The organism is Mycoplasmatota bacterium (assembly GCA_018394295.1).
GTDB lineage: Bacteria > Bacillota_I > Bacilli_A > Haloplasmatales > Haloplasmataceae > JAENYC01.
In genome coordinates, this window is the sequence record CP074573.1 from 3056582 (window position 1) to 3114252 (window position 57671).

Annotated in this window: 66 protein-coding genes and 1 other annotated feature (2 of these 67 running past the window's edge); of the genes, 65 read left to right on the plus strand and 1 reads right to left on the minus strand. The window is 32.3% G+C overall.

Going from position 1 to position 57671, the window contains the following annotated elements; genetic code table 11:
- Positions 1–975, minus strand: partial view of an ATP-dependent Clp protease ATP-binding subunit gene (locus KHQ81_14535; protein QVK18022.1) — the start only. 1062 nt of this gene lie to the left of the window's left edge; only the first 975 of its 2037 coding nucleotides appear in the window; it begins with the start codon at positions 973–975; the stop codon falls past the left edge of the window.
- Positions 976–1166: 191 nt separating this feature from the next.
- On the opposite strand from KHQ81_14535, the gene KHQ81_14540 reads away from it, so the two are divergent.
- From KHQ81_14540 to KHQ81_14860, 65 genes are all read left to right on the plus strand, one after another.
- Positions 1167–3722: a vitamin B12-dependent ribonucleotide reductase gene (locus KHQ81_14540; GenBank protein QVK18023.1), complete on the plus strand. Its 2556-nt coding sequence runs from the start codon at positions 1167–1169 to the stop codon at positions 3720–3722.
- Between the two features lie 94 nt (positions 3723–3816).
- Positions 3817–5067, plus strand: a complete 1251-nt coding sequence (gene hflX / locus KHQ81_14545) for a GTPase HflX (protein ID QVK18024.1) — start codon at positions 3817–3819, stop codon at positions 5065–5067.
- Between the two features lie 71 nt (positions 5068–5138).
- Entirely contained in the window at positions 5139–6593 is a 1455-nt protein-coding gene (locus tag KHQ81_14550) for a glutamate--tRNA ligase (protein QVK18025.1), read from the plus strand.
- 123 nt (positions 6594–6716) lie between these two features.
- Positions 6717–8072 carry a cysteine--tRNA ligase gene (cysS, locus tag KHQ81_14555; protein ID QVK18026.1) on the plus strand — a complete coding sequence of 452 codons (1356 nt, stop codon included), beginning with the start codon at positions 6717–6719 and terminating at the stop codon, positions 8070–8072.
- Positions 8073–8075: 3 nt separating this feature from the next.
- Positions 8076–8465, plus strand: a complete 390-nt coding sequence (locus KHQ81_14560) for a ribonuclease III (protein ID QVK18027.1) — start codon at positions 8076–8078, stop codon at positions 8463–8465.
- A 4-nt stretch (positions 8466–8469) separates the two neighbouring features.
- The gene (gene rlmB / locus KHQ81_14565) at positions 8470–9201 is read left to right on the plus strand and encodes a 23S rRNA (guanosine(2251)-2'-O)-methyltransferase RlmB (GenBank protein ID QVK18028.1); all 732 of its coding nucleotides are present in this window, start codon (positions 8470–8472) and stop codon (positions 9199–9201) included.
- Between the two features lie 24 nt (positions 9202–9225).
- The gene (locus KHQ81_14570; protein ID QVK18029.1) at positions 9226–9774 is read left to right on the plus strand and encodes a sigma-70 family RNA polymerase sigma factor; all 549 of its coding nucleotides are present in this window, start codon (positions 9226–9228) and stop codon (positions 9772–9774) included.
- A gap of 71 nt (positions 9775–9845) precedes the next feature.
- Positions 9846–9995 carry a 50S ribosomal protein L33 gene (gene rpmG, locus KHQ81_14575; GenBank protein QVK18030.1) on the plus strand — a complete coding sequence of 50 codons (150 nt, stop codon included), beginning with the start codon at positions 9846–9848 and terminating at the stop codon, positions 9993–9995.
- A 14-nt stretch (positions 9996–10009) separates the two neighbouring features.
- The gene (secE, locus tag KHQ81_14580; GenBank protein ID QVK18031.1) at positions 10010–10669 is read left to right on the plus strand and encodes a preprotein translocase subunit SecE; all 660 of its coding nucleotides are present in this window, start codon (positions 10010–10012) and stop codon (positions 10667–10669) included.
- 42 nt (positions 10670–10711) lie between these two features.
- Positions 10712–11251 carry a transcription termination/antitermination protein NusG gene (gene nusG, locus KHQ81_14585; GenBank protein QVK18032.1) on the plus strand — a complete coding sequence of 180 codons (540 nt, stop codon included), beginning with the start codon at positions 10712–10714 and terminating at the stop codon, positions 11249–11251.
- Positions 11252–11406: 155 nt separating this feature from the next.
- Positions 11407–11832 carry a 50S ribosomal protein L11 gene (rplK, locus tag KHQ81_14590; GenBank protein ID QVK18033.1) on the plus strand — a complete coding sequence of 142 codons (426 nt, stop codon included), beginning with the start codon at positions 11407–11409 and terminating at the stop codon, positions 11830–11832.
- Positions 11833–11906: 74 nt separating this feature from the next.
- A complete protein-coding gene (gene rplA, locus KHQ81_14595) occupies positions 11907–12602 on the plus strand; it encodes a 50S ribosomal protein L1 (protein ID QVK18034.1) in 696 nt (231 codons plus the stop codon).
- 4 nt (positions 12603–12606) lie between these two features.
- Positions 12607–12727 (plus strand) — a sequence feature (ribosomal protein L10 leader region).
- Between the two features lie 28 nt (positions 12728–12755).
- Positions 12756–13265 carry a 50S ribosomal protein L10 gene (rplJ, locus tag KHQ81_14600; GenBank protein QVK18035.1) on the plus strand — a complete coding sequence of 170 codons (510 nt, stop codon included), beginning with the start codon at positions 12756–12758 and terminating at the stop codon, positions 13263–13265.
- A 27-nt stretch (positions 13266–13292) separates the two neighbouring features.
- On the plus strand, positions 13293–13658 hold the full coding sequence (gene rplL, locus KHQ81_14605; protein ID QVK18036.1) for a 50S ribosomal protein L7/L12: 366 nt from the start codon (positions 13293–13295) through the stop codon (positions 13656–13658).
- 101 nt (positions 13659–13759) lie between these two features.
- Entirely contained in the window at positions 13760–14359 is a 600-nt protein-coding gene (locus KHQ81_14610; GenBank protein QVK18037.1) for a class I SAM-dependent methyltransferase, read from the plus strand.
- A 123-nt stretch (positions 14360–14482) separates the two neighbouring features.
- Positions 14483–18109: a DNA-directed RNA polymerase subunit beta gene (gene rpoB, locus KHQ81_14615; GenBank protein QVK18038.1), complete on the plus strand. Its 3627-nt coding sequence runs from the start codon at positions 14483–14485 to the stop codon at positions 18107–18109.
- A 55-nt stretch (positions 18110–18164) separates the two neighbouring features.
- Positions 18165–21812, plus strand: a complete 3648-nt coding sequence (gene rpoC / locus KHQ81_14620) for a DNA-directed RNA polymerase subunit beta' (GenBank protein QVK18039.1) — start codon at positions 18165–18167, stop codon at positions 21810–21812.
- 195 nt (positions 21813–22007) lie between these two features.
- Positions 22008–22421 carry a 30S ribosomal protein S12 gene (rpsL, locus tag KHQ81_14625; protein QVK18040.1) on the plus strand — a complete coding sequence of 138 codons (414 nt, stop codon included), beginning with the start codon at positions 22008–22010 and terminating at the stop codon, positions 22419–22421.
- A 132-nt stretch (positions 22422–22553) separates the two neighbouring features.
- The gene (gene rpsG, locus KHQ81_14630; protein QVK18041.1) at positions 22554–23024 is read left to right on the plus strand and encodes a 30S ribosomal protein S7; all 471 of its coding nucleotides are present in this window, start codon (positions 22554–22556) and stop codon (positions 23022–23024) included.
- A gap of 58 nt (positions 23025–23082) precedes the next feature.
- A complete protein-coding gene (fusA, locus tag KHQ81_14635) occupies positions 23083–25152 on the plus strand; it encodes an elongation factor G (protein ID QVK18042.1) in 2070 nt (689 codons plus the stop codon).
- 88 nt (positions 25153–25240) lie between these two features.
- The gene (tuf, locus tag KHQ81_14640; GenBank protein ID QVK18043.1) at positions 25241–26425 is read left to right on the plus strand and encodes an elongation factor Tu; all 1185 of its coding nucleotides are present in this window, start codon (positions 25241–25243) and stop codon (positions 26423–26425) included.
- Positions 26426–26543: 118 nt separating this feature from the next.
- Positions 26544–27002 (plus strand): Smr/MutS family protein, encoded by a 459-nt coding sequence (locus KHQ81_14645; GenBank protein QVK18044.1) that lies wholly within the window; start codon positions 26544–26546, stop codon positions 27000–27002.
- A gap of 363 nt (positions 27003–27365) precedes the next feature.
- Positions 27366–27674 carry a 30S ribosomal protein S10 gene (rpsJ, locus tag KHQ81_14650; GenBank protein ID QVK18045.1) on the plus strand — a complete coding sequence of 103 codons (309 nt, stop codon included), beginning with the start codon at positions 27366–27368 and terminating at the stop codon, positions 27672–27674.
- Positions 27675–27694: 20 nt separating this feature from the next.
- On the plus strand, positions 27695–28327 hold the full coding sequence (gene rplC, locus KHQ81_14655; protein ID QVK18046.1) for a 50S ribosomal protein L3: 633 nt from the start codon (positions 27695–27697) through the stop codon (positions 28325–28327).
- A gap of 33 nt (positions 28328–28360) precedes the next feature.
- Positions 28361–28984, plus strand: a complete 624-nt coding sequence (rplD, locus tag KHQ81_14660; protein QVK18047.1) for a 50S ribosomal protein L4 — start codon at positions 28361–28363, stop codon at positions 28982–28984.
- Positions 28984–29271 (plus strand): 50S ribosomal protein L23, encoded by a 288-nt coding sequence (rplW, locus tag KHQ81_14665; protein QVK18048.1) that lies wholly within the window; start codon positions 28984–28986, stop codon positions 29269–29271. The genes rplD and rplW overlap by 1 nt, the downstream gene beginning before the upstream one ends.
- A 47-nt stretch (positions 29272–29318) precedes the next feature.
- Positions 29319–30158 carry a 50S ribosomal protein L2 gene (gene rplB, locus KHQ81_14670; protein ID QVK18049.1) on the plus strand — a complete coding sequence of 280 codons (840 nt, stop codon included), beginning with the start codon at positions 29319–29321 and terminating at the stop codon, positions 30156–30158.
- A gap of 31 nt (positions 30159–30189) precedes the next feature.
- Positions 30190–30468, plus strand: coding sequence for a 30S ribosomal protein S19 (gene rpsS, locus KHQ81_14675; protein QVK18050.1), 279 nt, complete (start codon positions 30190–30192; stop codon positions 30466–30468).
- Positions 30469–30487: 19 nt separating this feature from the next.
- Positions 30488–30820, plus strand: coding sequence for a 50S ribosomal protein L22 (rplV, locus tag KHQ81_14680; protein QVK18051.1), 333 nt, complete (start codon positions 30488–30490; stop codon positions 30818–30820).
- A gap of 21 nt (positions 30821–30841) precedes the next feature.
- Complete coding sequence (gene rpsC, locus KHQ81_14685) at positions 30842–31618, plus strand: 30S ribosomal protein S3 (protein QVK18052.1); 777 nt, start codon at positions 30842–30844, stop codon at positions 31616–31618.
- A 3-nt stretch (positions 31619–31621) separates the two neighbouring features.
- Positions 31622–32053, plus strand: a complete 432-nt coding sequence (gene rplP, locus KHQ81_14690) for a 50S ribosomal protein L16 (protein ID QVK18053.1) — start codon at positions 31622–31624, stop codon at positions 32051–32053.
- Positions 32043–32237, plus strand: a complete 195-nt coding sequence (gene rpmC / locus KHQ81_14695) for a 50S ribosomal protein L29 (GenBank protein QVK18054.1) — start codon at positions 32043–32045, stop codon at positions 32235–32237. The genes rplP and rpmC overlap by 11 nt, the downstream gene beginning before the upstream one ends.
- A 20-nt stretch (positions 32238–32257) precedes the next feature.
- Complete coding sequence (gene rpsQ, locus KHQ81_14700; protein QVK18055.1) at positions 32258–32527, plus strand: 30S ribosomal protein S17; 270 nt, start codon at positions 32258–32260, stop codon at positions 32525–32527.
- Positions 32528–32566: 39 nt separating this feature from the next.
- Complete coding sequence (gene rplN, locus KHQ81_14705) at positions 32567–32935, plus strand: 50S ribosomal protein L14 (protein QVK18056.1); 369 nt, start codon at positions 32567–32569, stop codon at positions 32933–32935.
- A 30-nt stretch (positions 32936–32965) separates the two neighbouring features.
- Positions 32966–33343: a 50S ribosomal protein L24 gene (gene rplX / locus KHQ81_14710; GenBank protein QVK18057.1), complete on the plus strand. Its 378-nt coding sequence runs from the start codon at positions 32966–32968 to the stop codon at positions 33341–33343.
- A 30-nt stretch (positions 33344–33373) separates the two neighbouring features.
- Positions 33374–33913 carry a 50S ribosomal protein L5 gene (gene rplE / locus KHQ81_14715; protein ID QVK18058.1) on the plus strand — a complete coding sequence of 180 codons (540 nt, stop codon included), beginning with the start codon at positions 33374–33376 and terminating at the stop codon, positions 33911–33913.
- 17 nt (positions 33914–33930) lie between these two features.
- Positions 33931–34116 (plus strand): type Z 30S ribosomal protein S14, encoded by a 186-nt coding sequence (locus tag KHQ81_14720; GenBank protein QVK18059.1) that lies wholly within the window; start codon positions 33931–33933, stop codon positions 34114–34116.
- Positions 34117–34210: 94 nt separating this feature from the next.
- Positions 34211–34606 (plus strand): 30S ribosomal protein S8, encoded by a 396-nt coding sequence (gene rpsH / locus KHQ81_14725; protein QVK18060.1) that lies wholly within the window; start codon positions 34211–34213, stop codon positions 34604–34606.
- 33 nt (positions 34607–34639) lie between these two features.
- Positions 34640–35179, plus strand: a complete 540-nt coding sequence (rplF, locus tag KHQ81_14730) for a 50S ribosomal protein L6 (GenBank protein QVK18061.1) — start codon at positions 34640–34642, stop codon at positions 35177–35179.
- 22 nt (positions 35180–35201) lie between these two features.
- Positions 35202–35564: a 50S ribosomal protein L18 gene (gene rplR / locus KHQ81_14735; GenBank protein ID QVK18062.1), complete on the plus strand. Its 363-nt coding sequence runs from the start codon at positions 35202–35204 to the stop codon at positions 35562–35564.
- Positions 35565–35582: 18 nt separating this feature from the next.
- Positions 35583–36086 carry a 30S ribosomal protein S5 gene (gene rpsE / locus KHQ81_14740; protein ID QVK18063.1) on the plus strand — a complete coding sequence of 168 codons (504 nt, stop codon included), beginning with the start codon at positions 35583–35585 and terminating at the stop codon, positions 36084–36086.
- 15 nt (positions 36087–36101) lie between these two features.
- Positions 36102–36284 (plus strand): 50S ribosomal protein L30, encoded by a 183-nt coding sequence (rpmD, locus tag KHQ81_14745; GenBank protein QVK18064.1) that lies wholly within the window; start codon positions 36102–36104, stop codon positions 36282–36284.
- Positions 36285–36301: 17 nt separating this feature from the next.
- Positions 36302–36781, plus strand: a complete 480-nt coding sequence (gene rplO / locus KHQ81_14750) for a 50S ribosomal protein L15 (GenBank protein ID QVK18065.1) — start codon at positions 36302–36304, stop codon at positions 36779–36781.
- A gap of 1 nt (position 36782) precedes the next feature.
- A complete protein-coding gene (secY, locus tag KHQ81_14755; GenBank protein ID QVK18066.1) occupies positions 36783–38126 on the plus strand; it encodes a preprotein translocase subunit SecY in 1344 nt (447 codons plus the stop codon).
- 24 nt (positions 38127–38150) lie between these two features.
- The gene (locus KHQ81_14760) at positions 38151–38801 is read left to right on the plus strand and encodes an adenylate kinase (protein QVK18067.1); all 651 of its coding nucleotides are present in this window, start codon (positions 38151–38153) and stop codon (positions 38799–38801) included.
- Positions 38801–39547: a type I methionyl aminopeptidase gene (map, locus tag KHQ81_14765; protein ID QVK18068.1), complete on the plus strand. Its 747-nt coding sequence runs from the start codon at positions 38801–38803 to the stop codon at positions 39545–39547. Before KHQ81_14760 ends, map begins: the two co-directional genes overlap by 1 nt.
- Positions 39548–39569: 22 nt before the next feature.
- Positions 39570–39788 (plus strand): translation initiation factor IF-1, encoded by a 219-nt coding sequence (gene infA / locus KHQ81_14770; GenBank protein ID QVK18069.1) that lies wholly within the window; start codon positions 39570–39572, stop codon positions 39786–39788.
- 36 nt (positions 39789–39824) lie between these two features.
- A complete protein-coding gene (gene rpmJ / locus KHQ81_14775; GenBank protein QVK18070.1) occupies positions 39825–39938 on the plus strand; it encodes a 50S ribosomal protein L36 in 114 nt (37 codons plus the stop codon).
- Between the two features lie 20 nt (positions 39939–39958).
- The gene (rpsM, locus tag KHQ81_14780; protein ID QVK18071.1) at positions 39959–40333 is read left to right on the plus strand and encodes a 30S ribosomal protein S13; all 375 of its coding nucleotides are present in this window, start codon (positions 39959–39961) and stop codon (positions 40331–40333) included.
- Positions 40334–40352: 19 nt separating this feature from the next.
- On the plus strand, positions 40353–40736 hold the full coding sequence (gene rpsK, locus KHQ81_14785) for a 30S ribosomal protein S11 (protein ID QVK18072.1): 384 nt from the start codon (positions 40353–40355) through the stop codon (positions 40734–40736).
- 65 nt (positions 40737–40801) lie between these two features.
- Entirely contained in the window at positions 40802–41752 is a 951-nt protein-coding gene (locus KHQ81_14790) for a DNA-directed RNA polymerase subunit alpha (protein ID QVK18073.1), read from the plus strand.
- A gap of 47 nt (positions 41753–41799) precedes the next feature.
- Entirely contained in the window at positions 41800–42165 is a 366-nt protein-coding gene (gene rplQ / locus KHQ81_14795; protein QVK18074.1) for a 50S ribosomal protein L17, read from the plus strand.
- Between the two features lie 173 nt (positions 42166–42338).
- On the plus strand, positions 42339–42716 hold the full coding sequence (locus KHQ81_14800) for a NusG domain II-containing protein (GenBank protein ID QVK18075.1): 378 nt from the start codon (positions 42339–42341) through the stop codon (positions 42714–42716).
- A gap of 11 nt (positions 42717–42727) precedes the next feature.
- Positions 42728–43561 carry an energy-coupling factor transporter ATPase gene (locus KHQ81_14805; protein QVK18076.1) on the plus strand — a complete coding sequence of 278 codons (834 nt, stop codon included), beginning with the start codon at positions 42728–42730 and terminating at the stop codon, positions 43559–43561.
- Positions 43537–44409, plus strand: a complete 873-nt coding sequence (locus tag KHQ81_14810; protein ID QVK18077.1) for an energy-coupling factor transporter ATPase — start codon at positions 43537–43539, stop codon at positions 44407–44409. The genes KHQ81_14805 and KHQ81_14810 overlap by 25 nt, the downstream gene beginning before the upstream one ends.
- Positions 44410–44626: 217 nt before the next feature.
- Entirely contained in the window at positions 44627–45382 is a 756-nt protein-coding gene (locus KHQ81_14815; protein ID QVK19660.1) for an energy-coupling factor transporter transmembrane protein EcfT, read from the plus strand.
- Between the two features lie 14 nt (positions 45383–45396).
- Positions 45397–46131, plus strand: coding sequence for a tRNA pseudouridine(38-40) synthase TruA (gene truA, locus KHQ81_14820; GenBank protein QVK18078.1), 735 nt, complete (start codon positions 45397–45399; stop codon positions 46129–46131).
- A gap of 293 nt (positions 46132–46424) precedes the next feature.
- Positions 46425–48023: an amidohydrolase gene (locus tag KHQ81_14825; protein QVK18079.1), complete on the plus strand. Its 1599-nt coding sequence runs from the start codon at positions 46425–46427 to the stop codon at positions 48021–48023.
- A 211-nt stretch (positions 48024–48234) separates the two neighbouring features.
- On the plus strand, positions 48235–48735 hold the full coding sequence (locus tag KHQ81_14830) for an NAD(P)H-dependent oxidoreductase subunit E (protein QVK18080.1): 501 nt from the start codon (positions 48235–48237) through the stop codon (positions 48733–48735).
- A gap of 30 nt (positions 48736–48765) precedes the next feature.
- Complete coding sequence (locus KHQ81_14835; protein ID QVK18081.1) at positions 48766–51864, plus strand: FAD-dependent oxidoreductase; 3099 nt, start codon at positions 48766–48768, stop codon at positions 51862–51864.
- A 2-nt stretch (positions 51865–51866) separates the two neighbouring features.
- Complete coding sequence (locus tag KHQ81_14840; protein QVK18082.1) at positions 51867–53657, plus strand: [FeFe] hydrogenase, group A; 1791 nt, start codon at positions 51867–51869, stop codon at positions 53655–53657.
- 218 nt (positions 53658–53875) lie between these two features.
- Positions 53876–55153 carry a type VI secretion protein ImpB gene (locus KHQ81_14845; protein ID QVK18083.1) on the plus strand — a complete coding sequence of 426 codons (1278 nt, stop codon included), beginning with the start codon at positions 53876–53878 and terminating at the stop codon, positions 55151–55153.
- Between the two features lie 4 nt (positions 55154–55157).
- Complete coding sequence (locus tag KHQ81_14850; protein QVK18084.1) at positions 55158–55484, plus strand: YolD-like family protein; 327 nt, start codon at positions 55158–55160, stop codon at positions 55482–55484.
- 72 nt (positions 55485–55556) lie between these two features.
- Positions 55557–56498, plus strand: coding sequence for an L-lactate dehydrogenase (locus tag KHQ81_14855; GenBank protein ID QVK18085.1), 942 nt, complete (start codon positions 55557–55559; stop codon positions 56496–56498).
- A gap of 146 nt (positions 56499–56644) precedes the next feature.
- On the plus strand, positions 56645–57671 hold the beginning of the coding sequence (locus KHQ81_14860) for an HRDC domain-containing protein (GenBank protein ID QVK18086.1). 2690 nt of this gene lie beyond the right edge of the window; only the first 1027 of its 3717 coding nucleotides appear in the window; the start codon lies at positions 56645–56647; its stop codon lies off the right edge, out of view.

The following is a 57671-nucleotide window of genomic DNA, read 5'->3' on the forward strand; positions in this document are numbered from 1 at the left end:
CGGTAAAAATCTTCTTGATAGAGCTGTATCATTAGCGATATGTTTATAATATTCATCAATAGTTGTAGCACCAATACAATTTAATTCACCGCGTGCTAGACTTGGTTTTAATATATTGGCTACATCTAAATTACTATCTCCATTTCCAACATTAATAATATTATGAATTTCATCAATAAAAACAATTACTTCTTCCTTGTTTTTAACAGAATCTAAAAAATCCTTGATTCTTTGTTCAAAGTCACCACGATATTTTGTTCCTGCTAGTAATGATGTAATATTAAGTGAAACAATTAGTTTGTTAGCCTGCTCTTTATAGTATTTTTGAGCAAGACCTTCAACTATCGCACTTTTACCAACCCCAGCATTTCCAATTAATATCACATTCCGTTTATTCCGTTTATTTAGTATATTTGTGATACGGGTTAGAATTTTCTCTCTTCCAATAAGGGGTAGTAATTTATCTTTCTTAACGAGTGAAGTGATATTTTCAACAAAAGAAAAATTATCAAATAATTGTTTTTTATCAAATGAATCTTCCACGTTCCACCCCATTACATCAGTAATTTCTGTAATTAAATTATCTATATCAATCGGTAGATTTTCTAGTACCTTATAAGCAATACAATCAGTTACTTTTAGTAAAGAATAGAATAAATGCTCTTCATAAACAAAATCAGATCCTGTTTTTTTACTTATGTTTGAAGCATAATCTAACACAGAACGAAATTTAGGTGTATAGATAACTAAACCAGGTATGTTTTTTCGAAAGACATTGATTTTTTTAATTTCATCTAAAATATGATTTTCGGTAATTTTTAATTCTTTGAGTAAAATTTGGCAACTACTGTTAGGTTCATTGAACAGAGATAATAATAAATATTCTGTTCCAACGACATATTCATTTTGATTTAAAGCAAATCGATGACTTCTTATAATAATTCCCTTAGCTTGACTAGAAAATTTATCATACATCTTTCTCACCTTTCTTTCTTATTAAAGATATATGATAATGCTCAGTGATTATTGCTTATTCCGATAAAAAATATGTGATTTAATATTTTTTTAATAAAATTTTGAAAGTTAAAATTTCGGTTTGGTGTTGTTTTCAGAGGATATTTAGTTTATAATTCAAGTTAGATTATTTTTAAAGAGGAGGAATATTTATGCAGGCAAAATATGAAAAGCGGTATATACAAAAAATAAATGATGATATTATTACATATTTTCCTCATTTACATACGATTGATGAGACAATGAAAACAACTCACGCAGGTGTTTCAAGACTAGTGATGCTTGACCGTTATGCTCAAAAAGATATTAACCGGATTTCATTAAAAGAAGATGATATCGTTTTAGTAGTGGTAAAAGATGACCCTAAATTTCCAGCACGTGGAATTGGAAAAGTGATAAAAATTGATCGTAAAAATGGGTATGCAGATATTTTAATTGAGGAAGAATTTAGAGGAACATTAAGCGATTCGAAAGAAATAGAAACAGGCATTGTTAAAAGAAAGCTTGATACAATAGATAAACCTTTAGAGATTTTTTATGAACAGATAGCTAAACGAGTAGCGCATGATTTAGCTAAAAATGAGAAGAGTGCTGAAAAAAGTAAAGAATGGGAAGAAAAATTTTTTTATGAATTAAAAAATTTAAACTTTGTACCTGCTGGTCGTGTATTATATGGCGCTGGTAGTGGTACACAAGTTACTTATTTTAATTGTTTTGTAATGCCATTTATTGAAGATTCTCGTGGTGGTATTAGTGACCATCGTAAACAAGTAATGGAGATTATGAGTCGTGGTGGGGGCGTTGGTACGAATGGTTCTACTTTACGACCTAAAAATGCTTTAGCTAAAGGTGTTGGAGGAAAATCAAGTGGTGCTGTTAGTTGGTTAAATGATATCGCCAACTTAACACATCTTGTTGAACAAGGTGGTTCAAGACGTGGTGCGCAAATGATTATGCTTTCTGATTGGCACCCAGATGTACTAGAATTTATTATTTCAAAAATGCAGAATCCTCGTATTCTTCAATATCTGATCGAAAATTTAAAAGATGAAGATATCATTCGTCTAGCAAAAGAAAAATTAAAATTTATTCCTCTTTCTGATGATGAATATAAAATGTATTCAAATATCATTAGCGTATCTGAAGATAATGCTCCATCTCCTTTCTCAGATGATATTGTTTTAAAAGCTAAGAAATTAGTGCGTGATGGTGGAAAATATGAAGTCAACAATCCTGAGTTTTTATCTGGTGCTAATATTTCTGTTACTTTAACAAAAGAATTTATGAAAGCAGTAGAAGAAGATGGTGAGTTTGAACTTCGTTTCCCTGATATCAATCATTATGATGCAGAAACTAAAAAAGCTTATGATGAAAAATGGCATGAAGTTGGAGATGTCCGTGAATGGGAAGCATTGGGTTATAAAATAGCAACTTATAAACGAATAAAAGCACGTGAAATGTGGAATTTAATAAATATTTGTGCTACTTATTCAGCAGAACCAGGTATATTCTTTATTGATAATGCGAATGAGATGACAAATGCACAGGGATATGGTCAGAAGGTTGTAGCAACTAATCCATGTGGAGAACAACCACTAGCACCTTATTCTGTATGTAATTTAGCAGCAATCAATTTAGCCAATATGGTTGATAAAACAAAAGGTAGAGTTGATTGGGAGAAACTACGTAAAACAGTTCAAACTGGTGTACGTATGCAAGATAATGTCATTGATTCCACACCATACTTTTTAGAAGAAAATAAAGAACAAGCATTAGGTGAAAGACGAATTGGTTTAGGAATTATGGGATTACATGACTTATTAATTTGGTGTAATGAGCGTTATGGAAGTCCATCAAGTAATAAATTAGTTGACCAAATATTTCAATATATCGCTACAACTGCATATGAAACCTCAATTGATTTAGCGAAAGAAAAAGGAAGTTTCTCATTCTTAGAAACAAAAGGGTCAAGGGATTTATTTGTGAAATCAGGCTACTTAAAGAAAATGCCAAGATTTATTAGAGACGGAATCTTAACTTATGGAATTAGGAACTCACATTTATTAACGATTGCTCCTACTGGTTCTACAGGAACAATGGTTGGGGTGTCAACAGGTTTAGAACCATACTTTGCATTTACTTATTTTAGAAGTGGTCGTTTAGGAAAATACATTGAAGTGAATGCACAAATTGTTGATGATTATTTAGCGATACACCCTGAATATGCAAAAGATCAATTACCTGATATATTTGTTAATGCGATGCAATTAACACCTGAGGAACATGCGGATATGCAATGTATTATTCAGCGCTGGGTAGATTCTTCTATCTCTAAAACCGTTAATGCACCACGTGGATTTACCGTTAATGATGTGCAAAAAGTGTATGAGCGTTTATATAAAGGTGGCGCTAAAGGCGGAACCGTTTATGTAGATGGTTCTAGAGATTCTCAAGTATTAACATTAAAAGCTGAAGAGAATAAACTTGAACAAATTGATGCGATGCAATTTGGATTAGAAGTAGATGAAGTTGTTGAACCAAAACCTCATAAAGAAGATAATATTAATCCTCCTAGAACAAAGGCAAATAAAAATATTGGTGTAGAAGTAGGGGATATTTGTCCAATTTGTTTAGAAGGAACAGTCGAAGAAATTGGTGGATGTAATACTTGTACAAATTGTAATGCACAATTAAAATGTGGACTGTAATCACATAAGAAAATAAAAAAGATTATCATGATATATTTTGATAATCTTTTTCTTTTCAGTTATAATAATAAATAGTAAATGGAGATGATCTTATTTGAATGTAAATAATGAAAAAAAATATGAAAGAACCTTACTCGTAGGGACTTATACAAATGATGAAGAAGAGTTCATATATTCGATGGAAGAATTAGAAAATTTAGCTATTAGTTGTGAATTAAATGTGATTGGTCAAATAACTCAAAAATTAAGAACAATAACTGCAGCTACTTATTTAGGGTCGGGAAAAGTCGATGAAATAAAGCAATTTGTAGAAGCAAATGATATTGAAATGGTTGCCTTTAATGATGATCTATCGACTTCTCAAACAAGAAATATTCAGGAAATTATTGGATGTCAAATCATTGATAGAACCTTATTGATATTAGACATTTTTGCAAGACGTGCTAAGACGAAAGAAGCAATGCTTCAAGTTGAAATTGCTCAATTAAAATACATATTACCAAGAATTAGTATTATGAGGGGTAATTTTAATGAACGTTTAGGTACAAGAGGTCCTGGTGAAACAAAATATGAATTAGATAGACGTAAAATTGAAAAACAAATTTCATTATTAGAACAGGAATTAAGTACGATGGTTTCAAATCGTCAAGTACAAAGACGAAGACGTAATAAAAATGAAATTCCTATAGTTAGTTTAGTTGGGTATACAAATTCAGGTAAATCTACTTTGATGAATACATTATTAGATTATAGTATTGTTAAAAATGACGATAAAAGGGTTGTTGCGCAAGATTTATTATTTGCGACATTAGAAACCACAACAAGACAAATTGTTTTAGAGTCTAAAAAGAAATTATTATTGACGGATACTGTTGGCTTTGTTAGTCGGTTACCCCATCAATTGGTAAAAGCTTTTCGGTCTACATTAGAAGAAATTACTGAAGCTGATTTAATATTACATGTCATTGATTTATCAAATAAAGATTATGAAAGACAATTAGAAGTGACAGAAAAAGTATTAAAAGAAATCGGTGTCACTGGCATTCCAATCATTCATGTTTATAATAAAATTGATAAGTTTGATAGCTTGAATGTAGGGGATGGAGTCTTTATTTCCGCTAAAAATAAATCTAATATTGATCATTTACTTAATGAAACGAGTAAAATATTATTTAAAAATTATAAAACAGTTAAAATGTTAATTCCATATGCTAGTGGGTATATTTTTAATTACTTAAAAGAAAATGCCAATGTAATTAGAGAAAGTTATATAGATGAAGGAATTGATGTAACTGTTGAACTAAGTGATATATTATTTCAGAAATATAAACATTTAATTCGATAACACTGTTTTTTTGGAAAAATTATGTTAAAATATTGAAGATAATAAAAACGATTGATTAAATAGGAGGAATCATGAAAGTTCGTGTAAGATACGCACCAAGCCCTACAGGCTATTTACATATTGGAAATACTAGAACCGCGTTGTTTAACTTTTTATATGCGAAAAAACACGGGGGGGATTTTATCGTTCGTATTGAAGATACAGATGTAGAACGAAATGTATCTGAAGGTGAACAATCACAATTAAGACATCTAAAATGGTTAGGGATTGATTATGATGAATCTGTGGATAAAGCAAACCCTAAGTATGCCCCATATCGTCAGTTAGAAAGATTAGATATCTATAAAAGGTACGCAATGGAGCTTGTTGAACGCGGATTAGCTTATAAATGTTATTGTACTGAAGAAGAACTCGCAAAAGAACGTGAAGAGTTATCAGAAGATAAGGCATCTCATATGCATTATTCACGTCGTTGTTTAAATGCTTCAAGTGAGGAATTAAAAGAATTAGAAAAACGTGGTGAATATACTATTCGGTTTCAAGTACCAGAAAATGTTACCTATGTTTTCAAGGATATTGTGAAAGGAGAGGTTTCATTTTCATCTGAAGATATTGGTGACTGGGTAATTATGAAACGAAATGGTATCCCTACTTATAATTTTGCGGTAGTGATTGATGATCATTTAATGGATATAACCCATGTATTACGCGGTGAAGAGCATATTACTAATACTCCTAAACAAATGGGGATATATGATGCCTTTGGTTGGGATTATCCTACATTTGGACATATGACATTGATTGTTAAAGAAGATGGGAAAAAGTTATCAAAGAGGGATCCAAATATTATTGCTTTCATTTCTCAGTATGAAAAAATGGGCTATTTACCAGAAGCGTTATTTAACTTTATTTCCTTATTAGGATGGAGTCCTGAAGGAGAAGAGGAAATCTTATCGAAAGCAGAGATAATCGATAAATTTGATGAGAAACGTTTATCTAAATCACCTGCAACGTTTGATAAAAATAAGTTAATGTATATAAATAATCGTTATATTAAAGAATTACTCCTTGAAAATATGGTAACATTGTGTAAACCCCATATTGATTGCCATGAGACATTGAAAGAGAAATCAACAGAATGGATTACAAAGTTAGTTGGTTTATTCCATGATAGAATGTCTTTTGGCGCAGAAATAATCTCATTGTATCATGAATTTTTTGAAAAAGATTTTGTGATTGATGAAGAAGAATTAACATTTATTAAACAAGATGGTGTTAAAACAACATTAGAAGTATTTAAATTGAAATTAGAGGAATTAACTGAATTTAATACTGAGAATATTAAAAAATGTATTAAAATGGCAGGGAAAGAAACAAAGGCAAAAGGGAAACTGTTGTATATGCCTTGTCGAATCGCAACAACATCACAAATGCATGGACCTGATTTACCAAAAGTAATTGAATTATTAGGTAAAGTAGAAGTAATTAATCGACTAGAAAAAACACTAGCATTATTACCTGCTTAGTATGTGGGTATAAAGCCGCATACGTGCGGCTTTTGTATTTGCACAAATGAAAAGTCTTGCAATTTGTCATAAAATAGCACAAAATTAAATTAGCATGCAAATTATATATAAAGAGGTGATATTATGTATATCTATAATTCGTTAACGAATCAGAAAGAAGTATTCAAAACAATTATACCTAATAAGGTGAATATGTATGTATGTGGGCCAACTGTTTATAATTACATTCATATAGGAAATGCTAGACCTGTTATTTTTTTCGATGTGGTCAAAAGATATTTAGAACATCGTGGTTATGATGTAACTTATGTATCAAACATTACAAATGTCGATGATAAAATTATTAATGCAGCTAAAGAAAATCAGGTTAGTGAAGAGGTTATTGCTAACCGATATAAAGAAGCTTTTTTAGAAAATGTTAAGCAATTAAATTGTGTTGAATTTGATATAAACCCTAGTGTAACTGATTATATGTCAAATATTATAAATTATATAAAAGAACTTGAAAATTTAGGTTATGCCTATGAAGTAGAGGGTGATGTTTATTTTTCAGTCAATAAGATAAGTTCCTATGGCCAATTATCAAATCAAGAAACAGAAAGTCTTGAAATTGGTGCAAGAATTACAGAACATAGTAAAAAACAAAATCCTTTAGACTTTACATTATGGAAGAAGACAGATGATGGAATCAAGTGGGATTCTCCTTGGGGAAAGGGTAGACCTGGATGGCACACAGAATGTGTTGCGATGATAAATGATACTTTAGGTTCATTAATTGATATTCATGGTGGAGGTTCAGATTTAAAGTTTCCACATCATGAAAATGAAATTGCCCAATCGATGGCGATGAATAAAACAATATTAGCTAATTATTGGATGCACAATGGTCGATTAATGATTGATAATGAAAAAATGAGTAAATCGTTAGGAAACTATATATTAATTAATGATTTTTTATCTCATTATGATTTTCGTGTATTACGTTTATTTATGCTTTCTACACATTATCGTCAACCACTTAATTATACATTTGAAAATATAGAGAATATTAAAAATGAGGTAACTAAGATTGAAACTTCTTATAAACAACTTCAAATGAAGTTAGATTTAAATCATTATTTAGATGAAGTGGTATCAATTAATGATTTTTCACAGACTATAATCAATCAATTTAATCAAGCAATGGATGATGATTTTAATTCAGCGAATGCGATTACTGCTTTAATGAATTTAATAAAAGAAGTTAATAAGGTTATTCGTAAGCAAATATTCACTATAGATGAATTAAAGTATATGTTAAGTTTACATCATACCTTTAAACAGATTTTAATGATTTTTGGAATTAGTTATGAGATTCCACGATTAGATAATGAAATTAGAGATTTAATTAAAATAAGAGAAGAAGCTAGAAAAAATAAAGATTTTGAAAAAGCTGATAAAATTCGAGCGATATTAAATGAAAAAGGAATAAATATATAAAATATGGTAAATTATAAATTATTAAATGGTGTTAGCTTGGCTTATATTGGAGATGCATATTACGATTTATGGATTAGACAATATTTGATTAATAAAGGATATACTAAAGTCAATGATTTACATAAATTGGCAACGAAATATGTTTCTGCAACAGCTCAAGCAAAAATCATTAATCACTTAATGAAAAATAAAGATTTATTAGAAGAAGAAATCGAAATTGTTAAAAGAGGTAGAAATGCGAAAATCAATCATAAAAAACATAATGTTGATATTTTAACCTATAAACATAGTACTTCTTTTGAATCATTGATTGGATATTTATATTTAATGGAAAAAAAAGAAAGATTAAATAAAATAATTCTATTCGCTATTGAATTAGTTGAAAGTTGGTGATGATATGGCAGAATATATTTATGGAAAAAATACAGTTATCGAAATGATTAAATCTGGACATAAAATCGAGGAAGTTTTGGTGACGGAGTTAGTTATTAATAAAGAACCTATGATTCATTCTTTAATTAAGAAAGCCAATATTACCTACCAAATCGTAGGGCGTAAACAATTAGATCGATTAGTAAAAGGAAATCATCAAGGAATTATCTGTAAAATTGCCCCCTTTCCATATTATGAAATAACGGATATGTTAAATGTAGCAAAACAAAAAAATGAAAATCCATTTATTGTCATTTTAGATGGACTTGAGGACCCTCATAATTTAGGTGCTATATTAAGGACTGCTGATTGTAGTGGGGTTCATGGAATCATTATTCCTAAAAATCGGTCTGTCAGTTTAAATGCAACGGTTGCTAAGTTATCAACAGGTGCTATTAAGTATGTTAAAGTAGCTAAAGTAACTAATTTAACAAATACGATTAAACAATTAAAAAAAATGGGTTTATGGATTATTGGATGTGATATGGATACAAAATTGGATTACCGCCAAATGGATGCTAAAGCCCCTATCGCTCTTGTTATTGGTAGTGAAGGAAAAGGAATTAGTCGCCTGGTAAAAGAAAATTGTGATATGGTAGTTAAGTTACCAATGAAAGGTCATATCACTTCATTAAATGCATCTGTTGCAACTTCTATTATTCTATATGAAGTGTTAAATCAACGTTGTCCCCTCTAAATTAATTTAAGGAGGACAGACGCAATGCGTCAAAATGATGAAAAATCAATAAATAAAGCACTTATTGAATATGAATATATTATTAAGATTATACTATCTAAATATAAGATTATACCAAAAGATTATGATGATGCTCTTCAAGAAGGAAGATTGGGGTTATTAAAAGCCATACGTGCTTTTAAAGATAATAAAGGCGCTAATTTTACTTCATTTGCATCACTCTGTATTGATCGGCAAATTTTATCTTTTCTGAGAAATCAAGGTAGAAAGAAGAATAAGATTCATCAATACAGTTATTCCCTTGATTCTTATTATACTGAAGTAGAAATTAGTAAATTAAGTCATATGAAGAATAATATTGAAGATTATATCTTTGCTAAAATGCATTATGAAAATGTTTATCACAAAGCGCTCGTGCAAATGAGTTATCTTGAAAAGAACATTTATCGATATTATATTACAGGATATACGATTCAAGAATTAAGTAAGGAATATCAAATACCCAAAAAACAAGTTTATGTAATTATAGCTAAAGCAAAAAAGAAGATTGAACAAAAATTGAATCAATACTAAGTATTGACATTTATCTTTTTATTTGTTAAAGTATTATAAGTTAGATTGTGTATAATAGGTGAAAAATTTTTATGAGAACAAAAATTATTTTAGTATGTACTGAATGTCTCTCGCGAAATTATACCGCTGATAAGAATAAATTAATTTCAACAGAACGTTTAGAAATTAAAAAGTTTTGTAGGCATTGTAATAAACATACCTTACATAAAGAAACTAAGTAGGAGGAACAATTAAAATGAATACTCGTAAAGAAACAATATATGGTATTGTAAAATATGTTTCGGGTCTATTAGGATTTATAGGAATCATTTTAGCAATCTTTACCGTAACAGGTGCTATTGAATGGTTTTTAATTGAGATAGATTATAGAGGAGCATTTACAAATGAAACGAAGTTAATCTTATCTTTAACATCATCAATTTTAGGTATTTTCTTTTTGTTCATTGCATTTTCTAAGCAAATTGATAAATTCTTCAGTTACTTAGAAACTCATTCAGTTAATCAAACGGAAGAGAAAAAAGGAATTACTATTGAATCAATTTTCTTTATAACAATCGCTGTTATTTTAATTGTATTAGCTTTGTTATTAGCAATAGGAACATTAGCATTAAAAACAAATTTACCATTATTGGGTAACGCAACAAAAACTTTCTTAATTGGTGCTTTAGTTGTGTTAGCGATATTAGCTATTTTAACTGGATTTAACGAAACAATTGCTCAATCAATTAAGGAAATGAAGAAAGTTCATTGGCCAACTGGTAAAGAAATGGTTGATTATAGTAAAAAAGTATTTACATTTATAATATTTTTCAGTGTATTTTTCTTAATTTTAGACTTATTCTTAACCAACGCCCCAATTTGGTTGGAAAATATTTTTGGAATTGACATAAAATAAACTTATATTATCTTTTCTTCTAGCTACTAGGAGGTTTACATAATGGAAGAGAAAAATTGGTTTGTTGTACAAACTTATTCAGGACTTGAGAACACTGTAAAAAATAATTTAGAACGTCGTATTGAATCTATGGGGATGGAAAATCAAATATTTCGTGTAATTATCCCTGAAGAAACAGAAGTTGAAATTAAAAAAGGTGTTAAAAAAGAAAAGGTTAGAAAAATCTTTCCTGGATATGTATTTATAGAAATGGTTGTTACAGATGAATCTTGGTATGTTGTTAGAAATACACCTAACGTAACTGGATTTATTGGTTCAAGTGGGAAAGGTGCAAAACCTGTTCCTTTACGTCCTGGAGAAATTGATCCTATTTTGAAAAAATTAGGTTTACATCGTGCAGAATATGACTTAAAAGTCAAAGTTGGCGAGAGTGTAAGAATTAAATCTGGACCTTTTACTGGTCAAAATGGTATTGTTGATGAGATTGATTATGATAAAATGGTTTTAAAAGTTTTAGTTGATTTCTTTGGTAGACAGACAAAATTTGAACTTGAATTTACACAAGTTGAAAAAATTGATTAAAAAGTCTTGATTTTATTTAAAATTAATGGTATCATAGCATAGCTAGCGTCCTTTTTAGCTATGCTTTTTTATTGCGCTTTATGCTCAATTTGCGTGGGAGGATAAATTTCAATCATCCATTTAACCACATCACGGACTAGAGGAGGTGTTGTCTCGTGGCTAAACAAGTAACCAAAGTTATTAAATTACAATTGAACGCTGGAAAAGCAACTCAAGCTCCACCAGTAGGACCAGCTTTAGGTCAAGCAGGTGTAAACAGTGCTCAGTTTTGTTCAGAATTCAATGAACGTACACGTGATATGATGGGTAACATAGTTCCTGTTGTAATTTCTGTTTATGATGATCGTTCATTTACATTTATTACCAAAACGCCACCAGCTTCTGATTTATTGAAGAAAGCTGCAGGAATTAGTAGTGGTTCATCAAATGCAAAAACAACTAAAGTAGCTACTATTAAACGCGATAAAGTTCGCGAAATAGCCGAAATGAAAATGCCCGATTTAAACGCAAGTGACATTGAAGCTGCTACTAGAATTATTGAAGGAACAGCTAGAAACATGGGAATCGTTGTTGAAGACTAAACTACTTTTAGGTTGTATTGCAACCTAGATTGTGGGAGGAGATTCCGTTTAACCACATTTTAGGAGGTGCCAAGATGGCTAGTATAGGAAAAAAACATGCTGAAGTTTTAAAACTAGTTGATAGCAACCAGCTTTATTCAATTGAAGAAGCTGTAGAATTAGTTAAAAAAACGAGCTATGTCAAATTTGACGCTACAGTAGAAATTGCTTTCCGTATGGGATTAGATCCGCGTAAGGCTGAACAAAATTTACGTGGAGCAGTTGTATTACCTCACGGAACAGGGAAAACACGTACTGTATTAGTAATTGCTCAAGGCGATAAAGCGAAAGAAGCTACTGAAGCTGGAGCTGATTTTGTTGGTGATGCTGATTATATTAATAAAATTCAACAAGGTTGGTTTGGATTTGATGTAATCGTAGCTACTCCAGACATGATGCCTCAATTAGGAAGATTAGGACGTATTTTAGGTCCTAAAGGATTAATGCCAAATCCTAAAACAGGTACAGTCACTATGGATGTTGCGAAAGCTGTTAATGAAATTAAAGCAGGTAAAGTAGAATATCGTGTTGACAAAGTAGGGAATATTCATGTTCCTGTTGGAAAAGTATCATTTGATAATGAAAAGTTAACAGAAAATGTTAAAACTATTTATGAGAGAATGATGCGTATTAAACCAGCAACTGTTAAAGGTGTTTATATGAAAAACATATCTTTAACTTCTACTATGGGTCCTGGAATCAAAGTAGATTCTAGTTCAATCATTAAATAATAATTAAATAAGAAAACGAATACCGTAGACAGTAGGGGCTAGAAAGCTTAATTATCCTACCGAGGTTATTATAATATAATAATTATGATATCCTCTTGGTATAAAGAGGATATTTTTTTTCCTACGGTATAATTAAACTCAGGAGGTGTAATGATGAATTCAGCTATTTTAGAGGCTAAAAAACAACAAGTAAATGAACTTGCAGAAAAATTTAAAAACTCAGTATCTTGTGTTGTTGTTGACCCTCGTGGTTTAACAGTTCAACAGTCAACTGAATTAAGAAAGCAACTTCGTAATGAAGGTGTTGAATTAAAAGTGATTAAAAACAATATTTCTGCTCGTGCTGCTAGTGAAGCTGGATATGAAGAAATGAGTAAGTTATTTGTTGGGCCAAGCGCAATCGCTTTTAGTGAAAATGATGCTGTTGCTCCTGCGAAAATAATTTACGAATTTAGTTCTAAAAATGAAAGCCTACAACTTAAAGGTGGTTTCATTGAAAAAAGAAATGTATCTATTGAACAACTAGCTGAAGTTGCAAAATTACCGAACAAAGATGGAATGTTATCTATGCTTTTATCTGTATTACAAGCACCAATGCGCAATTTAGCTTATGCAGTTAAGCAAATTGCTGAAAAAGATAACCAAACTGAGGTAAGTGAATAATTTATAATTTTAAGGAGGAAAATAAAAATGGCAAAATTAACAACTACTGAAATTATTGAGTCATTAAAAGAGATGACAATTTTAGAATTAAATGATTTAGTTAAAGCAATTGAAGAAGAGTTTGGTGTGACTGCTGCTGCGCCTGTGGCTGTTGCTGGTGGAGCACAAGAAGAAGCTGCTCAAACTGAATTTGATGTTGTATTAACAAGTGCAGGAGCATCAAAAATCAAAGTTATCAAAGTTGTACGTGAGTTAACTGGATTAGGATTAAAAGAAGCAAAAGCTTTAGTAGATTCAGCTCCTCAAGCAGTAAAAGAAAAAGTATCTGAAGAAGAAGCTAATACTATCAAAGCACAATTAGAAGAAGTTGGCGCTGTTGTTGAAGTTAAGTAATAGTAAATAGTATGATTAACCTGGGAAGTGAGCCTTCTCAGGTTTTTGTACTTCTTTTTTTTGAAATCTTTTTAGTTAAATTTGTTGTGAGGTGAATACTTTTGACAAATCATTACTATAATAATAATTTAGATACGAAAAGTGAAGAAAGAACACTTGAATTTCAATTATTAACAGAAAGATTGAAGTTTATAACAGATAATGGTGTTTTTTCTAAAAAGACAATTGATTATGGAACCCGAGTATTGGTAAAAGGTTGCACGATGGAGTCGTGGTATAAAAATGTATTAGACATAGGTTGTGGTTATGGTCCTATCGGAATAAGTTTAGCTAAGGAGTTTTCTGATATTCATTTTGATTTAATTGATATTAATTTAAGAGCCATAAACTTAGCGAGAAGAAATGCAAAATTAAATAATTTGAAAAATATTTCCATTTTTGAAAGTAATATTTTTAAAATGATTAATACTAGTTATGATTGTATTCTTACAAATCCTCCTATTAGGGCAGGAAAAAGAGTAGTGCATCAAATTTTAGAAGAGTCGATTGATTACTTGAATAATAAAGGATCAATCTACATCATTATACAAAAAAAGCAAGGCGCTGCCTCAGCTATGGATAAATTAAATCAGATATACGGAAACTGTGAAATCATTTGTCGAGATAAAGGTTATTACCTGCTTAAAAGTGTAAAAAAATAAAAAAAATATATTGACCTAAATTTATCATTATGATATTATTATATAATGCCTATATATTGTTTAAAAAAGGTTAAATATATAAAACTCCTAAAATATCTATCTTATAATTAAGGGGTGGTTCTCTTGAACACACAAAACAAAAATTACAAAGAAATCAGATACGGAAGAAAAAGAATACGTCGAAATTATTCTCGTATTAGTGGAGCTCTTGAATTACCTAATCTAATTGAAATTCAAACGAATTCTTTTGGGAAATTTTTAAACGAAGGTATGACTCGAATGTTTAATGATATTTCACCAATAAAAGATCATAGTGAGAATTTAATATTAGAATTTGTTGGGCACGATATTGGATTACCTAAATATGAGGTTCTGGATGCTAAAGAACGTGATGTTACTTATTCTGCACCATTAAAAGTGAAAATTAGGTTAACCAATTTAGAAAAACAAGAAGCGGTTGAACAAGAAGTATTTATGGGTGATTTACCATTAATGACAGAGACAGGAACTTTTATTATTAATGGAGCTGAGCGGGTAATTGTAACACAATTAGTGCGCTCATCAGGTGTTTATTTCAGTAATAAAGATATTGATAAGAAAAGTGGAAAAGAAAAAATTAGTGGTCAAATTATACCAACTCGTGGTGCTTGGTTAGAATTTGAAGAAGATGCTAAGCAAATTGCCTATGTTCGTGTTGACCGAACACGTAAATTACCAGTAACGGTATTGTTAAAGGCATTAGGGCTTATATCAAGAGAAGAAATTCTTGATATATTTGGTGAAAATCTTTTATTATTAAATGCTTTTGACAAAGATAGCACTGAAAATTGCCAAGAAGCATTGCTTGAAATTTATGAAAAATTACGCCCGGGAGAACCGCCAACCATAGAAGGAGCTAGAAGCTTATTTTTTGCTCGCTTTTTTGACGATAAGCGTTATGATTTAGCAGCGGTTGGTCGTTATAAATTTAATAAAAAGTTAAACTTTTTCAATCGATTAGTTGATAATGAACTTGCTGAACCTTTGATTGATAGCGAAACTGGTGAAGTTTTATTTGAGGCTGGTCATGTCTTTAAACAAGAAGATTATGATAATATGATTGAAAATAATGTTGATATATCCGCTATTAACAGAAAAAGAATATCTTTATTTGAACCTTTAGAGGATTTTGACTGTTATGTTCAAAGTGCTACGGTGAAAGTGTTAAATGAAGACGGAGAGCCAATAGATTTAGTGGTTGTTGGTAATAACCAAAGGGAAGAAAAATTAGTAGTTACAACAAGTGATATTATTGCCGCAGTTAGTTATTATTTTAATTTAAATTATGGTGTTGGAAATTTTGATGATATTGACCATTTAGGTAATAGAAGATTAAGACTTGTTGGAGAATTACTTCAAAACCAATTTAGAATTGGTTTAACGAGAATGGAAAGAGTCGTTCGTGAAAGAATGTCAACACAAGAAGCTGAACATTTAACACCACAGAATCTAATTAATATTAGACCGGTAACAGCGGCTATTAAAGAGTTTTTTGGAAGTTCTCAATTATCACAATTTATGGATAAAGTAAATCCATTAGCAGAGATATCGAATAAACGTCGTTTATCAGCACTTGGACCTGGTGGGTTAACAAGAGAAAGAGCTTCAATGGAAGTTCGAGATGTGCATTATTCACATTATGGACGTATGTGCCCAATTGAAACACCTGAAGGACCAAACATTGGTTTAATTAACCAGTTAGCGACTTATGCAAAAGTAAATGATTATGGATTCATTGAAACAGCATATCGTAAAGTTAGAGTAATTGATGGAAAAGCATATATTACCGATGAAATTGATTATTTCACTGCTGATGAAGAGGATTATTATGTTTTATCTCAAGCTAATCTAAAAATTGATGAAAATAGAATGATTGTTGATGAAAAAGTAATTGCACGTCATCGTGGTGCAACTATTATGGTTAGCCCACTAGATGTTAATTATGTTGATGTTTCACCTAAACAAATTGTTTCAGTAGCGACAGCTTGTATTCCTTTCTTAGAGCATGATGATGCCAATCGTGCGTTAATGGGAGCTAACATGCAGCGTCAAGCAATTCCTCTTTTAGTTCCTGAGGCACCAATTGTTGGAACGGGAATTGAATATAAGGCAGCTAAAGATGCTGGTTCAGCTGTTATTGCGAAAAAATCTGGTGTGGTTGAATATGCGGATGCTAAAGTAATTCGTATACGCAATTTACAAGGTGGATTAGATAAGTATAAGTTAATAAAATTTGTTCGTTCAAATCAAAGTACTTGTGTTAATCAAAAACCAATTGTATCTATTGGTGAAACAGTTGAGGCAGGAGAAGTTATTGCTGATGGATTCTCAATGGATCAAGGTGAATTAGCGCTAGGTAGAAATGTTTTAGTTGCCTTCATGACTTGGAATGGATATAACTATGAAGATGCAATTATAATGAGTGAACGTCTTGTAAAAGATGATGTGTATACATCAATTCATATAGAAGAATATGAAATTGAAGCACGTGATACTAAACTTGGACCTGAGGAAATAACTCGAGATATTCCAGGTGTTAGTGATGATTCGTTAAAAGACTTAGATGAACGCGGAATCATACGTGTTGGAGCAGAAGTTAAAGAAGGTGGCTATTTGGTCGGAAAAGTTACCGCAAAAGGTCAGACTGACTTATCCGCTGAAGAAAGATTGCTACATGCTATCTTTGGAGAAAAAGCTCGTGAAGTACGTGATACCTCCCTACGAGTTCCTCATGGTGGTGAAGGAATTATCCATGATGTTAAGCATTTCACCCGTAAAAACGGGGATGAAATGGCACCGGGTGTAAATGAGGTTATTCGAGTTTACATCGTTCAAAAGCGAAAAATCTCTGAAGGAGATAAAATGGCTGGACGTCATGGAAACAAAGGTGTAATCTCAAAAATACTACCAGAGGAAGATATGCCATTCTTACCAGATGGAACAGTATGTGATATCATGTTAAACCCATTAGGAGTTCCATCACGGATGAATATTGGACAAATATTAGAATTACATCTAGGGATGGCGGCAAGAAAATTAGGCATTCATGTTGCTACACCAGTATTTGATGGTGTGCAAATTGAAGACCTAGATGCTATTATTCGTGAAGCGAATATGGCACAAGATGCGAAAACTAAACTTTATGATGGAAGAACTGGTGAAGAATTCGATAATCGTATTTCTGTAGGCGTTATGTATATGATTAAGTTAGCTCACATGGTTGATGATAAATTACATGCTCGTTCAACAGGACCTTATTCATTAGTTACACAACAACCACTTGGTGGTAAGGCACAATTTGGAGGTCAAAGATTTGGTGAAATGGAAGTTTGGGCCCTTGAAGCTTATGGTGCCGCTTATACACTTCAAGAAATCTTAACTGTAAAATCTGATGATATTGTTGGTCGAGTTAAAGTTTACGAAGCCATTATTAAAGGCGAACCTATTCCAGACCCAGGAGTGCCTGAATCATTCCGTGTACTGATTAAAGAACTTCAGGCATTAGGAATGGATGTAAAAATTACGAATGCAGAACATACTGAGATTGAATTAAAAGATAGTTTGTTAGAAGAATCTACTGTAAGAGAAATTAGTGGAATTGAAGATGAATATCGTTTAGAATATCGAAATAAATCAAATGATATAGACAATAATGATAATAATGATGAAGTGCTCGTTGATGATGACGATATAGAAGATGATGCTGAATAATTCAAGTCTTGTATCAATATAAAATAAACAATAACCTTACAGGGAGGTAAGAACCTTGGTTGATGTAAATAATTTTAATTTTATGAAAATTGGATTATCTTCGCCAGAAAAAATTCATGAATGGTCTCATGGTGAAGTACTTAAACATGAAACAATCAATTATCGTACGTTAAAACCTGAAAAAGATGGATTGTTTTGTGAAAGAATTTTTGGTCCTACTAAGGATTGGGAATGTAACTGTGGAAAGTACAAAAAAATTCGATATAAAGGGGTTGTCTGTGACAGATGTGGTGTAGAAGTCACACAATCTAAAGTTCGTCGTGAACGAATGGGACATATTGAACTTGCAGCACCAGTTGCACATATATGGTATTTCAAAGGAATTCCTTGTCGCATGGCATTGCTTTTAGATATGTCGCCGAAATCATTAGAAGAAGTAATGTACTTTATTTCATATGTCGTTATAGACCCAGGTACTACACCTTTATTGAAAAAACAAATATTAAGTGAAAAAGAATATGAAAAATATGAACGTGAATATGGTAATAAGTTCAAAGCAGGTATGGGTGCTGAAGCAATAAAGAAATTACTTCAAGAAATCAATCTAGATAAAGAAGCTAAAAATCTACGTGATGATTTAAAAGTAACTCAAGGACAAAAACATGCAAAAGTGATTAAACGTCTTGAAGTTGTTGAAGCATTTAAACATTCTAGTAATCGTCCGGAATGGATGATTTTAGAAGCATTACCTGTAATACCACCAGAAATACGTCCAATGATTCAATTAGATGGAGGACGTTTCGCTACTAGTGATTTAAATGATTTATATAGAAGAGTTATTAATCGTAATAACCGTTTAAAAAAATTAATTGAAATTGGAGCACCAAGTATTATTGTTCGAAATGAAAAACGGATGCTTCAAGAAGCAGTGGATGCTTTGATTGATAATGGACGTCGTGGTAAAGCAATTATGGGTGCTGGTAATAGACCTTTGAAATCTTTATCACATACGTTAAAAGGAAAACAAGGTCGATTCCGTCAAAACTTATTAGGAAAACGTGTTGATTATTCCGGTCGTTCTGTTATTGTTGTTGGACCAAGCTTAAAGATGTATCAATGTGGTTTACCTAAAGAAATGGCTTTGGAATTATTTAAACCTTTTGTGATTAGACAATTAGTTGAAAGATCAATTGCTCAGAATATTAAGGGTGCTAAAAAATTAATAGAGCGTCTTGATGATAGAGTATGGGATATTGTAGAAGATGTTATTAGAGAACATCCTGTCTTATTAAACCGTGCGCCTACACTTCATAGATTGGGAATTCAAGCGTTTGAACCTAAACTTGTTGAAGGGCGTGCTATAAGATTACATCCACTTGTAACGCCAGCATTTAATGCTGACTTTGATGGAGACCAAATGGCAGTCCACGTACCACTTTCTCAAGAAGCACAAGCGGAAGCTAGATTGTTAATGCTTGCATCTAACAACATTCTAAATCCAAAAGATGGAAAACCAGTTGTAACTCCATCTCAAGATATGGTTTTAGGAAATTACTACTTGACGATCGAAAAAGAAAATGAGATAGGTGAAGGTACTGTCTTTAAAAATAAGAATGAAGCAGTGATGGCTTATGAAAATAAATTTATTACCCTTCATTCAAGAATTGCAATTCCAACAAGTGCTTTAGTAAATAAAAAATTTAATGAAAAATATGAAAATCATTATTTAATTACAACATTAGGAAAATTAATCTTTAATGAAATTCTTCCACCTTCATTCCCATATTTAAATGAACCATCAAAAGAAAACTTAGAAGTAGACATTCAAAGTTATCATTTTGTTTCTCAAGGTGAAAACATTAAAGAATTTATCGCTAATAAGAAAACTGTAGAACCGTTTAAAAAGAAATTTTTAGGGTTAATTATTTTAGAAATCTTCCGTCAATTTAAAACGACAGAAACTTCTAGAATGCTTGACAACATGAAAAATTTAGGTTTTAAGTATTCAACATTAGCAGGAATGACTATTTCTTATACAGATGTTGTGATATCAGAAGAAAAATATAAAAAGATTGATGATACGCAAGAAAAGGTTGATAAAATTAATCAAGTATACCAACGTGGTTTATTAACTAATAATGAACGTTATCGTTGTGTTATTAAAGAATGGGAAACAGCAAAAGAAGAAATGAAAGATATTGTCATGAAAGGATTATCGAAAGAAAATCATATATTCATGATGCAAGATTCTGGGGCTCGTGGTAATGCTTCTAACTTCTTACAATTAGCTGGTATGCGTGGATTAATGGCCAACCCGAAAGGTGAAACTATTGAATTACCAATTACTTCATCATTCCGTGAAGGATTAACCGTATCTGAATTCTTTATCTCAACACATGGTGCGCGTAAAGGATTAGCCGATACAGCATTGAAAACAGCTGACTCTGGTTATTTAACACGTCGTTTAGTAGATGTTGCACAAGATGTAATCGTTAGAGAAGAAGATTGTGGAACTGATAAAGGTGTTAGAGTTAGCGAAATTGTAATTGGAAAAGAAAAAATAGAATCTTTAGGAGAACGGATTGCAGGACGCTATTTAGCGAAAGATGTGTATTATCCTGGTTCTAAAGATATAATTGCTCGATGCAATTCATATATTGATGAAGATATGGCTCGTGAAATTGTGGATGCTGGTGTAGAAGAAGTTTATATCCGTAGTTTATTAACCTGTGACGCTAAGCATGGTGTTTGTAAAAAATGTTATGGACGTAATTTAGCAACAGGTGAAATAGTTGAAATTGGTGAAGCAGTTGGTGTTATGGCTGCGCAATCAATTGGAGAACCAGGAACACAATTAACAATGCGTACATTCCATACCGGTGGGGTAGCAGGATCTGATATCACGCAAGGTTTACCTCGTGTACAAGAGTTATTTGAAGCTAGAAATCCGAAAGGTCGAGCTTATATTTCTGAAATAGATGGTGTCATCTTGAAAAAGGAACTTAAAAAAGATGGTAGATATGAAGTTCGTGTTCATAATGAAAATACTGATGATGAAAAATCATATCTGTTACCTTATGGATTAGAACCTATTGTTAATGAAAAACAAGAAATAAAAGCTGGAGACCTAATAACAGAAGGTCCAATTGACCCTAAAGAATTACTTCGTGTAAAAGATGTTGAGAGTGCTCAACAGTATATTTTAAGAGAAGTACAACGTGTTTATAGAGCACAAGGGGTTGAAATTCAAGATAAGCATATCGAAGTTATTATTCGTCAGATGATGCAAAAAGTTAAAATTGCTCAAACAGGTGATACTGAATTATTACCAGGTCAAATGATTTCTAAACATGATTTTGATGAGCATAATTCAAAAATAGATATCTTAGCAGGACAACACCCAGCTATTGGTGTACCTGTGATGTTACGTATTACGAAAGCAGCACTTGAAACTGATTCGTTCTTATCAGCAGCTTCATTCCAAGAAACGACAAGAGTGTTAACTGATGCTGCTATTAAAGGTAAAGTTGATAAATTATTGGGATTAAAAGAAAATGTAATTATTGGTAAATTGATCCCAGCAGGTACTGGTGTTGTTCCTGTGGATAATATTCAAGTAGAAATTAATGAACCTATAATTGATGAAGAACTTGATGATAGTGAATCTTATGATTTTTTTCAACAAAAACCAGCAAATTATTAAATAATAATGCTTATGGAAAATATATTTTATAAGATTAATAAGAAATGTATTGACATCATTCTCGTTAATTGATAAAATATTAAAGGCTTTTGTGAAAAACATGTTTTGCAGGGTTTCTTGCAAAACATAGTTTTTTGACAAATATGAACCACCTGGATATGTGGTACTAGATTCTAAATGAAAGGAGGAAATAATATGCCTACAATTAGTCAATTAGTTCGTAAAGGTCGTTCTACAAAATCGACTAAATCAAAATCACCGCATTTAAATATTGGTTATAATAGCTTAGAGAAAAAATTTACTGACACTAAATCTCCACAAAAACGAGGCGTTTGTACACGTGTTGGAACAATGACACCAAAAAAACCAAACTCTGCGTTACGTAAATTTGCTCGTGTTCGTTTAACAAATGGTTTAGAAGTTACAGCTTATATTCCTGGTATCGGACATAAATTACAAGAGCATAGTGTGGTCTTAATTCGTGGTGGACGTGTAAAAGACTTGCCAGGGGTACGTTATCATATTGTACGTGGTACTCTAGATGCTACTGGTGTTGAAAACAGAAAACAAAGTCGTTCATTATATGGAGCAAAGAGACCTAGAAAATAATCAATTTTATTAATTTATAATAGCAATTAATAGAACAAATAATTAATTTTATTAATTTATAAAAGAAATTAATAGAGCAAATAATTAATTTTATTAATTTATAATGAAAATTAATGAAAGGAGGAGATTTAGATGCCTCGTAAAGGTAGTGTACCTAAAAGAGATGTATTACCAGATCCAATTTATAATTCAAAGTTAGTTACTAGATTAATTAACAACATTATGTTAGATGGTAAAAAAGGTGTTGCTCAAGGGATTTTATATGGTGCTTTTAAAAGAATAGAAGCTAAGACAGATAAAAATCCACTTGAAGTATTTGAAACAGCACTTGAAAACATTATGCCTATTCTTGAAATTAGATCACGTCGTATTGGTGGAGCTAACTATCAAGTACCAATTGAAGTACGTCAAGATCGTCGTGTTACCTTAGGGTTACGTTGGTTAACGCAATATGCGCGTTTACGTAACGAAAAAGTAATGGAAGAAAGATTAGCAAATGAAATTATTGATGCTTCAAACAATATAGGTGCTTCTGTGAAAAAACGTGAAGATACTCATAAGATGGCTGAAGCTAATAAGGCATTTGCACATTATCGTTGGTAATAAAAGCATAAAATTTGTATAAACTATTCGAGATAGACTTACTCACAGGAGGTAAAACATGAGTAGAGCATTCCCGTTAGATAGAACTCGTAATATTGGGATTATGGCTCACATTGATGCAGGTAAAACAACAACGACTGAGCGTATTCTATATTACACTGGAAGAATTCACAAAATTGGTGAAGTTCACGAAGGTGCTGCAACAATGGACTGGATGGAACAAGAACAAGAACGTGGAATTACAATTACCTCAGCTGCTACAACTGCTCAATGGAATGATTTTAGAATCAATATTATTGATACTCCAGGGCACGTAGATTTTACAGTTGAAGTTGAACGTTCATTACGTGTTTTAGACGGTGCTGTTACGGTATTGGATGCACAATCAGGGGTAGAGCCACAAACAGAAACTGTGTGGCGTCAAGCAACAACATATGGGGTGCCTAGAATTGTTTATTGTAATAAAATGGATAAGATAGGAGCAGATTTTAGCTATTCTATCCAAACATTACATAAACGACTAGGAGCTAATGCTCATGCTATTCAAATGCCTATTGGAGCAGAGGATCAATTCCGTGGTATTATAGACCTTATCGAAATGAAAGCTTATTTTTATCATAGCGATGATGGGACAAATATCGAAGTAACTGAAATTCCAGAAGAGTATTTAGAAGAAGCACAAATTAGTAGAGAAGCATTAGTTGAAGCAGTTGCAGAAACTGATGAAGAATTAATGATTAGATATTTAGAAGGAGAAGAAATTTCTGTTTCTGAATTAAAAGAAGCCATCCGTACGGCAACTTGTAAGGTAGAATTTTACCCAGTATTATGTGGTTCATCATTTAAAAATAAAGGTGTACAACTTATGTTAAATGCAGTTGTAGACTATTTACCAGCACCTACTGATGTTCCAGCTATTAAAGGAACAACAAATGATGGTGCAGAAGTTGAACGACATGCAAATGATGAGGAACCATTCTCAGCATTAGCATTTAAAATCATGACTGACCCATTCGTTGGAAGATTAACATTTTTCCGCGTGTATTCGGGTACAATTAATTCAGGTTCATATATATTAAATTCAACAAAAAATCAACGCGAAAGACTTGGTCGTATTCTACAAATGCATGCAAATCATCGTGAAGAGATTAAAAAAGTTTATTCTGGTGATATAGCAGCTGCAGTAGGATTAAAACATACGACTACAGGTGACACATTGTGTGATCAAACAAGTCCTGTTATTCTAGAATCTATGGAGTTTCCAGAACCAGTTATTTCGGTTGCTATTGAACCAAAATCTAAAGCTGACCAAGATAAAATGGGTCTAGCATTACAGAAATTATCTGAAGAAGATCCAACTTTCCGTGCTTCAACAGACAAAGAAACTGGTGAAACAATTATTGAAGGAATGGGTGAATTACATCTTGATATAATTGTTGATCGTATGAAACGTGAGTTTAAAGTTTCAGCAAATGTTGGTGCACCACAAGTTGCTTATCGTGAAACGATTAGAAATAGTGCAGAATGTGAAGGTAAATTCGTACGCCAATCTGGAGGTCGTGGACAATATGGACATGTTTGGATTCGTTTTGAACCAAATGACCGCGGTGAAGGGTATGAATTTAAAGATGAAATAGTAGGGGGAACTGTTCCAAGAGAATATATCCCAGCTGTTCAAAAAGGTCTTAGTGAAGCATTAGAAAATGGTTTACTTGCTGGTTATCCAGTTGTTGACGTTAAAGCTGCTTTATATGATGGATCTTATCATGATGTCGATTCTTCAGAAATGGCATTTAAAATTGCTGCATCTATGGCATTAAAAGAAGCTGCAAAAAAATGTCATGCTGTTATATTAGAACCAATTATGGCTGTAGAAGTAGTTGTTCCTGAGGATTATTTAGGAACTGTAATTGGTGATATTGTAAGCCGTCGTGGACGTCCAGAAGGACAAGAACAAAGAGGAAATGCGCAAGTAATTAAAGCGGGTATTCCTTTAAGTGAAATGTTTGGATATGCAACATCACTTCGTTCAAACACACAAGGGCGCGGAACTTTCGTAATGCAAATTGATCATTATGAAGAAGTTCCAAAATCAATTTCGGAAGAAATTATTAAGAAAAATAGTTAATTAAAAATAGACATCTAATACTTGCATAATTGCAAGTAGTAATGTAAAATAAAATTGTTAAATTGTAAAATTAAGGAGGAAAATACAAATGGCAAAAGCTAAATTCGAACGTACTAAACCACATATTAATATTGGTACAATCGGACACGTAGACCACGGGAAAACGACTTTAACTGCCGCGATTACATCTGTATTAGCACAAAAAGGTGGAGCTGATTTCATGGGTTATGATCAAATCGATGCTGCTCCAGAAGAAAAAGCTCGTGGAATAACCATTAATACTGCTCACGTTGAGTATCAAACTGAAAGTCGTCACTATGCGCATGTTGACTGTCCAGGTCATGCTGACTACGTTAAAAATATGATTACTGGTGCTGCTCAAATGGATGGAGCAATCCTTGTTGTATCTGCTGCAGATGGTCCAATGCCTCAAACTCGTGAACATATTCTTTTATCAGGTCAAGTAGGAGTACCTCGTATGGTTGTATTCTTAAATAAATGTGATATGGTTGATGATGAAGAATTATTAGAACTTGTAGAAATGGAAGTTCGTGATTTATTATCAGAATATGACTTCCCAGGAGATGAAGTACCTGTTGTTATGGGTTCTGCATTAGGTGCATTAAATGGAGATGCAAAATGGGTTGGAAAAATCGAAGAGTTAATGGCTGCTGTTGATGAATATATCCCTACACCAACTCGTGATTCTGACAAACCATTCTTAATGCCAGTAGAAGACGTTTTCACTATTACTGGTCGTGGAACTGTTGCAACCGGACGTGTTGAACGTGGACAAGTAAAAGTTGGAGATACAGTTTCTATCGTTGGATTAAAAGAAACAAAACAAACTGTATGTACAGGTGTTGAAATGTTCCGTAAATTATTAGATTACGCTGAAGCAGGAGACAACATCGGTGCGTTATTACGTGGTGTTTCACGTGATGAAATCGAACGTGGTCAAGTTTTATGTAAACCAGGTTCAGTAACTCCTCATCACAGATTTACAGCACAAGTGTACGTTTTAACTAAAGAAGAGGGTGGACGTCATAAGCCATTCTTCTCAAATTACCAACCACAATTCTTCTTCCGTACAACAGATGTTACAGGTAAAATTTTATTACCTGAAGGTGTAGAAATGGTTATGCCTGGAGATAACATTGAAATGACAGTTGAATTAGGTAAAATCGTTGCGGTTGAAAATGGTACTAAATTCTCAATCCGTGAAGGTGGACGTACAATCGGTGCAGGAAACGTTGTTTCAATAATTGAATAATTTCAAAATAAAAAGTTGCTATATTTAGCAACTTTTTTTTGCCCTATGATATAGAATGTTTAAATTATATATGTTTTATGGTATACTTTTAATATTATATTATAAGTAAGGGATTAAGATGAAAAGCATTTTTAATAATGGAGACACAGTTTTAGTTAAAATATACAATATAACAGGCGTTATCGTTGAAAAAGTGAATGATAGAGAATATCGTGTAGAGCGTAAAAATCAATCATTTATTGTGGATAAAAAACAATTAGAAATTGTTAAAAGAAATACTAAGTATGATCAAATTAAAGTTGAAGAACAATATGACCCATTAGATAATGTTTATGAAATAGACTTGCATGGTTATACAAAGTATGAAGCGTTAAAGGATGTAGCTTATGTGATAGAAAATGTTTCAATGCATCAGTTCCCAATTATTAAAATAACTCATGGTAAAGGTAAAGGAATTTTAAGAATGGCGATTCATGATTTATTGAAGGAATATAAGATTACTGGATTAATTAAAAGTTATGAATATGCTCAAGATTATAAAGGTGGTTATGGTGTTACTATTGTGTATATAATTTAGATGTAAATGGCATCTTTTTTTTATTGAAATTAATAGTAATTAGATTCTTTTTTGTTTCTGTAAAAATTATACATGATATTAATAAAATGAGATATACTTAATAAATGAGTTAGCAATTTTTCTATAATTTGTATTTTTTTTATCTTGAATAAAATTAAGATAAGTAAACGATAATGAATATGAAAATATTTGCGAAAAATTGTTGCATTAACATTCGTGATAGTGTATAATATACAAGTCTATGACTAGCGTAGAAGTGGGAGGTTGCTGATACACCCGGCCGCTTTGCCATGGCGAGGTGCAGTCAGGTTTAATTTCCATGGAGCAGTCTATTGCGAAATAGGCGAAAGGAGGAACAAAGTAATGGCAAATCAAAAAATAAGAATTCGCTTAAAAGCGTATGACCACAGATTAATTGATCAATCAGCGAAAAAAATTGTTGATAGTGCGAAAAGATCAGGTGCTAACGTATCTGGACCAATCCCATTACCAACAGAAAGACAAATCTACACAGTGTTGCGTGCGGTTCACAAGTATAAAGATTCTCGTGAGCAATTTGAAATGCGTACACATAAACGCTTGGTTGACATTGTCGACCCAACACCACAAACGATTGATGCATTAATGCATTTAGAGTTACCATCTGGTGTTGATGTTGAAATCAAATTATAATTTTTTAGGAGGTGTAACTCATGACCAAAGGAATCTTAGGTAGAAAAATTGGTATGACATCAATTTTTGATAGCAATGGATTTTTAATTCCTGTTACTGTAGTACAAGCTGTTCCTAACATTGTATTACAAAAGAAAACCGTAAAGACTGACGGATATGATGCTGTTCAATTAGGTTTAGAAGACTTAAGACCTATATTAGCTAACAAACCAAAAACTGGTCACGCTAATAAAGCTGAAACAGCACCTAAGCGCTTCGTTAAAGAAATTCGTGGTTCTGAAATGATGAGCTATGAAGTTGGTCAAGAGGTAAAAGTAGACATGTTCTCAGAAGGGGAATATGTTGATGTTACTGGTACTTCAAAAGGTAAAGGATTCACTGGCCCAATTAAACGTAATAATCAATCACGTGGACCAATGGCACATGGTTCTGGATATCATCGTGGACCTGGTTCAATGGGAAGTGTTGATGGAGCTCGTGTATTTAAAGGTAAAATCATTGGCGGTCACATGGGAAGTGAAACAGTAACAATCCAAAATTTACAAGTTGCTAAAGTTGACACAGAAAAGAATATTATCTTAATTAGAGGTAATGTTCCAGGTGCTAAAAAATCCTTAGTAATGATTAAAGACGCTGTTAAAAAGAACAGCTAATTATAGTTGGATTAAAGAAAGGAGGACCACACAATGCCAGAAGTTGCATTATTTAATCAAAGTGGTACACAAGTTGGAGAAATTCAATTGGCGGATACAGTTTTCGGAATTGAACCAAACGAGCAAGTACTATTTGAAGCGGTGTTAAAACAAAGAGTAGCCCAACGTCAAGGGACTCATAAAGCAAAGACACGTACTGAAGTACGTGGAGGTGGAAGAAAACCGTATTCTCAAAAAGGTACTGGTCGTGCTAGACAAGGTTCAACTCGTGCCCCTCAATGGCGTGGAGGTGGAGTTGTATTTGGTCCAATCCCAAGAACTTATACTTATAAATTAAACAAAAAAGTACGTAGATTAGCTTTAAAATCAGCTTTATCACAAGTCGTACTTGAAAACAATATGGTTGTGTTAGATTCTTTAAGTTTTGATGCTCCAAAAACAAAAGAAATGATAACTGTTTTAGATAGTTTTAATGCTGATAAAAAAGTTTTAGTTGTTACAGCTGAAGAAAATGTAAATGTTATGTTATCAGGTCGTAATATTCCAGGAGTAATGACGATTACAGCAAACAGTGTTAATGTTTATGATTTATTAAACGCTAATAAAGTATTATTAACACAAGATGCTGTAAGAAAAATTGAGGAGGTGCTTGGGTAATGAGAGATCCTAAAGATATCATTAAGCGCCCAATTATTACTGAAAAAACTTCAGATTTAATGGCGAAAGATAATAAATATACTTTTGCTGTTGATAAAAAAGCGAATAAAACAGAAGTTAAATACGCAATTGAAGAACTTTTCAATGTTAAAGTTGATAAGGTTAATGTTGCAAATGTTAGACCTAAAAGACGTAGAGTTGGAAAATATGAAGGGTTAAAACCTGGATATAAAAAAGCAATTGTTAAATTAGTCGCTGGAAACTCTATAGAATTATTCGAAGTATAATGGATAAAGAAGTATATCTAACCTTATAAGAACAGGAGGAAAGTTAGATGCCAATTAAAGTTTATAAACGTACTACTAATGGACGTCGTAATATGTCTGTTATGGAGTACAAAGATACTATTACGACAGATAAACCTGAAAAATCTTTATTAACAACGTTAAATAAGAATTCAGGACGTAATAATCAAGGTAAAATAACAGTTCGTCATCAAGGCGGCGGGCATAAACGTAAGTATCGTATCATTGACTTTAAACGTAATAAGGATAATATTCCTGGACGTGTTGCTACGATTGAATATGATCCAAACCGTTCAGCTAACATAGCATTAATTAATTATGCTGACGGAGAAAAACGTTATATATTAGCTCCTAAAGGATTAAAAGTTGGTATGGGAATTTTATCAGGTGAAAATGTTGATATTAAAGTTGCAAACACATTACCACTTAAAAATATCCCTGTAGGAACAATCATTCATAATATTGAATTAAAACCAGGAAAAGGTGGACAACTAATTCGTTCTGCTGGAACTTCAGCACAAATTTTAGGACGTGAAGATCGTTATGTATTAGTTCGTTTACCATCTGGTGAAGATAGAAAAATTTTAAATACTTGCCGTGCTACTATCGGTGAAGTTGGAAATGAATTCCACAGTTTAGTGAGAATCGGAAAAGCTGGGCGTACTCGTTGGTTAGGTAAAAGACCTACAGTGCGTGGATCTGTCATGAATCCAAATGACCATCCACACGGTGGTGGAGAAGGAAGACAATCTGTCGGATTACCATCTCCTATGACTCCATGGGGGAAACCTGCTCTTGGATTAAAGACACGTAATCGTAAGAAAGCTTCAAGTAAGTTAATCGTACGACGTAAAAATGATAAAAAATAATTAATTTAAGAGGCGAAAGGAGGAACTTTTAATGGGACGATCTCTTAAAAAAGGACCTTTTTGTGATGATCATTTAATGAAAAAAATTATGAAATTAAACGAATCAGGGCAAAAAAAAGTTATTCAGACTTGGTCTCGACGTTCAACAATTTTCCCACAATTTATTGGGTATACAATCGGTGTTCATGATGGTCGTAAGCATGTACCAGTATATATAACTGAAGACATGGTAGGACATAAACTAGGTGAATTTGCTCCTACACGTACTTATTATGGACATGATAAAGATGATAAAAAAGCTAGAAAATAATTGAGAGGAGGATTAAGAAATGGAAGCTAAAGCCATAGCAAAAACAATTCGTATAGCTCCTCGTAAAGTTCGTTTAGTTATAGATTTGATTCGAGGAAAACAAGTAGGAGATGCTTTTGCGATCTTAAAACATACAGACAAAAGATCTACAATTGTTATTGAAAAAGTATTAAAATCTGCGATTGCTAACGCTGAACATAATTATAATATGGACGTTGATGGTCTATATATAAAAGAAGCTTATGTAAATGCAGGACCTACATTAAAACGTTTCCGTCCTCGCGCAAAAGGACGTGCAGGATTAATCAATAAAAGAACTAGCCACATTACAATAGTAGTGGCAGAAAAATAATCGGAAAAGGAGGGACGAACCGTGGGTCAAAAAGTTAGTCCAGTTGGTTTACGAATAGGTATTAACCGCGATTGGGAATCACGTTGGTATGCTGAAAAAGATTATGCGGACCTATTACATGAAGATATAAAAATTCGTAAATATTTACAAAATTACTATAAAAATGCATCAGTTTCTAGAATCGAAATTGAGCGTTCTAAAAATAGAATCAAAATTACAATTTATACAGCTAAACCTGGTATGGTTATTGGACGTGAAGGTTCAGTAAAAGATGTTGCTGTTAAAGAATTACAAAAAGTAACTGAAAAAACAATTTTCATTAGCATTATTGAGATTAAAAGACCTGAGTTAGATGCTCAACTAGTTGCTCAAAGCATTGCAGATCAATTAGAAAACCGTGCATCTTTCCGTAGAGCTCAAAAAAGTGCGATTTCACGTGTTTTAAGATCGGGTGCTAAAGGATGTAAAACATTAGTTTCAGGTCGCTTAGGTGGCGCTGAGATGGCTCGTTCTGAAGGATATAGTGAAGGTAATGTTCCTTTACATACATTACGTGCTGACATCGATTACGCATGGGCAGAAGCTTCAACTACTTATGGTAAACTAGGTGTTAAAGTTTGGATTTACAAAGGTGAAATCTTACCTGGTAAAACTAGTGATGCTGAAGCAAGAAACCAAGGTAGAAATCCTAAATATAATAAAAGAAATGCAAGAAATAAAGATCAAAGAGATAGAAATGGACGTGGAAATCAACCTCGTTCAAGAAAACCTTATAATAACAGTAAGGAGGGAAAATAGACTATGTTAATGCCTAAACGTACAAAATACCGTCGTCCACATAGAGTGAAATACGAAGGAAAAGCAACTTCAGGTACAACTGTTGCATTTGGTGAGTATGGTATGCAAGCTGTAACTGGTTCTTGGATTAATAGCCGCCAGATTGAATCAGCTCGTATTGCGATGACTCGTTATATGAAACGTGATGGTAAAGTTTGGATTCGAATTTTCCCTCATATGGCAAAAACCAAAAAACCTTTAGAAGTTCGTATGGGTTCTGGTAAAGGTGCTCCTGAAGAGTGGGTAGCTGTTGTTCAAGAAGGTAGAATAATGTTTGAAATTGCAGGCGTAACTGAAGAAATTGCTCGTGAAGCATTTCGTTTAGCTTCTCATAAATTGCCTGTTAAAACAAAATTCGTTATCCGTGAAAGTGGTGGTGATAGTCATGAAAGCTAATGAAATCAGAAATAATTCCACTGCCGATTTACTAACTAAAATTGATGAGTTAAAAAGTGAACTATTTAACTTGAGATTTCAATTAGCAACAGGGCAATTAGAAAATACAGCTCGTATCAAACAAGTAAAAAAAGATATCGCACGAATGAAAACAATCATTCGTGAACGAGAACTTAACAACTAGCTGAGAGGAGGTTCTTATTCGTGGAAAATAAAGACCGTAAAGGACGTAAACAATTAATTGGTAAAGTTGTTTCAGACAAAGGAGATAAAACTATTTCTGTTCTTGTTGAAACATATAAAAAACATCCTCTTTATAATAAACGTGTTAAACATTCAAAGAAATATGCTGCACATGATGAACAAAACATGGCTGAAATGGGTGACAAAGTTAGAATTGAGGAGACTCGCCCATTATCAAGCACTAAACATTTCCGTTTAGTTGAAATTATTGAAAAAGCTATTAAGATTTAATTTGTATAGATTTTGGAAAACTGAAAGGAGGTCCAAATCATGATTCAACAAGAAACACGCTTGGGTGTTGCTGACAACACAGGTGCACGAGAAATATTAGTAATAAGAGTTGTGGGTGGATCAAGACGCAAGTTTGGAAATATCGGTGACGTAGTCATCGCGACTGTTAAAGAAGCTACACCAGGTAGTGTGGTAAAAAAAGGTGAAATTGTTAAAGCAGTCATCGTAAGAACAAAATATGGAGTTAATAGACCAAATGGTACCTTAATTAAATTTGATGATAATGCCGCTGTAATTATACGTGATGATAAATCGCCTAGAGGTACTCGTATTTTTGGACCTGTAGCGAGAGAATTACGTAATCATGATTTCATGCGTATTGTTTCTTTAGCTCCAGAAGTTTTATAAGAATACCTTAAACTAGGAGGTGCAATCAGAATGCATATAAAAAAAGGTGACAAAGTTCAAATTATCGCAGGAAAAGGTAGTTCTGCTTTAGATGTGACAAAAAGACAAGGTACTGTACTACATGTGTTTCCTAAAGAAAACAAAGTCATTGTTGAAGGAAAAAATATCGTAAAGAAACATACAAAACCTAATCAAGCGAACCAACAAGGTGGTATTGTTGAATTTGAAGCGCCAATTCATGCTTCTAATGTGCAAGTTCTTGACCCTGTTACTAAAAAACCAGTTAGAATAGGGCATAAATTTGTTGAAAATAAAGCAGGAAAATTGGTAAAAGTTCGCTATACTGTTGGTAAAAACGCATCAGGTGAAATATTAGATAATCCGAACAAGGATAACTTTAGAAAGTAAAAACAAACTTTGAAGGGAGGTTCAACCTAAATGAATCGTTTGTATGAACAATACAAAAATGAAGTAATACCTGCATTATCAAAAAAGTTTGGTTATACTTCAGTAATGCAAGTACCAAAAATAGATAAAATTGTTGTTAACATGGGTGTTGGTGACGCTATTACTAATTCAAAAGTGTTAGATGATGCTGTCAATGATTTAACAATCATCACAGGTCAAAAACCAATCATAACAAAAGCAAAAAAATCAATTGCTAGTTTTAAATTACGTGAAGGTATGTCTATTGGATGTAAGGTAACTTTACGTGGCGCACGCATGTTTGACTTTTTAGATAAATTAATATCAATTTCATTACCACGTGTTCGTGACTTTAATGGAGTTTCAAAATCTGCTTTTGATGGTCGTGGAAACTACACATTAGGAGTTAAAGAACAACTTATATTCCCTGAAATCGATTACGATAAAGTAAATAAAGTTCGTGGTATGGACATAGTTATTGTAACAACTGCTAACACTGATGAAGAATGCCGCGAATTATTAGGCCAACTCGGTATGCCATTCAAAAAGTAAAAAGGAGGCGTAAGGTAATGGCTAAAAAATCTTTAATCATTAAAGCACATAGAAAACAAAAGTTTGGTGTGCGTGAATACACTCGTTGTGAAAGATGTGGTCGTCCACATTCAGTAATGCGTAAATTTAAGTTATGCAGAATTTGTTTCCGTGATTTAGCTTACAAAGGACAAATTCCAGGTGTTAAAAAATCAAGTTGGTAATCTTTTTATATAAATTATTATTTAACTAAAATTATAAATTATAAATTCTCATTTAATTATAAATTCTCATTTAATGGGAAGGAGGAAATTAAAAATGGTTATGACAGATCCAGTTGCAGATATGTTAACTCGTATCAGAAATGCCAGTCAAATGCGTCATGAGGTTGTTGAAATGCCTGCTTCAAGAATTAAACTTCAAATGTTAGAAGTTTTAAAATTTGAAGGGTATATCAATGATGTTGAGTATATTGAAGATGATAAACAAGGTATTTTACGTGTTTATTTAAAGTATGTTAAAAATGAACGTGTTATTAAAGGCTTAAAGCGAATTTCAAAACCAGGACTACGTGTGTACGCTAAAACAGATGAACTTCCTAAAGTTTTAAATGGTTTAGGTATAGCCGTTATTTCTACTTCGGAAGGTATTATGACAGATAGAGTAGCACGTCAAAAACAAATCGGTGGAGAAGTATTAGCTTACATATGGTAATAAAAAATAATCGGACAGGAGGTGCGCTGTGCAATGTCTCGTATTGGTAAAAAACCTATCGTGGTTCCAAATGAGGTTGAAGTAAATATTGATACTAACAATCTTGTTTCAGTTAAAGGACCAAAAGGACAATTATCGTTTCAGTTTAAAAATATCATTAAAATAGATAGACAAGAAAATGAATTAGTTATTTCTCGTGACTCTGATTCAAGAGAAAAAAGAGCACTTCATGGTACTACTCGAGCAATCATTAATAATATGATTGAAGGGGTAACTAAAGGTTTCACAAAAGAATTAGAAATTAAAGGTGTTGGGTACCGTGCTACTTTAAAGGGGAATATCTTAAATCTTGCTTTAGGTAAATCACATCCAGAAAATGTTGAAATTCCTGAAGGGATTACTGTAGAAGTTCCCAAAAATACTATCATTATTATTAAAGGTTGCGATAAGCAATTAGTTGGTGAATTCGCCGCTAATATTCGTAAGTTACGTGCTCCAGAGCCTTACTTAGGTAAAGGTATTCGTTACAAAGGTGAGCATGTTAGAATTAAAGAAGGTAAAACTGCAAAATAGTAAGAAAGGAGTGGCTTAATTCATGATTAATAAACCATCACGTAACGAAACTCGTAAAAAAAGACATTTACGTATTCGTCAAAAAATCTCAGGAACTCCTAACATGCCTCGTTTGAATGTGTTCCGTTCAGCTAGACACATTGAAGCACAATTAATTGATGATACAAAACAAGTAACATTAGTTAGTGCATCAACAAAAGAAAAAGAATTGAATGTAAAAAATGGTGGAAATATTGAAGCTGCAAAATTAATTGGAAAATTAATTGCAGAAAGAGCGCAAGAAAAAGATGTTAAAAAAATAATTTTTGACCGCGCTGGGTATTTATACCATGGACGTGTTAAAGCTATGGCAGAAGCTGCTCGTGAAGCAGGACTTGAATTTTAATAGAAGGAGGGAAACTCAATGCATCAATTTATAGATCCTAGCAATTTACAACTTGAAGAGCGTGTTGTTTCAATCAACCGTGTAACAAAAGTAGTTAAAGGTGGACGTCGTATGCGTTTTGCTGCTTTAGTAGTTGTTGGGGATAAAAATGGTCATGTTGGATTTGGTACTGGTAAAGCTAATGAAGTTCCTGATGCAATCAAAAAAGCAATTGAAGATGCTAAAAAGAACTTAATTAGTGTACCTATCATAAATACTACAATCCCTCATGCAGTTAATGGAATTTATGGTTCAGGAAACATCTTATTAAAACCTGCTGGAGCCGGTACCGGAGTTATCGCTGGTGGACCAGTTCGTGCTGTACTAGAGTTAGCAGGTGTTAAAGATATATTATCAAAATGTTTAGGTTCACGTTCAGCTATTAATGTGGTTCGTGCAACTATTGAAGGGTTAAAAGAATTACGCACTGCTGAAGATGTAGCTGCGTTAAGAGGAAAATCTGTACAGGAAATTTTAGGATAAGGAGGGAATCTCCAAATGGCTAACAATATTAAAATTACTTTAGTTAAAAGTTTGATTGGAGCAAGACCTGATGTACGTAAAAACGCTGAATCTTTAGGACTTACTAAGGTAAATAGTTCAGTCGTGAAACAAGATACACCTACAATTCGTGGAATGATTAATAAGGTTTCATCTTTAGTTAAAGTAGAAGAAAAATAACAAGGAGGTGTCTCGCCGTGAAATTACATCAATTAGGATATAACGAAAATGGCGAAAAAGTCATTTTCCGTAAATCTAAAAAACGTCTTGGACGTGGTACTGGTTCAGGTTTAGGAAAAACTGCTGGTAAAGGTCACAAAGGTCAAAATGCACGTTCAGGTGGTGGTGTTCGCCCAGGATTTGAAGGTGGACAAACAACATTATTCAGACGTTTACCAAAACGTGGATTTACTAATTTTACTACGAAAAAATTTGTTTTAATAAATTTAGACTTATTAAGTCGTTTTGATGAAGAATCTGTAATTACACCAGAATTCTTAAATCAAAATAAAATAATTACAAATGCAGAATTAACAAAAGTTCAAAAAGGGAAGTTAGGTATTAAAGTATTAGGAAGTGGTGAACTTACTAAGAAACTTACAGTAAAAGCAACAAAATTTACTGCTTCTGCTGAAGAAAAAATAACTGCCATTGGTGGAAAAGTTGAGGTGATCTAATGTGTTTAAAGCATTAGTACAAGCTTTTAAAAATAAAGACCTTAGAAAACGTATCTTCTTCACATTGTTTGCGTTTTTAATCTTTAAATTAATGACGTTTATACCAATTCCATTGTCAGATCCAAGTGTATTAAAAAACTTGGAAGAGACAAGTTTATTAGGATTTGCTAATGCACTTTCAGGAGGAGCATTAAAACGTTTTTCAATCGTTGCTTTAGGGGTTAGCCCATACATTACCGCTTCGATTGTAATTCAGTTACTTCAAATGGATATTGTTCCAGTATTGTCTGAATGGTCTAAAGAGGGAGAAACTGGTAAACATAAAATTAAGTTAGTAACACGCTATTCTGCTTTAGTATTAGCATTTATTCAAGCTTTAGCGATGTCTATTGGATTTGATAAATTATATCATGGAACCCTTTTAGAACCATTTAATGTTACCCCTCTTATGTATACTTATATTGCTTTAGTTATGACAGCAGGTACTGCTGCAGTTTTATGGCTAGCTGACCAAATTACCGCTAAGGGAATTGGTAATGGTACATCTATGATTATTATGGCTGGTATCGTAGCAAGTTTCCCATACATGATTAGTGATTTATTTAAAAAATATATTGTGGGATTTAATGCAACAGCAAATCAATATAATAAAACAATTAAAGAATGGGTAATGGTTACAGATCCAAAACAAGCATTAATATTTTTATTAGTTATTCTTGTAATGATTATAATTGTTATCGCAATCATTTTTATGCAAAATGCTACACGTAAAATACCGATTCAATATGCAAATAGAGCAAATTCTGCAACACTTAAAGGTAAAAAAGATTCACATTTACCAATCAAATTGAATCCATCTGGTGTTATTCCAGTAATTTTTGCCTCATCATTATTAAGTTTACCGTTAACTATAGCATCGTTTACTACGAATATGAATTTAAAAAATACATTACAAAATTTGTTTAACTATAATCAACCGATTGGATTTACATTATATGTATTATTAATTTTCTTATTCTCATTTTTCTATGCTTTCGTACAAGTTAGTCCAGAAAAGGTAGCTGAGAATTTAAGAAAACAAGGTTCTTATATACCTGGGGTTAGACCTGGTAAAGAAACAGAAAACTTTGTTTCTGGAGTTTTATTTAGAACAACCGTAATCGGTTCTACTTATTTGATGATTGTTGCAATCTTACCAATTTTATTCTCAATATTTACAGACCTTCCAGGTTCAGTAAGAATCGGTGGAACAAGTTTACTAATTGTAGTTGGTGTTGCACAAGAATTATTTAAACAAATTGAAACAAAATCAAAAGCCCAAAAATATAGTGGTTTCATTAAATAAAAAAGTCAAGAGGTATGGATTGATATGAAAATGTTAATTATGGGTCCTCCTGGTGCTGGAAAAGGCACTCAGGCGGAAAAAATTATTGCTGAATATCAAATTCCTCATATATCTACAGGAGACATGTTTCGTCAAGCAATTAAAGAGGGAACAGCATTAGGTAAAAAAGCTAAAGATTATCTAGACCAAGGATTATTAGTCCCAGATGATGTAACTAATGGGATTGTTCGTGAGCGTCTTACAAAAGATGATTGTAAATCTGGATTTTTACTTGATGGTTATCCTAGAACAGTTGCACAAGCAGTTAACTTAGATGAAATGTTATTTGATTTAAATATGCGAGTTGATGCTGTGCTGAATATTATTGTCAATCATTCATTGCTTTTAGATAGATTAACCGGTCGAAGAATTTGTAAAGATTGTGGTGCTACTTACCACTTATCTTTTAATTCTCCAAAAGTACCAGATGTTTGTGATAAATGTGGTGGAACGTTATTTCAACGTAAAGATGATAATAAGGAGACAGTAGAAAATCGTTTAGCAGTATACAATAATCAAACGAAACCTTTATTAGATTATTATAGTGCTAAAGGAAATTTATTTAATATTAATGGAGAGCAAGATATCAATGAAGTGTTTAGTGATATTAAAACGACACTTGGAGGATTAAAATAATGATTATATGCAAAACTCAACGCGAAATAGAAATTATGCGACAAGCAGGTCGTATAGTTGCCCTAACCCATGCAGAGTTAAAAAAGCATATAAAACCAGGGATTACTACAAAAGAATTAGACATAATTGCTGAGGAAGTAATCAGATCTAATCATGCTATTCCTAGTTTTAAAGGTTATAATGGTTTTCCTGGAAGTATATGTGCTTCTGTAAATGAGGAGCTTGTTCATGGAATTCCAGGATCAAAAAAATTAAAAGATGGTGACATTATTTCAATTGATATCGGTGCTGAATATAATGGATATCATGGAGACTCTGCTTGGAGTTTTCCTGTTGGTAAAGTATCAGAAAGTGCAAGAAAATTATTGACTGTTACAGAAAATTCGTTATATGAAGGTTTGAAAAAAGCTAAACCGGGTAACAGACTATTTGATATATCTCATGCTATTCAAAAACATGTTGAAAATAATGGATTTTCAATTGTTGAAGAATATGTCGGCCATGGAATAGGACAAGAACTTCATGAAGACCCACCTATTCCTAATTTTGGCCATCCAAATCGTGGACCATTGTTGAAAAAAGGTATGGCATTGGCCATAGAACCTATGGTAAATCAAGGTAAAAGATTCGTCAGAGTCTTACCCGATAATTGGACTGTAGTTACAGCTGATAAAAAACTATGTGCTCATTTTGAGCATACGATAGTTATAACAGATAATGGTTACGAAATTTTAACACAGGTTTAATGTGTTTAAGGAGGAGTTAACTATGGCTAAACAAGATGTTATTGAAGTTGAAGCTGTTGTGGTTGAAACATTACCTAATGCAATGTTCAGAGTTGAATTAGAAAATGGTCACAAGATTTTGGCGCACGTTTCTGGTAAAATCCGCATGAATTACATACGCATTTTACCAGGAGATAAAGTGACAGTAGAATTGTCACCGTATGATTTAACACGTGGCCGTATCACTTATAGACATAAGTAACTATAAGCTCCCAAAAGATAAGGAGGTTTTTAAATAATGAAAGTAAGACCATCTGTAAAACCTATTTGTGATAAATGTAAAGTTATTCGCCGTAAAGGTAAAGTAATGGTTATATGCGAAAACCCAAAACATAAACAAAAACAAGGATAAAAATTTAGGAGGTGCGGTTAATGGCACGTATCGCAGGTATAGATATCCCACGTGAAAAACGAATTGTAATTTCATTGACTTACATATTCGGGATTGGGAGATCAAGAGCTGAACAAATTTTAAAAGAAGCCAATGTATCAGAAGATACACGTGTACGCGATTTAACAGAAGATGAATTAAACCGTATTCGTCGTTCAGTTGAGAATTATAAAGTTGAAGGTGACCTACGACGTGAAGTATCATTAAATATTAAACGTTTAATGGAAATCGGTAGCTACCGTGGATTACGTCATCGTAGATCATTACCAGTACGTGGACAACGCTCTAAAACGAATGCTCGTACTAGAAAAGGTCCATCACGTACTGTTGCTAACAAGAAAAAAGCTACTAAGTAATAGCGAAGGAGGTTAAAAAATGGCTAAACAAGTACGTAAGCGTCGTGTGAAAAAAGATATTCCAGTTGGGGTAGCACATATTCATTCGACTTATAATAATACAATTGTTACTCTTACAGACGAAAGAGGAAATGCTATTGCATGGAGCAGTGCTGGTGCATTAGGATTTAAAGGGTCTCGTAAATCTACTCCGTTCGCTGCTCAAATGACTTCTGAAGCTGCTGCTAAAGCTGCAATGGAGCAAGGTATGCAAAGAGTTGAAGTATCTGTAAAAGGTCCTGGACCAGGGCGTGAAGCAGCTATCAGAGCGTTGCAAACTGCAGGATTAGATATTACATCTATTAAGGACGTTACACCTGTTCCTCATAACGGATGTCGTCCTCCAAAACGTCCTCGTGGATAATCTATATCAGGAACTGTTGATAGAAAATCTAGGGGAAAACATAAATAAGGAGGGCTAATGCTATTATGTTACGATTTGAGAAACCTAATGTTGGAATCGAAGAATATGCTAGAGATAAATATTATGGCAAGTTTGTTATTGAACCATTAGAAAGAGGATATGGAATTACTTTAGGAAATGCATTAAGAAGAATTTTATTATCTTCATTACCAGGTTCTGCTGTAACAACAATTAAAATTGAAGGTGTACAACACGAATTTAGTGCTATCACTGGCGTTGTTGAAGATGCAACAACTATTATTTTAAATTTAAAAAAATTAATTCTACATATCGATTCTGATGACGATTATATTGAGAAAGTTTTAGAAATCCATGCAAATGGTGAAGGTGTTGTAACAGCTGCAGATATTGAACATGATGAACAAGTAACGATTATTAACCCTAAATTACATATTGCTACACTTTCAAAAGGTGGTAAACTAGATATGACCTTGATTGCCCGTCGAGGTAGTGGATATGTAAGTTCAAATGAAAATAAGAAGTTCAATCAAGAAATAGGGCAAATTGCTATTGATTCTATTTATACCCCTATTGAGCGAGTTCAGTATGAGGTTGAGAAAACACGTGTTGGTCAAGATGCTGATTATGATAAATTGATAATCGAAGTTTACACTAATGGTAGCATAGAACCCCAAGAAGCAATCGCCTTATCGTCAAAAATTTTAATTGAACACTTAAATGTGTTTGTTGAATTAAATGATCGTGCAAAAATGGCTGAATTCATGATTGAAAGTGAAGAAGACAGCAAAAATAAAATCTTAGAAATGAGTATTGAAGACTTAGATTTATCAGTTCGTTCATACAATTGTTTAAAACGTGCTGGTATTAACACTGTTCAAGAATTAGCAAATCAAACTGAAGAAGATATGATGAAAGTACGTAATTTAGGTCGTAAATCATTAAAAGAAGTTAAAGATAAATTAAATGAATTAGGACTTTCATTACGTCGCAATTAATCATTTTCCGAATTTCACATAAATTTTGAAAGGAGGACCAGAGTACGATGGCTAGAGGATATCGTAAATTAGGTCGAAGAAGTGATCATCGTAAACATATGTTACGAAATTTAGTGACAGATTTAATCATTAATGAACGTATTACAACCACGGAAACTCGTGCAAAGGAAGTTCGTTCTATTGCTGAGAAAATGATTACTTTAGGTAAACGTGGTGATTTACATGCACGTCGTCAAGTAGCAGCATATGTACGTAGAAAAGAAGCAAACGAGACACAAGATGCAATTCAAAAATTATTCTCTGATATTGCACCACGCTTCAAAGAACGCAATGGTGGATATACAAGAATATTAAAAGTAGGAACACGTCAAGGTGATGCTGCTCCTATGACTATTATTGAATTTGTAGAATAACAAAAAGATGGGGACATGTGATAACTTTTTTATCACTTGTCCTCTATTTTTAAATTATTTGATTAAGTAAGGAAATAAAAAATTATTTTTTTATTTAATGAAACAATTGACAGTGTTATTATAGAGAAAAATTTGATATAATGGATATGCTGTAATGAAAAAGAGGTGATTTAATGAAAAAAGGGGATTTATATATTGGTCTTGTGGCGATTATTATTATGATGATAATCGGTATTGGGTATAAACTATATTTAAGTAATATTGGAAATGAAAGATATGTTAATGTATATATAGATAGAAAACTAGTGCATTCTGTTAAATTAACGAATTCAGTAGATAAAAAAATTACAATAAATAACGATTATGGTTATAATTTAATTTATATACACGATAATGGTGTAGAAGTAATAGATGCTGATTGTCCAAATAAAGATGATGTTAGACAAGGTTTTGTTCGTATGCCTGGAGTTCCTATTATTTGTCTACCACATCATTTAAAAGTAGTTATTGAAGGAGAAAATTCAGTTTCAGATTTTGACGCCATTACTTAGGAGGAAACATTATGAATCATCCAATTATTAAAGTTAATGATCTATACTTTAGTTATGATAATAAAAATTTAGCAATTAATAAATTATCATTGGAAATTTATGAACGTGAGTGGGTTTGTATATTAGGCCATAATGGGTCTGGAAAATCTACGTTATCGAAATTAATTATCGGTTTATTAGTTCCTTTAAAAGGGACAGTTGAAGTAAACGATAAAGTATTAAGTGAAGATACCGTTTATGATATAAGAAGAGATATTGGAATAGTATTCCAAAATCCAGACAATCAATTTGTTGGGTCTACCGTGTTAGACGATATCGCATTTGGGATGGAAAACCAACAAATAAGTCGTAAAGAAATGAAAAATAGAATCGATAAATTTATTAAGAAAGTAAAAATGCAAGATTTTTTATCATCTGAACCTCATATGTTATCTGGAGGACAGAAACAACGTGTGGCAATCGCCGGGGCACTTGCACTAGATTCAAAAGTATTATTTCTTGATGAATCAACTTCAATGTTAGATCCACAAGGTAGAGATGATATTGTTTCACTTATTAAAGAATTGAAAACTGATGGTGAAAAAACCATTGTATCAATAACGCATGACATTAATGAAGCAATGCTTGCCGATCGAATTATTGTTATGAAGAATGGGCAAGTGGTGGCTTCTGGACTACCTGAAGACATTTTACAAGATGAAGCATTGATGAAAGATTGTGGATTAGATATCCCCATGACTGTCAAGCTTTCAAATAAACTTAAAGATTATGATATCTTTGACAAGCTATATGTTAAAGAGGAAGATTTGGTGAATTCATTATGGGAATACAATTTGAAAAAGTAAATTTTAGATATGCTGAAGGTTCTGTAAGAGAACATGCTGCATTAATTGATATTGATTTAAATATTGAATTAGGTAGTTATGTTGCCGTCATTGGTCATACAGGTTCAGGTAAATCAACCCTTATTCAACATATGAATGCTTTATTACTACCTAATAGTGGTACCATTAATATATTTGATAAAAAAGTAATTGGTGGCAAGAAAAATAAAGGCATTAATTCAATAAGAAAAAGAGTTGGACTAGTATTTCAATTTCCTGAATATCAATTATTTGAAGAAACAGTAGAAAAAGATATCATGTTTGGACCGATGAATTTTGGTGTATCAAAAGATGAAGCATCAAAAAAAGCACATGAAGTGATTAATTTAGTTGGTCTTGATGATGAGTTTTTAACTCGTTCTCCACTAAATCTAAGTGGTGGTCAAATGAGACGTGTGGCGATAGCAGGGATTTTAGCAATGGACCCTCAAGTCTTAGTCCTAGATGAACCAACGGCAGGTTTAGACCCATCAGGTCAAAAAGAAATGATGGAGATGTTTAATAATCTTTATGAAAACCATCAAAAAACAATTATCTTAATTACACATGATATGAATTATGTAGCCCAATATGCTAAAAGGGTCATTGTTATGGACCATGGGAAGTTAGTTTTTGATGGGAAGCCAATGGAGTTGTTTTCACAAAAAGATTTATTAACAAAATATCAACTTGATTTTCCAGATATTACAAAGATGATTTATCATATTGAAAATAAATTAGGGATAACTTTAGATAAAAAGATTAAAACAGTTGATGAATTATCCCAAGCAATTGTGGAAGCAATAGGTGGTGAACCTCATGTTAGATAATATAAAATTAGGTCAATATTTATATGGGGATTCATGGTATTACCGATTAGACCCACGTGCTAAATTGGTGATGTCTACGTTTTTTATTGTAGTTATCTTTTTAGCGAATAACTGGGTTACATACTTAGGAGCATTTGTCTTTACTTTATTTATAATATTAACTAGTGGAGTTTCATTGAAGTTTTTTATACGTAGTATAAAACCCATATTTTTCTTAATGTTGTTAACGTTCTTTTTGAACTTGTTTTTTTATAAAACAGGGGATCCATTTCCACCATTACGTATTTCACTCAATAAAATTATTGTTGGAATTTATGGAATTATAATTATTTTGTTAATCATATTAAGAATAATTAAAAAAATTGATAAGTATATTTCCGGGAAAATTATTAAATTTTCGACACTCATATTCATAATCATAAACATCTTAATTGTGTATTTCTACAAAAGTGAACAAATAACGTGGACATTTAATTGGATAGTATATAAAAACGCTGTGATGACTAGTGGGTTTATTATATTACGATTAGTTTTAATTATTTCATTTTCATCTTTACTAACTTTTACAACGAAACCTACTGATTTAACATTAGCAATAGAACGTGTTTTAGGTCCACTAAAAATAATAAAATTACCAGTTTCAGAATTAGCTTTAATGATTTCTATTGCTTTACGTTTTATTCCAACTTTATTAGAAGAAACACAGAAAATCTTAAAAGCACAGACCTCACGAGGAGCTGATTTTACAGAAGGAAATATAAAAGATAAAATAATTCAAATCATTTCTCTCCTTATTCCAATGTTTATTATTTCCTTTAAACGGGCTGAGGATTTAGCCAATGCGATGGAAGCAAGAGGGTATGTACCAGGTAAGAAAAGAACAAGTTTTAGAGAACTCAAATGGCACCTTAGAGATACATTGTATGTCTCAAGTTTTCTTATATTAGTGAGTTATTTTATATATTTTGGATAAATGGAAGTGAAACTATGTCGTATCGAATTAAATGTATTGTCTCTTATGATGGTTGTAGGTTTTCAGGATATCAGCGACAAATAAAAGAGAGAACCGTTCAAGCTGAAATTGAAAAAGCATTAAAAATAATTCATAAATACCCGATAACAATTCATTCAGCTGGTCGGACAGACGCTTTTGTTCATGCATTGGGGCAAGTATTTCATTTTGATACTGAATTAGATATTAAAAATCAGAATTGGAAAAGAGCCATTAATTCCATTTTACCTAAAGATATTTATATTAAAGAGGTTGAAATAGTTACCGAAGATTTTCATGCTCGATTTAGTGCTAAAAGAAAAGAATATCGTTATTATATTTCCTTAGATGAATATAATCCGATTAGAAGTGGATATGTGTGTTTTATTAATCGAACAATAGATGTTAATAAAATGAAACAAGCGTTAAAACTTTTTGAAGGGACGCATGATTTTACGAGCTTTTCATCCGGTCAACATGTTAATAAAAATAAAGTAAGAACGATTTATGAAACACAGATAAATGTTAAAGATAAGGAGTTAGAATTTGTTTTTATAGGAAATGGATTTTTACGTTATCAGATTCGGATTATGATGGGAACTATCATTGAAATAGGATTAGGTAAAAAAGATATTGATGTTATTAACTATTTGTTTGGGCATAAAGATCGTGCTAAAGCGCGATATACTGCAGAACCACAAGGATTATATTTATGTAAAGTTGACTATTGAAACTTATATATAATGAAGAATGTATCTTAAATTTTGATATATTCTTTTTTTATAGGTTATTGATTATAAGTTTATTAATAAACAATGTTTCATCATTAACTTCATTTGTTAATTATTGAGGATGAATTAGTAGCTAGTAAATCTAAACATAATCAAATTTTTCCTTTTGTATATTATTATCTATGTCGAAAGATTGATTTTGTTGGTTATTTAGTATAAATATACAATTGTTTTTTTAGTATCTGAATTATATAATAATTATAGATTAGTTAAAATATAAGGAGTTAAAGTGTATGATTTTATATAACGGTAATTTTATTACGATGGATAAAAGAAATAAGTTTGCTCAAGCAGTTAAGATTAAAGGTAATAAATTTGTTAAAGTGAGTACTAATGAAGAAATCCTTTCAATGAAATTTCCTGGAGAAGAATGTATTGATTTAGAAGGAAAAACAGTTATTCCTGGACTTAATGATAGTCATATGCATTTATATGGGTTTGGATTAACCTTACAAATGGTAAATTTGATGAATGTTCAATCGATTGATGAGATAATTTTGAAAGTAAAAAGTTATATAAATGATAAAAATATAGCATATAATCGTTGGATTCAAGGGCGGGGATGGAATCAAGATTATTTTACTGGGGATAAGAGATTTCCAACTCGAATGGATTTAGATCAAATATCAACAAAACATCCAATTATTTTAACACGTGCTTGTGGACATATGGCAGTTGTAAATTCTAAAACATTAGAAGTATGTGGAATTAATCATTTGACAGAAGAGGTCGAAGGGGGAGCGTTTGATATTGATTTGGGGTTATTTAGGGAGAACGCATTAAGTCTAATTTTCGAGAATATGCCCAAACCAAGAGTTGATGACATAAAAGAAACGTTACTATTAGCTATGAAATATGCAAATAGTAAGGGGCTTACGTCAATTCAAACAGATGATTTATCACATGCAGGCAATTATAAACAAGTACTTAAGGCTTATGAAGCCTTAAGAGATGAAGGAAAATTAACCTGTCGTATTTATGAACAAAGTTTATTAAATAAAGAAGAGTTAATTGAATTTTTATCTTTAGGTTACAATACAGGAGTTGGAAATGAATTCTTTAAAATAGGTCCATTAAAGGTTTTAAGTGATGGTTCACTTGGAGCTAGAACAGCTGCGTTAACGAAACCATATGCAGATGATCCTAGTACAAGAGGGATTATGTGTTATTCACAAGAGGAATTAGATGATTTAATTGGAACAGCACATCAAGCAGGCATGCAAATAGCTGTACATTGTATTGGGGATAGAGCGATGTATATGGTGTTTGAAAGTTATGAAAAAATATTAGAAAAAGACTATCGAGCTAATCATCGTCATGGAATTATTCATTGTCAGATTATGGACGAATACTTATTAAATAAATATAAAGAATTAGATATATGTGCTTATGTACAGCCCATCTTTCTTCATTATGATTTACACATTGTTGAAGACCGAGTAGGTAAGGAGCTGGCAAAGACATCTTATGCTTTTAAGTCAATGATTGATAAAGGAATTCATACTTCTTTTGGAACGGATTGTCCTGTTGAAGCATTAGATACAATGTCAAATATTCACTGTGCAGTTACACGTTCTGATCTTAGTGGAGAACCTATTGGTGGATGGAATCCTAAAGAGAGGTTGAGTGTATATGAGGCATTATATCATTATACACAAGAAGGGGCTTATACTTCCTTTGAAGAAAATACCAAAGGAAGTATAACAGAAAACAAGTTTGCTGATTTAGTTGTATTAAAGGATGATATCCTTAAGACTAAGCGTTCTAATATAAAGGATATTGAAGTACTGATGACCTTTGTAGGTGGAAAGATGGTCTATAAAAATTGTTAAAATATTATAGTTAACTGGATAAATTGTCGATTTATCCAGTTTTTTTGTGAAAAAAATGGTGAAACTTGAAGAATGTTGTCGGAATATGACGCATGAAAAATTTTGAAATTATCTATATATAATGATATAATTTATGTATAACTTGGTTATTTTTTTTGATGTCATTTGTGAAACTTATAACAAAGTTAAATGATTTAAGGGGAGGTTGAATATGTTAGAAGATTCTAAGAAGTGTAGTTGTTGTGAAGAATCAGATGAACAAAAATATGCGAAGATTGAACAAATAATCGAAGAGTACAAAGACAAAGAAGGGTGTCTCATTCAAATTCTTCATTTTGCTCAAGGGATTTTTGGTTATCTACCGCTAGAACTTCAGGAATTTATCGCACAAAGGCTTAACATACCTTTATCTGAAGTTTCTGGGGTAGTATCATTTTACTCATTCTTTTCTACCCAACCACGTGGGGAAAATACCATACGTGTTTGTCTTGGGACAGCTTGCTACGTAAGAGGTGGTAAAAAAATCGCTGAAAAACTAGGAGAAATTCTAGATATTAATGTAGGTGACACCACAAAAGATGGTAAGTTTACGCTAGAAGTTATGCGCTGTATTGGGGCTTGTGGATTAGCACCAGCTATAACGATTAATGACAAGGTTTTTAAACAGGTTAATCCTGATAAATTGCATTCAATCCTTGAGAAGTATTACTAAGTATGAAACGAAAACTAGAAGGATGTGAAAATGATGAGTAAGAACTTAATTAAAAGTATGGAAGATTTAGAAAATATTAAAAAGAAATTTCAGGAACAATGTGATAAGTACAAATTCAAAGTATTAGTTTGTGGTGGGGCTGGATGTATCTCTTCAAATTGTTATGATGTGAAAGATGCACTCATTAAAGCGGTTGATGAAAATAATTTAACAAATGATGTATTTATTACTGAAACAGGATGTATGGGTACATGTGATATAGGACCGGTAATGCTTGTACAACCAGGAGATATTTTTTATACAAAAGTAGAAGTTTCAGATGTACCAGAAATTGTTGCTTCCCATTTTATTAATGGAGAGATTAAATTAGATAAAACTTATTATGATTCTGTAGAGGAAAGATATATTCCACATTTATACGATATTAATTACTTTAAACAACAAGTGAAAATAGCACTTAAAAATTGTGGCACGATTGATTATGCTTCGATTGAAGCATATATCGCAAATGATGGATATATGGCGTTAGCTAAAGTACTTCAGAATATGTCTAGTGAAGCAGTAGTTGAAGAAATGAAACAATCTGGTTTACGTGGTCGTGGAGGTGGAGGCTTCCCAACTGGTATTAAATGGCAAGCAGGATTAAACGCACCTGGTAAGGAAAAATATATTGTTTGTAATGCAGATGAAGGAGACCCTGGTGCTTTTATGGACCGAAGTATTCTTGAAGGAGACCCTCATTGTGTTATTGAAGGAATGATGATTGGTGGATATGCAATAGGTTCTACAAAAGGATATGTTTATGTAAGAGCGGAGTATCCTTTAGCTGTTGAGAGATTACAAAATGCGATTATACAAGCAAGAGAAAATGGAATTTTAGGAAAGAATATTTTAGGAAGTGAATTCAATTTTGATCTTGAAATAAGAATTGGTGCAGGGGCATTTGTTTGTGGAGAAGAAACAGCGCTAATGGCATCAATTGAAGGGCGTCGGGGTGAGCCGAGTCAAAAACCACCTTTTCCTTTTGAAAAGGGCTTGTTTGAAAAACCGACGATTATTAATAATGTGGAAACATTTGCGAATGTTCCTCTTATCATCCAAAAAGGAAGTAAATGGTTTAAATGTTTCGGTACTGAAGGTAGTAAAGGGACTAAAGTTTTCGCCTTAGCGGGAGATATCAATAATTCTGGTATTGTTGAAGTACCAATGGGGATTACTTTAGGAGATATTTTATATGATATAGGTGGTGGAATACCTAAAAATAAAAAGTTTAAGGCTGCTCAAACAGGTGGACCATCTGGTGGATGTATTACAAAAGAATTTTTAAATACAAAAGTTGATTATGATAATCTGAAAGAACTTGGAGCAATTATGGGTTCTGGTGGACTCATTAGTATGGATGAAGATACTTGTATGGTTGATATGGCACGATTCTTTATGGAGTTTGTTCAGGAAGAATCTTGTGGAAAATGTGTGCCGTGTCGAGTAGGAACAAAACGAATGTTAGAAATTTTAGAAAGAATTACAAAGGGAGAAGGAAAAGAGGGAGACATTGAACTATTAATAGAGCTTGGTGAGACGATTAAAGAGACAGCAATATGTGGTTTAGGTCAAACAGCTCCTAATCCTGTGTTGAGTACAATTAAGTATTTCAGACAAGAATATGAGGATCATATTAAATACAAGTATTGTGAAGCAGGCGTATGTAGTGATTTATTCTTATCACCATGTCAAAACGCATGTCCAGCTGATATAAATGTACCAGGATATATTGCGCTTATTGCTGAAGGTAGAATTAGAGATGCCTATAATCTCATTAGAAAAGAAAATCCATTCCCAGCGGTATGTGGTCGAGTTTGTACCCATCCATGTGAAAGTAAATGTAGAAGATCTCAATTAGATGAGTCTATCGCGATATCAGATTTAAAACGTTATATTGCGGATGAGGTGTTAAAAGATGATACACCTTATATGGATTTAGTTTTCCCTAAAAAGGGTAAATCAGTTGGTATTATAGGAGCAGGACCATCAGGTTTAACTTGTGGTTATTATTTAGCTCGATTAGGTTATGATGTAGAAGTTTATGAACAGCAACCGGTTGCTGGTGGGGTACTAGCCTTTGGTATTCCGGAATATAGATTACCGAAAGAAATACTTCAAAAAGAAATTAAATTAATAGAACAAGTTGGTGTAAATATTAATTTAAATGTTGAAGTTGGTAAGGATATTACTTTTGATGAATTAAAAGCTAAGCATGATGCAGTTTATATAGCAACAGGAACACAGTTCTCAAGAAAAATTGGTATTCCTGGTGAAGAATTAAAAGGAGTCTATCATGGATTAGATTTCTTAAAAGATGTTCATTTAGATAAGTGTAAACAAGTAGAGGGAAGAGTTGTTGTTATTGGTGGTGGAAATACAGCGATTGATGCAGCGAGAGTAGCCGTTCGTAAAGGTGCTAGTGAAGTTGTTATTTTATACCGTAGAACAATAGGTGACATGCCTGCAGATGAAAGAGAAGTAATAGATGCACAAGAAGAAAATATTAAAATTATTGAATTAGTATCCCCAGTAAAAATTCATGGAACCAATAAAGTTCAAGAAATTGAATGTTTGAAGATGGAATTAGGTGAATTTGATTCTGGTGGAAGACGTAAACCAGTACCTGTTAAGGGAACTGAATTTAGAATTAAGGCGGATATGATTATTCCTGCAGTAAGTCAATACTCAGATTTACCATTTATTAAAAAAGATGAAGTAGAAGTAACAAAATGGGGTACTTTTGTCACTGATAAAGACACTTTAATGACACGTTTAGAAGGTGTATTTGCAGGTGGAGATGTTGCTAGAGGTTCAGATACTGTCATTACAGCAATCGCTGATGGTAAAAAATGTGCCCGTTCAATTGATGTATTCTTAGGTGGTAAAGGCGTATTAAATACAGGTGAAGAAATTGAGATTCCAAAAGGATCAGATGAGGGAGAAATTGTTGAACATGAAAGATTCCCAATGAAGTTTCTTGACCCTAAAGATAGAACATCAAATTTCAAAGAAGTTACCATTGGTTTCCATAAACTAAATGCGATAGCTGAGTCAATGAGATGTTTAAGATGTGATAGGAGGAGATAAAATTGATTAACCTAACAATAAATAATAAAAAGGTTAAGGCAAAAGAAGGGATGACCATATTAGAGGCTGCCAAATATAACAATATTTTAATTCCTCATTTATGCTATCTTGAGGGGGTTCATCAGATTGGTTCTTGTCGAATATGTGTTGTTGAAGTAGAAGGAGCTAAGACACTTCAAGCATCTTGTATGGTTGAAGCTAAAGAAGGTATGGTTATTAAAACAAATTCTAAAAAAGTAAGAGATACCAGAAAAGTATTATATGAATTAATGTTATCGGACCATCCTAAAGATTGTCTTAATTGTTCACGTAATCAAGAATGTGAACTTCAAAAATTAGGAGAGTTGTTACAGGTAGATAATGATCGTTTTGAAGGTGAAAGTTCTAAATCATTTATTGATGATTCTTCACCATCAATTGTAAGAGATACAGCGAAATGTATTTTATGTAGACGGTGTGTAACAGTATGTAATGAGATTCAAGGTGTTGGCATTATGAATGCACAAAACAGAGGATTTAAAACAATTATTGGACCTCCAGAAGAGTTACCGATTAACTCTGTTAACTGTAGTAATTGTGGACAATGTATCGTTGTTTGTCCAGTTGGTGCATTGTATGAAAAAGATTCAATAGATAATGTATGGGAAGCACTATATGATGATAATAAACGTGTTATGATTCAAACAGCACCAGCGATTAGGGCAGCACTTGGTGAGGAATTTGATTATGAACCAGGAACGCTTGTAACTGGTAAAATGGTGTCTGCTTTAAGAGGAATTGGATTTGATGATGTGTTTGATACAAACTTTGCAGCTGACTTAACCATTATGGAAGAAGGAACAGAATTTTTATCACGCGTTACGAATGCACTTAAAAATGAGGATGCAACACTTCCAATGATTACAAGTTGTAGTCCAGGTTGGATTAAGTATGTTGAGCATGCTTTCCCAGAACAATTAGGACATCTTTCTACTTGTAAATCACCACATATGATGTTAGGTGCGCTAGCTAAATCATTCTATGCAGAAAAGATTGGTGTAGATCCAAAAGATATTTATGTTGTTTCTGTAATGCCATGTACTGCGAAGAAATTTGAAATTACACGTCCTGAAATGAATTCAACAGGTTATCCTGATGTTGATGCTGTATTAACTACAAGAGAATTGGCAAAAATGATTAAAGATGCTGGACTAGATTTTAGATCTTTAGAGGATAGTGAATTTGATAATCCACTAGGTTTATCAACAGGAGCAGCGGATATATTCGCAACTACTGGTGGTGTTATGGAAGCAGCACTTAGAACAGTATATGAACTAGTGACAGGAAGAGAATTACCATTTAAAAATCTTCATGTTACCCCAATTGTTGGATTTGATCAAATTAAAGTAGCTGATGTACTTATTGAAGATGCACTTCCTGAATATGATTTCTTAAATGGTGTAACGGTTAAAGTGGCTGTTACAAGTGGATTAGAAGGCGCTAAGAAATTAATGGAAGAAATCGCTAATGGTACTTCTCCATATCATTTTATTGAAGTAATGGGTTGTCCTGGTGGCTGTATTAGTGGTGGTGGTCAACCACGTCCAACTAATGATTATGTTCGTGAGAAACGTTTAGCAGCGATTTATAAAGAGGATGAAGGAAAAACGATTAGAAAATCACATGAAAATCCATTTATTAAGAAAATTTATGAGGCATTTTTAGATCATCCTTTAGGACATAATTCACATAAATATTTACATACTCATTACACAAAACGTGGTATATTTAATGAGCATATAAATAAAAAATAAAAAGACAATTAATAAAAAATGCATTAAAGCATTGCTTTGATGCATTTTTTTTCATTCAAAGAAGAATGAAAAAAAGATAAATAATTTTTATTAATTAAGAGTTGTGGATAAAATTACTAAAACAATTGTTTGCTTTTTTATACAAAAGGAGTTGTTTTTTCATGAAAATATGCATATAATAAAAATAAAGCAAACATATGTTTGAGATGAGTGATAAGATGTTAGAATATCCAAACAATCGAAATATTATGTGCATTGACTTACGTGGGTTTTATGCTAGTTGTGAATGTGTGATGCGTGGACTTGATCCAATGACGGATAAATTAGCTGTTGTTGGTAATTTAGAGCGTCAAGGAAGTATTGTTTTGGCGATTTCTCCAGGTCTTAAGAAACTAGGATATAAAAATAGGTGCAGGTTTTACGAGTTACCTAAGGATCAAGGAATTATTATGGCACCAGCACGTATGAAAGCTTATTTAGAGTTTTCACAAAAAATAATTGAAATATTTCTAAAATATGTTCCTAGAGAGGATTTGCATATTTATTCAATTGATGAAAGTTTTTTAGATGTCACAGATACAATGCATTTATTTACTAATGAAATTAAAGAAATGGCAAGAATTATAATGGCAGATATATTTGATGAAACAGGATTAAAATCTGCTTGTGGGATAGGACCAAATATGTTACTAGCGAAATTATCACTTGATTTAGAAGCAAAAAAAAATCCGGACGGAATTGCTTATTGGCTTTATGAAGATGTGGAAAGAAAATTATGGCCAGTTACTCCGCTTTCAGAAATGTGGGGGATTGGAAGAAATTTAGAAAAGACATTAAATTTAATGGGAATGTATAAAGTAGGTGATATTGCTAAGTATGATGTTAATAAATTGAGTAGAAAATTAGGGATTATTGGAGAAGAGCTATATTATCATAGTCATGGAATTGATAGAAGTTTAATAAGAAGTCCTCATCATATTCATGATCATAATTATGGAATTGGGCAAACGTTATTTGAAGATTATTATGAAAATATACGAATTGTAATGTTAGAACAATGTGAAGAGTTAGGCATGCGAATACGTTTGAGAAAGAGGATGGGGAAAACCATCCATTTAAGTATTGGTTATTCAAAAGATGTGGGTGGTGGTGGATTTTCTCGCCAAATGACACTTGATGAACCAACCAATATTACACATGAAATTTATGAGGCATGTGAGTATTTATTTAATAAATTTTATGATGGTAGACCGATTCGAACGATAGCGATTAGTATTGGTAAGTTAAGTGAGGATAGACCAATTCAATTAGGTCTATTTGAAGATAGAGCACGTCAACAAAGGTTAGCATATGTGATGGATGAAATACGAAATAAGTTTGGTAAAAAAAGTATTTTACGCGGTGTATCTTATCTAGATAAAGCAACTTCTATTAGAAGAAGTAAATTAATTGGCGGTCATTATGCTGAACTTAAATATCATAAGAAGGAGGAGTGAGACAATGAAACAAAGAGGAATGGTTAAATGGCAACCTTTTGCATCATTGCCTGAACAAGCAGAATATATTAATAAATTAATTTATGAGATGAATAAGGTTCCACGACCTATTTTAAGTGATGATCAATTAGATGAGTTAAATGAACGATTATATAGATACTTTGAAAACAAAGAAATGGTTAGTCTTCATTATTATCATGATGGTTATATATATTTAGTTGAAGGTATAATTGATAAAATTGATATTATTAAAAAAACGATTATCATCGATAATAATCATAAAAAAGATAAATTTAGTATCGCTAGTATTGTCAATATTGAATTAATTTAAGAAGTATATTCTGAGTATATAATGGGAAAATATGATATAGAATTATTAAAACCTTATATGAGGAGGTAAATAATGAAATATCGAAAAGTAGTGTTAGTTGGGACAGGATTTGTTGGGATGAGTTATGCTTTTGCTTTATTAAATCAAGGTGTTTGTGATGAGCTAGTTCTAATTGATATAAATAAGAAAAAAGCTGAAGGTGAAGCGATGGATTTAAATCATGGTCTCGCTTTTGCACCTAAAGATATGAAAATATATGCTGGAGATTATAGTGATTGTAAAGATGCAGATATTATTGTTATTACTGCAGGGGCAGCACAATTAGAAGGAGAAACACGTCTGGATTTGTTGAATAAAAACTCGAAAATTATTAAAGGAATAGTCGAAAGGATAAAGGAAAGTAGGTTTGACGGAATATTACTAATTGCGACAAATCCTGTGGATATCCTAACCTATGTCGCATTAAAGCATTCTAACTTAAGTAGTCGACAAGTTTTTGGGTCTGGAACGTCACTTGACTCAGCAAGACTACGTTATCTCTTGTCGGATTATCTCAAAATACATAGTAAAAATATTCATGCCTATATTGTTGGGGAGCATGGGGATAGCGAATTTCCACTATGGAGTAATGCGAATGTAGGAGTAAAGCCACTTCTGGATGTAGTGAGTGAAGATAAAACGTATAATTTTGACGATTTAGAGAAGATTTATGTCGATGTACGCGATGCCGCATATAAAATCATAAAACGGAAAAAATCGACATATTACGGAATTGGAATGAGTCTTTGTCATATTACGAAAGCTATCTTCAATAATTCTAATAGTATTATTCCGGTGAGTGCTTTTGTCGAAAATTATTATGGTGTCGACAAATTATACATTGGTCTACCAGCTATTATAAATCGACAAGGGATACGTGAAGTGATAAAAATTCATATGAGTAAAGCAGATCAAGATAGATTGATAAACAGTGCAAATATATTACAAGATTTAATTAATAAAATGGGTATCTAGACCATTTTTACTAAAGTAATCGTTATATCTTAACGATGTATAATCAAAAATTAAATTATTTATTCTACAAGAAGCTATTTATTGCTTCTTTTTTTTATAACTATAATGTGATAAAATATACTTATGCCTAAAGTGAGGTGATATGTATGGATAAAGTTCTTTTATCTAAATTAGTTGATTTAAGAGAAAATATTAAAAATGAAAGTTTTAAAAATAAATTAAAAAAGAAGCAGAATCGGGTAGTTGTTTGTAATGATGATGTACTCCATTCTATTGTTAGTTTAATGCCTGAGAAAGTTTCTGATTTTAAGAAGATTAGAGGGATTGGAGAAGCTTTTGTGGGAAAGTATGCGCAAAGGTTTTTAGATGTTGTAAATGATCATATTAAAACAGTATATTCTTATTCACGGACGAATAATAAAGAACTTGAAATTCTACAAAAGTTAAATAATAAATTAGTGAATATTAATCAAAAAAATAGATTGTTGTATGCGAATCGATTGACTAATAAAACAGCGTTTGATTTAACAAGACTAGGGAATGCCAACAAAATACTTGATGCATTTATAAATGAAAATGGAAAGAAACAGTTTGTGATTGCGAAAGTAAATTATGATAAAGAGAATAATTTAAAAGCAGTTGAAGAATATCATGCGATAAAGACTTTGTATCGTGAAGTGGAAAAAGTTAGGATTGAAAAAGGACAAGAGGTTTTATATTTAGCTTATCCTTATGTAGAAGGGCGTTTATTTAGTGATTTTAAGATAAAAGCCCCACTTATGCTTTTTCCTGCTCAAATAGAAGTGGTGAATAATGAATACCGATTATCGTTTGATAAAAGTCGAGATATTTTATATAATTCGACATTAATTATCGCTAGTAATAAATTTAATAATAAAAATGAAGTAATCGTTGATGATGTAGTTGAAGAAATGTCTAAAGAATATTATATTGATCATGCTGTTCAATATTTTAAGAAATACAATGTTTCAATAAAAAATAAAAAGTTGAAATCAGTTGAGGAATTTTTTGCGACAACGAATCTTACCTTCCCTACTTATGACAATCAAGATGCATTAGAATTAAAACCCTATTGTGTGTTAGGGGCGTATCCTACCTATAGTAATGCTATCCAAAGAGATTATAATGAAATTATTGATAATAAAGTAATTA

What these genes read in the sequence shown, in the direction of transcription:
- KHQ81_14540 (QVK18023.1), top strand. Translation starts at nt 1,167, where the DNA reads ATGCAGGCAAAATATGAAAAGCGGTATATACAAAAAATAAATGATGAT.
- KHQ81_14550 (QVK18025.1), top strand. Translation starts at nt 5,139, where the DNA reads ATGAAAGTTCGTGTAAGATACGCACCAAGCCCTACAGGCTATTTACAT.
- cysS (QVK18026.1), top strand. Translation starts at nt 6,717, where the DNA reads ATGTATATCTATAATTCGTTAACGAATCAGAAAGAAGTATTCAAAACA.
- KHQ81_14560 (QVK18027.1), top strand. Translation starts at nt 8,076, where the DNA reads ATGGTAAATTATAAATTATTAAATGGTGTTAGCTTGGCTTATATTGGA.
- rlmB (QVK18028.1), top strand. Translation starts at nt 8,470, where the DNA reads ATGGCAGAATATATTTATGGAAAAAATACAGTTATCGAAATGATTAAA.
- KHQ81_14570 (QVK18029.1), top strand. Translation starts at nt 9,226, where the DNA reads ATGCGTCAAAATGATGAAAAATCAATAAATAAAGCACTTATTGAATAT.
- rpmG (QVK18030.1), top strand. Translation starts at nt 9,846, where the DNA reads ATGAGAACAAAAATTATTTTAGTATGTACTGAATGTCTCTCGCGAAAT.
- secE (QVK18031.1), top strand. Translation starts at nt 10,010, where the DNA reads ATGAATACTCGTAAAGAAACAATATATGGTATTGTAAAATATGTTTCG.
- nusG (QVK18032.1), top strand. Translation starts at nt 10,712, where the DNA reads ATGGAAGAGAAAAATTGGTTTGTTGTACAAACTTATTCAGGACTTGAG.
- rplA (QVK18034.1), top strand. Translation starts at nt 11,907, where the DNA reads ATGGCTAGTATAGGAAAAAAACATGCTGAAGTTTTAAAACTAGTTGAT.
- rplJ (QVK18035.1), top strand. Translation starts at nt 12,756, where the DNA reads ATGAATTCAGCTATTTTAGAGGCTAAAAAACAACAAGTAAATGAACTT.
- rplL (QVK18036.1), top strand. Translation starts at nt 13,293, where the DNA reads ATGGCAAAATTAACAACTACTGAAATTATTGAGTCATTAAAAGAGATG.
- rpsL (QVK18040.1), top strand. Translation starts at nt 22,008, where the DNA reads ATGCCTACAATTAGTCAATTAGTTCGTAAAGGTCGTTCTACAAAATCG.
- rpsG (QVK18041.1), top strand. Translation starts at nt 22,554, where the DNA reads ATGCCTCGTAAAGGTAGTGTACCTAAAAGAGATGTATTACCAGATCCA.
- fusA (QVK18042.1), top strand. Translation starts at nt 23,083, where the DNA reads ATGAGTAGAGCATTCCCGTTAGATAGAACTCGTAATATTGGGATTATG.
- tuf (QVK18043.1), top strand. Translation starts at nt 25,241, where the DNA reads ATGGCAAAAGCTAAATTCGAACGTACTAAACCACATATTAATATTGGT.
- KHQ81_14645 (QVK18044.1), top strand. Translation starts at nt 26,544, where the DNA reads ATGAAAAGCATTTTTAATAATGGAGACACAGTTTTAGTTAAAATATAC.
- rpsJ (QVK18045.1), top strand. Translation starts at nt 27,366, where the DNA reads ATGGCAAATCAAAAAATAAGAATTCGCTTAAAAGCGTATGACCACAGA.
- rplC (QVK18046.1), top strand. Translation starts at nt 27,695, where the DNA reads ATGACCAAAGGAATCTTAGGTAGAAAAATTGGTATGACATCAATTTTT.
- rplD (QVK18047.1), top strand. Translation starts at nt 28,361, where the DNA reads ATGCCAGAAGTTGCATTATTTAATCAAAGTGGTACACAAGTTGGAGAA.
- rplW (QVK18048.1), top strand. Translation starts at nt 28,984, where the DNA reads ATGAGAGATCCTAAAGATATCATTAAGCGCCCAATTATTACTGAAAAA.
- rplB (QVK18049.1), top strand. Translation starts at nt 29,319, where the DNA reads ATGCCAATTAAAGTTTATAAACGTACTACTAATGGACGTCGTAATATG.
- rpsS (QVK18050.1), top strand. Translation starts at nt 30,190, where the DNA reads ATGGGACGATCTCTTAAAAAAGGACCTTTTTGTGATGATCATTTAATG.
- rplV (QVK18051.1), top strand. Translation starts at nt 30,488, where the DNA reads ATGGAAGCTAAAGCCATAGCAAAAACAATTCGTATAGCTCCTCGTAAA.
- rplP (QVK18053.1), top strand. Translation starts at nt 31,622, where the DNA reads ATGTTAATGCCTAAACGTACAAAATACCGTCGTCCACATAGAGTGAAA.
- rpmC (QVK18054.1), top strand. Translation starts at nt 32,043, where the DNA reads ATGAAAGCTAATGAAATCAGAAATAATTCCACTGCCGATTTACTAACT.
- rplN (QVK18056.1), top strand. Translation starts at nt 32,567, where the DNA reads ATGATTCAACAAGAAACACGCTTGGGTGTTGCTGACAACACAGGTGCA.
- rplX (QVK18057.1), top strand. Translation starts at nt 32,966, where the DNA reads ATGCATATAAAAAAAGGTGACAAAGTTCAAATTATCGCAGGAAAAGGT.
- rplE (QVK18058.1), top strand. Translation starts at nt 33,374, where the DNA reads ATGAATCGTTTGTATGAACAATACAAAAATGAAGTAATACCTGCATTA.
- KHQ81_14720 (QVK18059.1), top strand. Translation starts at nt 33,931, where the DNA reads ATGGCTAAAAAATCTTTAATCATTAAAGCACATAGAAAACAAAAGTTT.
- rpsH (QVK18060.1), top strand. Translation starts at nt 34,211, where the DNA reads ATGGTTATGACAGATCCAGTTGCAGATATGTTAACTCGTATCAGAAAT.
- rplF (QVK18061.1), top strand. Translation starts at nt 34,640, where the DNA reads ATGTCTCGTATTGGTAAAAAACCTATCGTGGTTCCAAATGAGGTTGAA.
- rplR (QVK18062.1), top strand. Translation starts at nt 35,202, where the DNA reads ATGATTAATAAACCATCACGTAACGAAACTCGTAAAAAAAGACATTTA.
- rpsE (QVK18063.1), top strand. Translation starts at nt 35,583, where the DNA reads ATGCATCAATTTATAGATCCTAGCAATTTACAACTTGAAGAGCGTGTT.
- rpmD (QVK18064.1), top strand. Translation starts at nt 36,102, where the DNA reads ATGGCTAACAATATTAAAATTACTTTAGTTAAAAGTTTGATTGGAGCA.
- KHQ81_14760 (QVK18067.1), top strand. Translation starts at nt 38,151, where the DNA reads ATGAAAATGTTAATTATGGGTCCTCCTGGTGCTGGAAAAGGCACTCAG.
- map (QVK18068.1), top strand. Translation starts at nt 38,801, where the DNA reads ATGATTATATGCAAAACTCAACGCGAAATAGAAATTATGCGACAAGCA.
- infA (QVK18069.1), top strand. Translation starts at nt 39,570, where the DNA reads ATGGCTAAACAAGATGTTATTGAAGTTGAAGCTGTTGTGGTTGAAACA.
- rpmJ (QVK18070.1), top strand. Translation starts at nt 39,825, where the DNA reads ATGAAAGTAAGACCATCTGTAAAACCTATTTGTGATAAATGTAAAGTT.
- rpsM (QVK18071.1), top strand. Translation starts at nt 39,959, where the DNA reads ATGGCACGTATCGCAGGTATAGATATCCCACGTGAAAAACGAATTGTA.
- rpsK (QVK18072.1), top strand. Translation starts at nt 40,353, where the DNA reads ATGGCTAAACAAGTACGTAAGCGTCGTGTGAAAAAAGATATTCCAGTT.
- KHQ81_14790 (QVK18073.1), top strand. Translation starts at nt 40,802, where the DNA reads ATGTTACGATTTGAGAAACCTAATGTTGGAATCGAAGAATATGCTAGA.
- rplQ (QVK18074.1), top strand. Translation starts at nt 41,800, where the DNA reads ATGGCTAGAGGATATCGTAAATTAGGTCGAAGAAGTGATCATCGTAAA.
- KHQ81_14800 (QVK18075.1), top strand. Translation starts at nt 42,339, where the DNA reads ATGAAAAAAGGGGATTTATATATTGGTCTTGTGGCGATTATTATTATG.
- KHQ81_14805 (QVK18076.1), top strand. Translation starts at nt 42,728, where the DNA reads ATGAATCATCCAATTATTAAAGTTAATGATCTATACTTTAGTTATGAT.
- KHQ81_14810 (QVK18077.1), top strand. Translation starts at nt 43,537, where the DNA reads ATGGGAATACAATTTGAAAAAGTAAATTTTAGATATGCTGAAGGTTCT.
- KHQ81_14815 (QVK19660.1), top strand. Translation starts at nt 44,627, where the DNA reads ATGTTGTTAACGTTCTTTTTGAACTTGTTTTTTTATAAAACAGGGGAT.
- truA (QVK18078.1), top strand. Translation starts at nt 45,397, where the DNA reads ATGTCGTATCGAATTAAATGTATTGTCTCTTATGATGGTTGTAGGTTT.
- KHQ81_14825 (QVK18079.1), top strand. Translation starts at nt 46,425, where the DNA reads ATGATTTTATATAACGGTAATTTTATTACGATGGATAAAAGAAATAAG.
- KHQ81_14830 (QVK18080.1), top strand. Translation starts at nt 48,235, where the DNA reads ATGTTAGAAGATTCTAAGAAGTGTAGTTGTTGTGAAGAATCAGATGAA.
- KHQ81_14835 (QVK18081.1), top strand. Translation starts at nt 48,766, where the DNA reads ATGATGAGTAAGAACTTAATTAAAAGTATGGAAGATTTAGAAAATATT.
- KHQ81_14845 (QVK18083.1), top strand. Translation starts at nt 53,876, where the DNA reads ATGTTAGAATATCCAAACAATCGAAATATTATGTGCATTGACTTACGT.
- KHQ81_14850 (QVK18084.1), top strand. Translation starts at nt 55,158, where the DNA reads ATGAAACAAAGAGGAATGGTTAAATGGCAACCTTTTGCATCATTGCCT.
- KHQ81_14855 (QVK18085.1), top strand. Translation starts at nt 55,557, where the DNA reads ATGAAATATCGAAAAGTAGTGTTAGTTGGGACAGGATTTGTTGGGATG.